The sequence below is a fragment of the Streptomyces sp. NBC_00207 genome (assembly GCF_045160965.1).
Taxonomy (GTDB): domain Bacteria; phylum Actinomycetota; class Actinomycetes; order Streptomycetales; family Streptomycetaceae; genus Streptomyces.
Map to the genome: position 1 here is coordinate 6,210,328 of NZ_CP130715.1, position 55,853 is coordinate 6,266,180.

The following is a 55,853-nucleotide window of genomic DNA, read 5'->3' on the forward strand; positions in this document are numbered from 1 at the left end:
GGATCCCGGAGTGGCCCTACGGGTTGATGGGCCCGTCGGCATCCCGCAGCGCCCCCGCCTTGCGGGCCCCCAGCACGCCCAGGATCTCGGCGCAGATCGCCAGCGCGGTCTCGGCCGGGGTACGGGCGCCGAGGTCCAGGCCGATCGGCCCGTGCACGCGGGCCAGCTGGGCCTCGCTCACCCCCGCGGAGACCAGCCCCTCCCGCCGCCGCGCCGTCGTGCGCCGGGACCCGAGCGCCCCGATGTACGGAACCTCCGCGGCCAGCGCGGCCCGCAGCGTCGGCACGTCGAACTCCTCGTCGTGGCTCAGCATGACCACGCACGCCGCATCCCGGCGCGCCTCGATCAGCTCGGCGGCCTCCTCCCGGCCGGTGACCAGCGCGGCCTCCCAGCCCAGCAGCAGCGCCTGCCGCTCGATGATCTCGGCCAGCTCGCCGTTGCCGCCGATGACCACGTACGGGGCCGACGGGTGCGCCTCGACCAGCACCAGCCCGGACTGCCCGTACAGCGCGTCCCGCCCGGGCCGCCGGACGGCCAGCAGCTCGCCGGCCCGCCGCCCGGCGTCGTCGTGCGGTACGTCGGTGGCCCGTACGACCTCACTGGAGGCATGGTCGGCGGCCTCGTTCAGCCGGGTCACCAACGCCACCCCGACCCCCTCACCGAGCAGCTCCCACCACTCGGCCGGGATCGCCGAGAGCGGCTGGAGCAGCACCTCGGCCTGCCCGCCGCAGGTCAGCTTCGCCTCCACGGCCTCGGCCAGCCGCACGGACACCTCGCACACCCGCGCGGTGTCCCCGGGCCGCATGGCCCCGGCCTCGGCGATCAGCTCGGCGTCGAAGACCCCCCGGTACAGGGCGCCGACGCACTCCCCCCGCGCATCCACGAGCACGGCCCCGGCCGGATCCCGCGGCCCGAAACCCTGCTCGGTCACGGGCCGGGCCAGATACCCCGCCCGCCCCTCGGCCATCCACTGCCGCGCCGTCTCCACCAGCTCACGCATCTGCGCCGCCCCATCCACTCCGAGCTCACTCCCCGCAAAGCGCCAGGTCAACGGCACAATGCGGCCTGAGAACCACCCTAAGCACGCCCCTCACCCCTACCCACCCCCCAAACCCACAGACCCCGCCCCACCTCCCTCGTACAGACCACCGGAACCCTCCAGGTCCGCACCGGCCCGGTGGCGGGTGCCGCGACGTCCGCCCTTCCGTTGACGCTCGTGTCACCCGTTCGGGGCCGATCGGGGCTTTGGCGTCCCATCCGGGCTAAACGGCTACATACCGCATGGCATGCTCGGGCGTCCCGAAACCCCTGCTCCGAAAGGTGTGTTCATGCTCCGCACCACCCCTCGAACGGCTGCCCTGACCGCCGGCGGGGTCCTCCTCGTCACGGTCACGGCGGGTACCGCGTCAGCCGTGGGCTGGGGGGCATCACCGTGTCCTACGACGGCAAGCCCCGCGCGACGGCGTACGGAGACTTCCGCAACGACCGGCACATCAATGCGAAGAACAAGGTCATGTCGAAGGACCTCGCTGCGGACGGGAACACGGTCTACACGACGGGGAATTGGTACTTCGAGAACGGTGCCGAGGTCCACCAGCTGAACACGCCCGAGCACAACCACACGTATTACGTCACCCACTACTTGAAGCATCCACTCGAAGCCACGGCGAAATCCGTCCGAGGCGGCACCCGGGCCTGCGTGCAGCTCGGCTGGCCGGTTCCCGATACCTGTTCGGCACAGGCACTCCCCTCGTTCGACTACTGAGACACCGAGGACATCTCGATGATCAACCCTCCTCGGCGTGGAGACGGGACGCCGGATGAAGCCGATCCTGTCCCCGACTCCCGCGACGGTGCGCCGCAGCTCGATGTCCGCGCTCTCGTGGTCCGCTACGGGACCAGGACCGCCCTCGACATCCCGGACCTCTCCTTGTACTCCGGCATCACCGCCCTCACCGGCTCCAACGGGTCGGGCAAGACAACCTTCCTCAAGGCCTGCGCACTCCTCCTGCGACCGACGTCCGGGTCGGTGTCCCTCGGCGACCGGGGACCGGACCGCCGCACGAGCCTCCGCCGTCACCGCGAGGCCGTCGGATATCTCCCCCAAGCCCCCGACTTCCCGGGCCATTTCACCGTCCGTGAAGCGGTGACCTATGCGGCGTGGCTGCGCGGTGTGCCCCGAAGCCGGCGCGCGCAGGCCATCCAGCACGTGGTCGAGGACCTGAACCTCACCGACGTCGCAGACGCTTGTCTGCGCAGCCTCTCCGGAGGCAACCGCCAGCGCGCCCACATCGCCCAGGCAGTGGTCCACGAACCCGCAGTCCTCCTCCTCGACGAGCCCACGACCGGCATCGACGTGGAACACCGCATCGAGCTGCGCACGTACCTGGCCCGCATGGGCCGCACCCGCTGTGTCGTCCTGAGCACGCACCACACGGAGGACATCGAGCTGTTGGCCGACCGGATCGTCTCACTGCGTGAGGGCCGGATCGTCTTCGACGGCACCCCCACGGAACTCATGGCCCGGGCCGACACGGGCGCCAGCACTGCGACGGCCCGCTCGGTGGAACGGGCCCTGCGCAACCTGAGCGGCGGCGGCTCGGCCGAGGGCGCTGAGGATGGTGGCCGTTGAACTGCGTCGCTGTCACGGGGAGTCGCCCTGCGGAACAGACCGTGCTCGACCGCGTCGGCGGAGGTGCCCGATGACCACCAGTGCTCTCCTCCTTCACATGCGCCGGTCGCTCGGCCGCACCGCCTTCCCCTTCTTCCTCCTCCTCGTGGTCCTCAACACCCTCCTGCGCCCGATGGCCTGGCGGTACGAGCCCATGTGGGCGGTGTATCAGTACAACTTCACCGTGATGCTGCTCGGCCCGCTGCTTGCGGGCGTGGCCGCCTGGGAAGGCCATCGACTCTCCCGAGCCGACGCCTTCCTCTCCGCTCACCACCGCCCCCTTGCGATGTTGGCGGCAGCTTGGGCGGCGCTACTCGCCTGGTCCTGCGGGGCCTTCCTCCTCGGGCTGGCCCTGGTCCTCGGACGGGTCGCATGGGGCGGCACCCCACCCACCCTCGGCCTCCCCGAACTCCTCACCCCTCTGCCCGCGCTCGCCCTCCTCGGACTCGCCTGCGCCGTCGGCCTCACGGCAGGCTGGCTTGGTGGTGACGGCGGCAAGGTGGCGGCTCCGATGGTGGCGATCGTCGTGTTCCTCGCCTTCCTCCTGCTGTACGCCGGCGACCTGTCCGAGTTCGTGATGGTCGGCGGAGCCACCAGCTCGCTCGTCGGGCTGCGGCCCAAGGCCGACACCCAGACATCCCAGATCGTGTTCTACGCGGCCGCCACTCTCCTCGCGCTCCTCGTCGGGGCTTGGAGCGCCGCCCGCCACCGGCTACGCCCGCGTCACTTCCTGGCCGCAGCCGCCACCGCCGTGCTGTGCGCAGGCTCGGCCGGCCACCTCGCTTCGGCCGACCCTCTGTACCTCGAAGCCCGCCCCGGGGATGTCCGCTGCCACGGCACCCACCCCGAGATCTGTCTCGGCCGCGGCTACAGCTCGTACGAGCCCCACCTCCGCGCCGGCCTCACCCCCCTGGTGCAGGCCATGGCGCAACTGAACCTCCCCGCCCCGGCCTCATTCCGCCAGGACGCCCTGCGCAGTACGACGAACACCGGTCAGCTCTCCCCGGACACCGTCACGGGCGACCGCGAACTCCTGCTCGACATGTTCCTGGGCACCTACTACGGCTCCGACTGCGCCATCGAGCCCGGCAGCGTCATGGAACGCAATCACGTCAACGCCCGGTACTGGCTCGCCGAAGCCGTGGGCGTTCCCCCGTATGAGGACCCGGCCCTGGACCGCCGGCTCACCTCCGGTACCACCCCCGAGCGGATCTCCGTAGCGCGCGCCGCCTTCCAGGGCCTGGTCGCCTGTGACGGCTAGCCTCCTCTACGTCCGCCGCTGGTGCCTGGGCCGTCAGATGCTCGTGGCCGTCCTGTGCGCGCTGCTCTGGGTCGCGACCCCGCTGCGCCTGTACGACGTACCGGCCCGAGACGGCGTACAAGGCGCCCTCTGGCCGATGGTCCCAGCCCTCTACGCGGCCTTCCTGCCCTCCGTCCTCGCCACTGCGGCCGAGGTACAGGAACGCATCACCCCGACGGCCGCCCGCCTCCGGGCGACGACCACAGCAGTGGTCCTCGCCCTCGCAGCGGTCCTCGCCCTCACCGGCGCAACCAACGACCCGGCCGTCGCCTTCCGGAACACACTCCTCCTGACCGGGCTGGCCTTCTGCGGCTCCTGTCTCCTCCCGCCGGCAGCAGCCTGGACGCCCCCGGTGGCCATTCCGATGATCATGTGGCTGATCGGCACCAAACCCCAGGCCCACGTGGAACCCTGGTCCCTCCTCCTGCTCCCGGGCACGGTTTCGTATGCGTGGATCATCACCGTGCTCATCACGACAACGGCCCTGACGACGTACCTCCTCCGAGGCCCCTGCCATCGCGGGTGAACTCACGCCCCGCCCTCGCGAAACGGCTCGACCCGGCTGCCCGAGGAGCGATAGGCGGCCCTGAGGGCCCGCAACCATCATGGGTTGCAGGCCCTCCGTGGGTTTGTCAGTCAACGAGGTAGCGGGTGCCCGTTTCAGTGCGTACCGGCGGAAGACGGCAGCGGTGGCGCGGCGGGCGCCTCGGTGGTGGGCGCCGGCTCTGTCCCACCGGCCAAGACGTAGCGCTCCTAGTCCTCCGCCCCGAGAGTCTCCATGGCGCTGACCCCCTGACGGCGCGACCAGCGGAACACTCCGGGCTTCCGCAGGGACGCCTCCATTCCGGGTTCCGCGCCCCGTACGTTCAGGTGATGGCCCGTGCTGAACACCAGGCGCAGAGAGCCGGACTTGAAGACGATCGCCGACAGGACGACGGCACCGCCGAGTCGGCCCCACTCTTCACCGGCAACCGCTACGGCCCCCGGAGCGGTTGCCGGCCCGTCCGTCAGGAGTGCGGGGCCGGCGACCGTGAGCACCACCTGGCCGGCGAACGTCACGGAGAGGGCCGCCTCCGTACGGGAGACGGCCAGCACCGGGCTGCCCCGCAGCCCGATGCGCCAGCGGTCGCCGAGGTCCTCGATCACGACCGGCCCGGGAGGTCGATGAGCATGTCCGGGTTCCTGTTGCCGCCGATTCCGCGCCGCGCTGCCTGGTCCTTCACCTTGTGGATCGCACCCTTCACCTGCTTCACGGAAAGGCCGGCCGCCTTCGCGATGGCGGCCGGCCTGCTGCACAGTCCATTGGAATTGTGGACCAGAACCGGCGTGACACCCGCGAGCACGTAGTACATGTGCAGGTCGTTGACCGTCAGGTTGTACGCGCCCTGGAGTTCGGTCTATCCGCCGCCCTCCACCATCAGCCGCTCCATGCCGCGGGCTCCGAGGTCATCCAACAAGGCACCGAAGTCGATGGTCGGGCCCGTGGAGACCAGGTCCGCCAGACCGGCGAGCCGCTCGCGGAGCTTCTCACCGGCCACGAGGAGCTGAACAACGCGAAGATTGCGAAGGCGATGGGCTGGGGCGAACTGCAGCGAGGGAGAGGAACAGCCAGCACTACTGAGTCTCGCTGCGTGATGCCGCCGCCGCAGCACGCGCAGATTCCGACTTCACGTCCATCTCGATTCAAAGATCGTCAGTAGGTCCCTCGACGAGTACGCCGTCGGTGGCATGGGTAGCTCGGAACGAGCGCTGGCCGGCCTGTCACCGTTGGCCGTATAGCTGTCTCAGTTGTCCGTGGGCAGACCTGCTGCCGCTTGCAACCCTCGGAGACTCGATGAAACGTCTGGCTGTCTACATCGACGGCACATGGAACATTCCCCACAGCAACACGAATATCTGGCGGATGAACCTACTCACCGCACTGCACGAAACCGAGACGACACAACTAGCCTTCTACCACCAAGGGATCGGACGGGACGTCAGCGACCGCCTGCGTGGCGCCTTCGGTAAAGGGATCAACGGTAGTGTGCGCAACTGCTATTCGTGGATCATGGAAAACTACTGCCCTGGTGACCAGTTATTCATTTTCGGCTTCAGTAGAGGCGCCTACATTGCACGCTCGCTGACGGGGTTCATCGAACGCTGCGGCCTGTTGCGTCCTGGAACTCCTTTGACCGTGCGAGAGCTCTTCGAGCGCTACCGCACGGTTCCCGCATCCAAGTCCATCTCGGACCCGGAGGGGCGTGAAGAGCAGTGGCCGATCCATCGTGACACGGACTTGAAGCGTCATTCCCAGAAGGTTCAGATCGATTTCCTGGGCGTGTGGGACACGGTGCGCTACCACGACCTTCCCCTGGGGTCGGTCCGGGGACTCAGCCGCAGCCAGAACCTTTTCCATGCTGTGCATCCCGGTTTGGCAACTCGGAGGGTTTACCAGGCGCTCGCCGTGGATGAGCACCGGTTCGCCTACCGGCATGAACTCCTATTCCCCCACGCCGCCGACTGCGCCGTAGCCGTGCCCGTAGTGGAGCAGCGATGGTTCCCCGGCGACCACGCCAACGTCGGGGGCGGCCACAAGAACGATGCTCTGGCCCTACTCTCCCTCGCATGGATGCAGGAGAGTGCTGCTGCTTGCGGTCTGGAATTCAAAGAGCGGGTTGTGCTGCACGGTGATGAGCATCTAGGGCCCGTGCACGACAGCTTCAGTTCGTTCCTTGGTGGCGCCTATCGGGCCCTGCCGCGAAACAGGCGGCACTGGCGGGAGATTGGGAGTACCGAAAACGTTGGGTCGCCAGCCCCTGCTCAACTGGTGAGTGAAGTCGTAGATGCCAGTGTGTTTGATCGCTGGCGACAAGACCCGGAATACCGACCAAGGAACATCGCCGAGTGGGGTAGTCGCCGAGGTCTGGCGGTCGGCGAACTGCAGGGCACTCAGAATGCCCACTTGCTTGGGCTCAAGGCGGGCGACTGAGGGTGCTCTTCGTCATCGTCATGACTGGGTGCGATGGCAAGCAGACGACCACCACGAGCTCTGACGTCACCACGACGGTCGTGCAGGACAGCCAGTGGGTCACTGCTGCGATCTCGGCCGGCGCTGTTCTCATAAGCTCGGTGAGGCGACGGAGGCGGCGGATACCTTGGCCGCCACGCTCCTGTACGACGAGTGCTCCGCCGTGGTCCGCCGGCGCCCTGCCCGTCATCGAGGTCATGCCGGCCCCGGAGCTCCTGCAGAGGGCCAACGCGGTCTTCGAGGCTTACGGGGAGTGGGTGGCCGGCACTGCTGAAGCGCTGTCGAATCTGACGAGGCGACCGGATGCCGCGGGGCTGGATGGGACGCGCGAGCAGTTCTACGAGCGCGCCCGACGGGTGATCAGTGACGCGTCAGGCTGACGTGTGGCCCACACGCCCCCACACGGGAGCAGTGCGTAACAACGACAAAGGCCCGGACTCAAGCTGCTCTGCAGGCGCCGCCTTGCCGCGGCGCCTCGGCGTGCGGGTTGCTGTCGCCGGCGCCGGACGCGTTGTGCCGGTACGGCGCGTGCGGCGCCGCTCAGCCTCCAGCAGTGTGTCCATCGCATCGAGCGGTTCCTCTTGCTCGGCATGACGGGGCGTAGCCGTAACCCTTGCGGGGGAGCTGTGGACGACTGGGAGGCCGATTCTCAATTGAATGGCGAGAATTCGCCCTTCAGGTCGCCGAAGTTCTAATGGATCAAGCTCAGGGTTTCCTCAAATGAGTTCCCTGCGGCATGGTTGTTGCGTACATTCATCTCGTTCGAAGGTGCGGTTCCTGACCAGTCCCGCGTCGAGTTGATAGATGAATCGGGGAAATTTAATAATGAAGAACATTGCTTCGGGAATCCTGTCGGCAGTCCTTGCCGGAAGTATCATCATGGCGGGCGGGGTCGGTGTTGCACACGCCGACTCGGGTCCCCGGCCCGTGGTTCAGTCCGCTCAGGTGAACCCGCTTGATGAGGCCCCCGCTCCATGTGCATCATGTCCAAGAGCAAGCGGGACTGTGAGTACCTGATGACGCACACCAAGATGAACGACATGGTGAGGGAGTGTCTGCTCAAGGCCGCCATTGGCGGGGCGGGTGCCCTGATCATCGGGCGCTACGTGAGCAAGGATGTAGCGAAGGACCTAGCTGCGAAGACCGCTGGCGCGGGAGTCACCGCCTGTCTTGCATCCCTCGCCTAAGTTAGGACGGCCATGACCAAGATTGCATTCACTCTCCTCTGGGGCGCTGTGCTCGTCGCGGCAAACCGGGCTCTCCAGGACGCCACCTGGGCGCAATATTTGGTGACATTTATCCTGGGTGGAATCTACGCCCTGGCGCTCAGCAAGGTGAGAATTCTCCGAGGGGGAAATGTTTCTGAGGAGTCGAAGTGACTGAATTTCTTGGTCAACCGGACGGATTCTCCTTATAGGGATTCGGTAAGGGATTCTTGAATGTGTACCCCAGGTCGCCGAAGGGCTGGTCGACAGTACCCATCTCCCGAATCAAAGGCCTAAGCTTCACCCGCTCAGTAAGCGGAAGCCCCCGCCATCGAGGTCTGGCGGGGGCTTCCGCTTACCAGGATCTTGGGGGTGCACCTGATGACCCGCCGCCTCACGCAGCCGCGCCCGCTCTGCCGGAGACGGAAATTGCGGGTTGCCCTCTAGCCAGGCGCAGAACGGCAGGACGACAGCCTACGGCTGGGACGCGGCTGGCAACCTGCTCTCCACCACAGTGCCGACCACCCCGGCCATCACCGAGACCCGTACCTACGACCAAGCCGGTCGTATGGCCTCGATAACTGAAGGAGCGGGAACGCGTCAGTTCGTACGCGATGGCTCAGGCTGGCTGACGACGGAGACCTTCAAGGACGCGACGACCACCGGCCTGCCGAAGCGGTACGACTACGACGCAGCGGGCCGACTGACCGGGGCATGCAGCGACAGAGCCTCCTCCTCACCTGCCTCCCCGGTTCCACCGGCGAGCGCAACACCTTCGACAAGGTCGGCAACCGACTGTCATCGACGACGGGCGCCACGACGACGAACAACGTGTTCGACGCGGCAGACCAGATGACCAGCAGCACTACTGGCACTGCCCTCACGGATCTGACTTAGACGTCGCTTCTTTTGGGATGTCCATCTGTAAGGACTGGCGGTTTCGATGCTGGTGACACAAGATCGGGTTCTATGTCCCAGGCTGCATATGTGCAGAACACGGACCTTCTGCTCACGAGCCCGTTCGACCTCTGGAGGCGGCTCAGGAGCCTCCTCGAAGACCAGGGACTCGACCCGGCGACGACCGTGCTGGTCAACCTCTTCCCGGACGGGGGTGGCCATGAGTTCGGCCAGTGCATAGACGAGGACGGCCGTGTCTACTCGTTCGATCTTGTCTACAACCGAGAGATACCCAAGGCGGAGAACAGGGCTGTCCTTCGCAACTGGACCGACGTCACCGACACATGGCAGCGCCGTTCGTTCGCGGACGAGATCGCCAACGCCCTCATCTGGCGTCCACCATCGCGCAAAACCGCCCTGCCTGCCTGATCACAGGCAAGGTGTAACTTCGTGCTGCTCGGGCTCACTGTCTGAAGGCGGCGGTGGGAGATAAGAACCGCGGCTATGCCGACGAAGGCGAGGAAGTGTTCGGCTTTGCGTTCGTAGCGGCGGTGGAGCCGTCGGCAGCTGGCCAGCCAGGACACGGTTCTCTCGACCACCCAGCGGTGTCGGCCCAGCCGCTTCGAGGATTCGATGCCCTTGCGGGCGATGCGGTAACGGATGCCGCGTTCACGGAGCCAGCGGCGCAGGTGATCGTAGTCGTAGCCCTTGCCGCCGTGCAGTTTCGCCGGCTTCCGGCGCCGGGGGCCGCGGCGGAAGCGGATGCGCGGGATACCGCGGACGAGCGGCTCCAGGCCCTGACTGTCGTACATGTTCGCCCCAGAGATGCCCAGGGACAGGGGCAGTCCGTTCCGGTCGCAGATCAGGTGGATCTTCGATCCGAGTTTGCCGCGGTCGGTCGGATTCGGTCCCGTCAAAGGCCCCCCTTTGTCGCCCGCAGACTGAACCCCTATCCGGACAGCAGCGAAAGCACCGCCTTCCGAAGTTCTGTCTGCTGGCTATCTGTGAGGTGCAGAAGATCCTCGGCCAGGATGGCGGCTTGCCGTTTCATCTTCGCGGCGGCCCGTTCCTGGTATGGGCGGGCCAACTCCGCTACCTCGGACTGCACCCGTGCGACCAGCTTGAGTAGGCCTTCGTCCGTCAACGACAAGACGTATTCGGGGAAGGGAGGGTCGTCCCACCACTTCAGGTCGGAGTGACGGCGCTCCAGGCTTCGACGCCACTGAAGAGGCGTGCGATCACTCTTGCTGGCGTTACAGGGGCGGCAGGCGGGGACGAGATTGGTGATGTTGTTCGCCCCGCCCCACTCCAAGGGCTCCACGTGGTCGACGACCTCTGCCCGAGTTCCATCGCTGCTGCAGTACGTGCAGTAGCCCCCATTGGCGGAGAGAACGACACGACGAACCCAGGTCGGCAGACGCCTGGGCGAAGTGGGCATGCTGGGGAGGAACGAGCGCATCGGATCATGATGGCTGTTCATGCGGGCGGGTGAACAGGGTTCGGTCCTGGCGCTGCACCCACACGCTCCTCACACGCGACCAGTGCGTAACAACGACAAAGGCCCGGACTCAGTGGGACTGAGTTCGGGCCTTCATGCTTGGCACTTCAGCTGGTCAGCAGCGTGATCGCGCTGTCTCTGCTGGAGTGCCCCCGGCAGGATTCGAACCTGCGCACACGGCTCCGGAGTGATTGTCTGGTTGCAGCCTGGCACCCCCTCTGACCTGCGGCGGACCAAGGCAGGGTGCACACAGCAGCACGGAGTGTGTCGGAGGTGTGTCGCGAGGACCCGCAGGGGGCTGGGGGATGGCAAGTCCCCTTCGGTTCTAGCGCCCCGGAGAAGTCGGCCTCATACCGACGGGCTGTAACACCCCGGGGTGTTACAGCCCGCCCGACACCGGACAGCCCGGACACGTGCACTTCGACTTGTCCGGGCTGTTTATGCAGGTGAGAGTCGTAACCGGACAGCCGGACAGGTGGGACACTGGGTTGCCGACAGGGTAGGTGGAATCCTGGTGGGGGAGAGCCACGTCACTGGAAGGGGAGGCTGCGTGCCGCAGGCCAGTCCGCGGGGTACGTATTTGCAGATCTCGGAGTCTCTCCGAGCGAGGATCGCCGAGGGGCGGTACGCGGACGGGATGCCGTCCGAGGCCGAGATCGGGCGAGAGTTCGGGGTGGCCAGGACCACCGTGCGCAGGGCCCTGCGGGCCCTGGAAGAGTCTGGGGACGTCTCCACCGTCGCGGGCGTCGGTCGGAGTGTTCCCGGAGGCGCCGCGCAGGCACCGTACGAGCGGATCATGGCCGACCTGTTGAACCAGATCCGATCGGGAGCCCTGCCCGACGGGGCACGTCTGCCAAGTGAGGCCAAGCTTGCCGAGACCTACGGCGTGGCCAGGGGTACCGTGCGCCGCGCGGTCCGGGAACTGGAGACGGCCGGCCACGTACGGGCCCAGCACGGAGTAGGACGATTCGTCAGCGCTGCCACGTGAACCGAAACTATCGGGAGGCATGAAGTATGCAGTTGGCCAAGTGGGCTCATGACCTTGCTGAGTCGATGCTCGCCGAGAGCCTGCCGAACCGGTGGGCCCACTCCAAGCGTGTTTACTCGCAGGCCCTGACCCTGGCCCCGGCCCTGGGGGCGGATGCCGAACTCCTGGCGGCGGCTGCCATCGCGCATGACGTCGGCTACGCCCGAGCCGCGGTGGATACCGGACAGCACATGATCGACGGAGCCCGGTATCTGCGCGATGTCGCGGGGGCCGATCCGCGGCTGTGCAGTCTCGTGGCCTTCCATACGTCATCTCCGTGGGAGGCGTCTGAGCTTGGGCTGAGCGACGCCCTTGAGGAATTCGGCCCGGCGGAGCCGGACCTGGTGGACGCGATCACCTATTGCGACCTCACGAGTAGTCCGGTCGGTGCGCTCGTGGATCCCGCCGAGCGGTTGGCGGAAGTGCTGGACCGATACGGTCCTGAGCACGTTGTCTACCGGGCGGTGTCGGCGGCCCGGCCGGAGCTGCTGGCCAAGGTGGCTCGGGTACGGCAGCGCAGCACCGATGTGGAGCTGTCGAAGCTCAGCTGATCAGGGGGACGGGGGACTCCCGGAAACCCTGTTCGAGGCGCCGGCGCGTCGTGGGTGACACGTCGAGCGACTCGATCTCGGAGCGAGGGATCCAGCGAACCTCAAGGGATTCCGAACTCACCTTGATTTCGCCGCTGACTGGCCGGGCGCGGAAGCAGAGTGAGAACTCCTGTCGGACTTCACCGTCCGCGAACGCGATGACGTGCCCGGGGTCGGTGAAGATGCCGACCATGCCGACGACTTCAACCGTGATCCCGGTCTCTTCCAAGACCTCTCGGACTACCGTTCCGGCGATGTTCTCCCCGATCTCCTGGACACCCCCGGGCATGCCCCAGCGCCCGTTGTCCGATCGCCGCTCCATGAGCACGGCGCCGGAGTCGTTCACGACGAACGCCGTCACAGCGGGGACGATGCTGTTGGCCTCCGGCGCGGAAGGGTCGCTGAAGTAGTCGGTGCGGCGGCTCATGGTCACCTTTCCAAGGGAACGGCTTCGGTCCAAACCTTCTCGAAGCTCTGCTGATATGTCGATGCCAGCTCAGCGCCGGCCACTCGGCGCAGGTGAAGAACCGGCGTCATGGGCGCGCTTACCCCGTACACCTGTGTGTTCACCAACCACTCGTCATCCGACCTGTACAGCGAATTGTGCAGGGTCGACCGGTGGAGGCGGAATTCGATGCCGGGAACGGCGTACAGGGGGCGATAGAGCTTCATCACTTCCCGGACCTTGTAGGCGACGCCTTCCCCAATTTCCTCTTCTTTGCCACGGCGTTGGATCTCGGGGCTGTCAGGGTCTCCGAGGAGGATGCGTGCCCGGACTCCCTCACCCGCCTTCCGCTTGAGGAGCTGCGGCCATCGCGGATTCTCGGCGAGGAATACCCCGGCATGCACGAGTACGCCGATCTCCTGCTCGGCCCGTCCGAACATCTGGAGCCACAGCTCGGCTGGCACGTATGACCGGTGCGGGTAGACCTTCAGGACCTCGGCATCGGCGGCGTCCTGGCGCTGGCCGTCCGGCAGGCCGTCTGGCCACAGGTACGACTCGTCCTCGCGGAGTATCGCCGCGATGGTCAGACGATGCCGGCGGTACGGCGCCCGACCCTTCGTAATCCAGCGCTCAACGGTCTTTGGATCTACCCCGACCTGCTCAGCGAGGGCTTCCACGGCCATGCCTTGGGTCAGCATCGCCGACCGCAACCGCTCGTTCGCCATCCGACCCCCAGGGACGTCCAGGGACGTACTCGCCCTCCGCAACGCTATCGAGGACGTCCCAAGTCGTCCAGGGACGTGGTGACTTCGTCCCACCCGTGGGCGGCACTCTGATGGCACATCACACGGCGACCCGGTTGAAGCGAAGAGCTTGACAGCGGCAATCGAGACCGCCAATGTGGAATACACGTTCAAGCATGTATCTCATGCAGGAAGGGCGGCTGAGCCGTGCTGACCTGCACCGATACCTCTGGGCGGCGGCCCTCCCGTGCAAAGGACACTGCCGCTGCCTGGAGCTCCCCACCCTTCGACTTCAGGAGAGTTCTGCATGCGTACGTACATCGGCGGCCAGGAGGTCGTCAGCGTCAACGAGTTCATCGAACTGGCCCTGGGTACCCCGCTGGAGCTGTGGCTCGGGGTGGAGGGCGAGAGCGAGGAGGAGCGTGCGGCCCGTCTGGACGCGGCCCGCGACATCCTCGCCGAGAACCCGGGGCTGCCCGACGACGTGAGCCGGGTCGCCGCCCAGGTGATCGAAGCCAACGCCCCGGAGCTGTTCAACGTCGTCCCGCTGATGCGGCGGGCCGCCGGCCGCCGTCCGGCGCGCAAGGACGGCAAGGGGGCGGCGGCATGAGCCACACCCTCACGGCTCTGTCCGCCGCGCTGCCGCTCGCGGCCGGATGGTCCTTGCACAGCCTGCGTCTGCGGCGGCGGATCGAGGCGGCCCGCCGCGACCCGCTCACCGGGCTGCTGACCCGGGACGGTTTCGCCGAGGCGGCCCGGCGTTGGCTGTCGTCGCACAGGCCGAGGGTGGTGTGCCTGATCGACCTCAACAAGTTCAAGCAGATCAACGACACCTACGGCCACGCCGCCGGGGACGCGGTCATCCGCGCCGTCGGCGAGCGGCTGAGCGAGTGGGCCCTCAACAACTCCGCTGTCGTGGGGCGCCTGGGGGGCGACGAGTTCGCCGCCGTGGCACCCGCATACAGCGAGAACCAGCTCGCCGAGACCATCGGCAGCCTGGCCGCTGGGCTGGAGCGGCCGGTAGAGGTCGGGGGCCTCTCGCTGGCCGTCAGCGCCGCGATCGGCTCGGTCTGCTTCAACCCCCGCACGGACCAGGCGGACCCCTCCGAGCTGCTGCGCGTGGCCGATGAGCAGATGTACCGGGCCAAGCGCGGCGGCACCCCGTGGATGAACGCCCGCGGCTACGCCCCGGAACACGCGACGGTCAACGGCCGGCGTGCCGGTCGCCGTGGTACCAGCGGGGAGGCGGCGTGATGGCGACTCGCAAGGTGCTGTCCAAGGTGCAGAGGGTCGTGCTGACGGCCGCGTTCGTGCCGATGCTCGCCACCGGTGTCGCCGGGGGTGTGGGTACCTACAGCAACATCAGTCGCGCCTACGGCTCCGGCACGGCGCTCGGCGCGGTGGCGGCCGGTGAGGGTGCGACCGCGGTTCTGGCGCTGGTGCTGCTCGGGCTGACGATGCTCGGCCAGTCCTCACCCCGCATCATCCGGATTGGGTTGTGGGCCCTGCCTGCTGCCGCATCGGTCATGGCGGCCATGGCCGCCGATGACCCGGGCCGCACCGTGATCTACGCCGTGACCCCCATGGGCATGTGCGTGGCGGCCGAGGGCATGGCGTTCCTCGCCCGCCGGATCGTGGTCCACCAGGACGGCCGCGACGCTGAGGCCGAAGCCGAGGCGGCCACGGTGGTGCGGGCCCTGGCCTACCACCGGGCACGTGCGGCGAACCACCCGTCGTCGTGGGTGCGCAAGTGGTCCGACCGGACGTCGTGGCGGCTGGCCCGGAAGGTCGGGGTGGGAGACGCGTCGTTGGGTGCCCGACTCCTGGACGTTCAGCGCGACCGGCTCACCAGCGGTGCGGACGCCGCCCTGGCCGCCATGTTCACCGCCCCTGCAAACCAGGATGAAACGGTTGAGGTCACCGTAAATCGGTTGGGGTCTGACCTGCACGAGTTGACCCCCGACGGACCGACCGTGGCAGCCGACCTTCCCGCCCTTGAGTCGGCCGACCCGCTGCCGGTCATCGAGTCGGTGGCGGTGCCTGAGGCGGCTCCGGTAGTCGAGTCTGTCGAGGTTCCCCAGTCGGCTCCGGTGAAGTCGGTCGCGGCTGATGTGTCGGCTCCGCGTCGGGCGACCGGCCGGGTGCCGAAGTCGGCCCGCACACCCCGGCCGACGCGCGACTCGGATGAGCTGCTGGATGAGGCCCGGTCGGTCACGGCCGACTGGTCCGATGCCGAGCTGACGGCCGAGGCGATCCGCAAGGCGGTCCGTACCTCGTCCGCCCGGGGCCGTCTGCTGCGCGACGCCCTGAAGGCCGAGCGGGCCGCCGCGGCGATCGTGACTGAGACGGCCGCCTGATGGCCGCGCAACCGCGGTTCTGGGACCCGCGCGGGGAACGCTTCGGGATCCCGACCTACCCGTGGAACCTGGCCCCGCTCGGCCTGGCTACCCGCCGACAGCTCCGCGAACAGGGGCTGCGGCCGGGCGGTCAGGACGTGGTCGCTCAGGTGCTGTGGCACTCCAACCGCTACCGCAGGCCGGGCACCCCCGGGATCCGGGCCGCCTACCTCTACGACGTCGACCGGGCCAAGCCCGTACGCCCCATGACCCCCGGCCGTGCGTCCGCGCTCGCCAAGGCGAACGCCGCACGCCGGACCTGTCCCGAGTGCCGCACCGATGTCGGGTACCGCATCCCGACCTTGCTCGGCATGTGCGTGAGCTGCGCCGACGCGCCCCAGCTCGCTGCCTGACCCGCCTGACTTCCGCCACGCAGAGGGAGCAGACCCACCGTGTCTGATGTCCACGTCACTGACCCGAGCGAGGACCTGGAGCGCCCCGGCGCCGAGGTCTTCGACATCACGACCAAACGCCCCACCAACCCCGACCCGGCACCGGCCGCCCCGCCGGCCGAACCGGACGACGAGGAGGAGGAGTCGCCGCGGCCGCGGCCGGTCGACTCGCCGGACCTGCCGTCCCCGGGTGTCACCACCTACAAGCGCCTGCCGATCATTCCGACCTGGCTGAAGTCGAAGCCTGGGTTCGTCTCCACCACGCAGCGCGCCGTGAGCAACGCGTTCTACGCCACGGCCTTCCACGGCATCCGCACCCCCTGGTACGCCCTGCAGCTCGGCCTGCACGCTCCACGCGGCGTCGCCCGGCTGGTCCGGGACACCAACCGGTGGGTGTGGGACGCCGAGGCGGCCCCGCTCCGTGCCTATGAGGTCTACAAGGAGAACACCGCCGAGTACCTGAAGCTGTCGCGGCAGCGCGACAGCCGGGTACGCCTGCGGACCCTCGTCACCACGGTGGCGCTCATCTTCGGGACCGGCTTCGCGCTGACCATGTACGTCATGGCCCCCGGCTGGCTCGCCGTGCTGGCCTCCGCCGCAGTCCTCACGGCCGGTTTCTGGGGAGCACCTCAGGACCAGCCGGTGATCGGGCCGGCCGTGCTTAAGACGGAGCTTCAGAAGCTGACGGGCACGCTCGTGCTCCGGGCGCTGGACAACATCGGTAACGCGAAGCTGTCGGCCGCCATCAAGAAGGGCGGCGACATGAACGGGCTTCGGTTCACCTCGGAGATCACCCGGGACGGGCCCGGCTACCGCGCAGACCTGGACCTTCCCTGGGGCGTGACCCCGGAGGACATCATGGAGGCTCGCAAGCCGCTCGCCTCCGGTCTGCGCCGCAAGGTCGGCTCCGTCTGGCCGTCCTCCGACCCGACCGAGCACGAGGGCCGGCTGATCCTGTGGGTGGGCGACAAGCCCATGAACGAGACCAGGAAGCCCGCGTGGCCGCTGCTGAAGTCGGGCAGCGTGGACCTGTTCAAGCCGGTCGTCTTCGGCAACGACCAGCGCATGGCTGATGTCGCCGTGACCCTGATGTTCGCGTCCGTGGTCGTCGGCTCCATCCCGCGCATGGGCAAGACGTTCCTGATGCGCCTGTTCCTGCTCATCGCCTCACTGGACCCGCGCGCTCAGCTGTACGCGTTCGACTTCAAGGGCACCGGCGACTTCGGGGCGCTGGAGCCGGTCTGCCACCGCTACCGGGCAGGGGATGAGGACGAGGACATCCTCTACGTCCTGGAATCGCTGCGGGAGCTGCGCCAGGAGCTGCGCCGCAGGGCCAAGGTCATCAAGTCGCTGCCGCGTTCCCGCTGCCCGGAGTCGAAGGTGACTGTGGACCTGGCCAACGACAAGAGCCTCGGGCTGCACCCGATTGTCGCGGGATTCGATGAGTGTCAGGTCCCGTTCGAGCACGAGAAGTACGGCAAGGAACTCGAAGAGATCTGCACCGACCTGTGCAAGCGCGGTCCGGCCCTCGGCATGGTGACCCTGTTCGGCACCCAGCGTCCCGACGCGAAGTCGCTGCCCACCGGGATCAGTGCGAACGCGGTGCTTCGGTTCTGCCTCAAGGTCATGGGACAGCCCGCCAACGACATGGTGCTCGGCACCTCGATGTACAGGGCGGGGTACCGGGCCACGATGTTCTCCCGTACCGACCGCGGCATCTGCTGGATGGCCGGTGAGGGTGACGACCCGCGCATCGTCGCGTCCGCGTTCGTGGACGCGCTCGGAGCCGAACAGGTCGTCGTGCGGGCCCGCCGGATGCGCGAGGAGTACGGCAACGTCACCGGCCACGCCATCGGCCAGGAACCCGAAAGCGGCGAAGCCTCCTTCGATCTGCTGGCCGACATCCTGCGCGTGGTGCCGGCCGATGAGGAGAAGGTCTGGAACGAGAAGGTCGCCGCCCGCCTCGCCGCCCTCCGCCCCGAGGTCTACAGGGGCTGGAAGGCCGAGACGGTCACCACGAACCTCAAGCCGCACGGCATCACCGCCCAGGACGTCTGGGGCTCCACCACCGCCGGCAAGGGCACCACCCGACGCGGCATCGCCCGCGCCGACATCGCCAAAACCATCACCCTCCGTGACGGGAAGTGGTCCGGGGGCTGACGCGTACCGCTGCTAGACCTAGCGGCCCGCGCTGCTAGGTCTAGCACCCCCGCTAGCACCCCGAACCGACTGCCATCAGCGATCTCGCACCTAGCAGCCGACCTGCGCAAACACCGGAAACCCCGCCCGGAAGGCACCCCATGGCCCTCATCCTCCTTGCTAGCGCCTGCCTGCTCGTAGTCACCCTCGGTTACATCGGTCTGTGTGCGGGATCGCCGTTCGGCACCTGCCGCAAGTGCCGTGGCTTCGGCTACGCGATGAAGACCGACCGCAAGGGACGCCTCAAGCGCGGCAAGCACTGCCGCCGCTGCGACGGCCACGGCAAGCGCATCCGCACCGGCCGCCACCTCTACAACCTCTGGCTCCGCCTCTACCGCGACGCCAACCCCACCCCGCGCAAGACGTTCACCCCGAAGGGATAACCCATGGCCATCACCGTCTCCCTCGTCGCCCTGTTCGGGCTGGTCCTGTTCTTCCTCCTCCGCTCCAAGACCCTCGGCTACGGCTCCGCGTTCGTCGCCATGACGTTCGGCTTCTTCCTCGCCTCCACCGGCGCATCCGGCCCCATCAACGAACTCGCCACCGCGATCATCAAGGCCGTCTCGGACCTGGGGAGCCAGGGATGAACCAGCCCATCACCTACCGGCACTGGGCCATCGACCTCGCCCCCAAGGCAGCCCCCGCCCTGGCCACCACGACCGTGCTCATCCTCGGCCGGATCTGGAACGCCAACGGCGCCGAACACTCCGTCGGCAACGCCGCGTTGATGGTCGTCCTCGCCACCGGCGCCGCGACGGCCGGCGCGTTCGCCTCGGGCGGCCGGTCCGGTGACAGCGTGCTCGCCGGAACCGCGTTCGCTGCATCCGGCGGACTGGCCCTGGCCGGAGTCGCCGGATACGCCGATGGCCTCTCCCTCCCCGTGCTGCTGTGGGCGCTGGCCACCGCCGTCGCCTACGGACTCGCCGCCCGCTACTGGCGCACCGACCGCCGCGAGACCGTCGCACACGAGCGCCACACCCTCGGCCGCCGCGAGGACCACGCCCACGTCGAACGCGTCGAAGCACTGCGCGCCGGAGCCCAAATCGAGGTCGCCCGATCCGGCGCCGCCTACGCCGAACAGCTCGCCAACGCCCTCATCACCCGCGCCGCCCTCCCCGGCTTCAACCCGCAGGCCATCACCGAAGCGGGACTGCCCGAACTTCCCTCCGCCGAACGGAAGGACCGGTGACCGGGCCCGAGGCGGTATACGCCACCGCACCGAGCGTCATCAGCGAGATCGGCTGGACTGTGCGCGGAGCCCGCGACTGCCGCAGTGGCATCGCCGTCCGAGAGTTCTGGCTCCGCAAGGCCGCACTCCTGGACCGCATCGCCCTCACCGACGACGACCCCGTAGGCGGCGACGCGGCGACCTGCGCCACCGAAGCGGCCCTGCGGCTGATGGAGATCGACCACACGGACGGACCCCGCACCGCAGACCCCCGCGGTTACGTCCGCCAGGAATACGCCCTCTGGCTCCGCCACCAGTAGCTCCGCCCGAGGGCGGCGGCACTCCCGTGCAAGGACACCCCGCCGCCCCCGGTCTCCCCGCCCTGCCCGAAGACAGAACAGGAGAACCCCCAGAATGCCGCACTCGGTCGGCTCTGCCCAGTTCACCGCCGCGCTTGACGCGGCGTCGCTAGGCTGGCGAGTCTTTCCCCTGGTCCCTGGTGGCAAGCGCCCGGCCGTCTCCGGCTGGGAGCCGCGCGCCACCACCGACCCTGACCGCATCGCCCGTGCGTGGTCCGTCGGGTCCTTCAACGTCGGTGTGGCCACTGGCCCCTCCGGCCTGGTCGTCATCGACCTGGACAGGCCCAAGCACCCCGGTGACACACCGCCGGCCGCGTGGGCCGAGGACGGCGTCACCGACGGTGCCGACGTTCTCGCCGTGCTCTGTGAGCGCCACGGTCAGCCCTTCCCCGTCGACACTTACACCGTCCGCACCTGGAGCGGTGGCACTCACCTGTACTTCCTCGCGCCCGAGGGGGAGCCCCTGCGTAACACAGCCGGGGACAGCGCGCGCGGACTGGGCTGGAAGGTCGATACCCGCGCGTGGGGCGGACTTGTGGTCGGGGCGGGCAGCACCTTCGCCGGACACGCGTACGAGGTCGCCCACGACGGGCCCGTGGCCCCCCTGCCGGGCTGGCTCGCCGAGCTGCTTCGCCCGGCTCCGCTGCCCGCGCAGACTCCCGTAGTGGTCGCCCTCACGGGGCAAGGCCGACGCACGGCCTTCCTCCGGTCCGCGATCAATGGGGAGGTGGAGCGCGTCACCCGGTCCGGCCCGCACGAGCACAACAACAGCCTCTATCTGGCTGCGGTGGCCCTCGGCCAGCTCGTTGCCGGAGGTGAGCTGAGCGAAGCCGACGTGACCGGCTGGCTGCTCACGGCCGCGCTTCAGGTCGGCCAGGGCGAGCGCGAGGCCCGGCGCACCATCGCATCCGGCCTGCGCGCCGGAGCCAACCGTCCCCGGACGGTCGCGGCATGAGCGCCAGCCCCATTCCGCCCCTGCACCTGTACTCCGTGCCAAGCGACCCCGAGACGGCCCCCATGGCACCGCCCAAGCGGGAGCGGCCCCGGACCGCGTGGACGGCCGATCAGCTCATGGCCGCGCATTTCCCCGAGCCGAAGTGGGCCGTGCCCGGCATCCTCGCCGAAGGCGTGAGCGTGCTGGCCGGACCGCCCAAGGTCGGAAAATCCTGGCTGTCTCTCGGACTGGGCCTGTCCGTCGCGGCTGGCACCAATGCGTTCGACTCCGTACCCGTCCAAGGCGGGCCGGTGCTCTATCTCGCCCTGGAGGACACCCCGCGCCGTCTCCAGACCCGCATGGGGAAGCTCCTCGGCGGCCAGCCAGCCCCCGCTGGGCTGACCCTGGTCACCGAGTGCCCGCCCTTCCCTCAGGGCGGAACCGAGGCCATCGCCCAGTGGCTGGAGCGGAACCCCGACGCTCGCATGGTCGTCATCGACGTGTTCGCCAAGATGCGCGGCCAGGCTCCGGCCGGGGTGTCCGCGTACGACGCCGACTATGTCTCCGTCGGCTACGCCAAGCGGCTCGCCGACCACTACGGCGTGGCTGTCGTCCTCGTCCACCATGTCCGCAAGGCGGCATCCGAGGACTTTCTGACCGAGGTGTCCGGCACCAACGGCATTGCCGGAGCCGCGGACGCCACGCTCGTACTGAAGCGGGCCCGCGGGCAGGCTGACGGCATCCTGCACGTCACCGGCCGCGACGTGGACGAATCCGAGTACGCGCTCAGCTTCCAGCCCGCTTCCGGGGCATGGCACCTGTTGGACGGGCCGGTTGCCGACCACACCGTGGGCGACACCCGCGCCACGATCCTTCGGTATGTCCGGGCCCACCCCGGCGCCAAGCCGAAGGACATGGCGGGAGAGCTGTCGCACGTCGACATCGACACGATCCGCCGCACCTGCAACCGCATGGCCGAGGCCGGACAGCTCACCAAGGACGCGGGCGGCCGGTACTACCCGGACACCGAGACCCGGACACAGGGCGGGCAAGAGGTGTCCGCACTGTCCGACTGTCCGGTTGCCCCATCTGACCAGCACGAACACCCCGGACAGTCGGAATTGGAGCTGTCCGGCCTGTCCGGTACTGACGCAGCCGAAGGGAGGGCGGAATGAGCGCCCGTGCACGGGACGAGAAGATGACCGTTGAAGAGGTAATCACGGATCTGAGGGTCGCCCCGTCCACCTTCTACCGGTGGCGCCAGCTCGGGAAGGGGCCTCGCTCGATCAAGCTCCCGAACGGCGACGTTCGGATCCGGCGGTCGGAGTACGAACGTTGGCTCGCGGAGCGGGAGGACGCTGCGTGAGCACGGAGAACAACACCCTGGCCGGGCGCTCCCGTGGGTCTGCCCGGCCGGGCTACTCCTTCGATGTCAAGCTGTGGAAGGTGTCCAAGACCGGACGGAAGTCCCGGCCGTGGCGCCTTCGGTGGGTGGTCGCTGGGCGGGTGCACGGTGACACGTTCACCACGTTGGCTCTCGCGGAGAGTCGGCGCAATGAGCTGTGGCAGTCCATGAACCGGCGTGGTGAGGCGTTCGAGATCGAATCCGGACTGCCCGAGTCCGAGGTGCGGGCGGCGGCCGAAGCGGCCGAACGTGCCGAGACAGCAGAGGCCCCGCCGCCGTTGCGGTGGTTCGAGTTCTGCCGGACGTACGTGGCCGGACGGTGGCGCACGGCCGCGGCCAAGTCCCGTGAGAGCATGGCCGACGGTCTCGCCGCCGTGACCCTCGCCATGGTCAAGCGTGGGGACGACGCCCCTGACGACGAGACCCTTCGGCTGGCCTTCCGGTGGGGGATCGTCCCCGCGAACGAGGGGGAGGACCCGCCGGCCAAACTCAAGGCCGCGTACGAGTGCGTCACGACGGACGACCGACCGTTGGCCGAACTGGCCGATGCCCAGGTGTTTGAGGACGTATTGTACCGCGTCAGCTACAAGCTGGACGGCACCCCGGCGGCAGGCGACACGTACAAGCGCCGCCGCCGGGCCCTGAACGCCGTTCTCGAACACGCCGTGGCGGTGGGGGAACTTCAGGAAAACCCGCTTCAGCGGATCCGGCGGAAGCGCGTTGGCTCCAACGACGTGGTCGACCGGCGCGTCTTGGTGAACCCCGTACAGGCCCGGCAGTTGCTCACAGCCGTTTCCTACGTCGGTTCGTGGGACCGCTGCCGTGGGCGGCGTCTGGCAGCCTTCTTCGCCGTCCTGTACTACGCCGGCCTGCGGCCCGCCGAAGCGGTAGGGCTACGGCTGTCTGACTGCCACCTGCCCGAGAAGGGCTGGGGCACGCTGACGCTACAGGAGACCCGCCCCGTCTCCGGCAAGCAGTGGACCGACTCCGGCGAGCGGCATGACCGCCGGGGCCTGAAGGCGCGCGAGGCGTCCAGCGACCGGCCGGTGCCCATCCCGCCTGTCCTGGTCGCCATCCTCCGGGCGCACCTGAAGGAATTTGGGACTGCGAAGGAAGGGCGCATGTTCGGAAACGAGCGCGGGGGAGTGGTCGGGTCATCCACTTATTGGCGCGTATGGGAGGAAGCACGCCAGTACGCCCTACCGCCTGCGCGGGTCGACTCGCCGTTGGCCGGGCGCCCGTACGACCTGCGGCACGCCTGCATCACGCGGTGGCTGAACGCTAGCGTCCCGATCGCCGAGATAGCCCGGCGGGTCGGTAACTCCCCAGAGGTGATCCACAGGCGTTATCACGGATGCATCGACGGTCACGAGGAGGCTGCCAACGCGAAGATCGCTCGGGTGCTTGAGGAGGATGGGGATACGGCCTGAGTTTGGCCGACACCAGACTGAGCGATCTGCACTTATAGGCCGGTCCAGGACGGTAGGCTGCCGATCCTACTGCTCGATTCAAGGGGGGAATATCCATCGTGAGCACTGGCAGCGGTTCTAATGTGGATCCGACGAACCTGGATCCGTCGGATCCCTTCCGTCTTGTCGCTGAACGATGTAAGGAAGTGGGCTTCGAGTTCGAGGTTTTGACTGGCGAGACGCAGACTTATCTGACGGTGGCAATCCCTAATGGGCGGCAGAAGCGGTGGCGTCGCTTGTCTCGCGATCAGGCGCAGTCATTTCTGGTGAACCCGTTCACGGAAGTCACCTATCTCGGCGATTTCGATGCATGTCTCTTCAGGGATAAGCGCACGATCGAAGCGACCGTTCAGTTGCACGGGGTCGGACCGCGAGTAGAGAGCAGCATCTTCGATATTCCCGGTATTCGAAAATTGGATGATGGTCAGCTTTCGCTAGAGGGAGAATTTGAGGAGTCGAAATCGTCGGACAGTGATTCTGGCGATCGGATACGTCCGGGCGATGCTTGGGTGTTGGATGTAGAGCAGAGCCCGGGCCTGTCTTGTAAAGTTGAATTGGGGATTGCAAGCGAAGGCTTCATGGACTTCACTACGCGAAGCTTCCGCAGTGGATTGCGCAATGCCGCCTACGCAGGCAGGTCTCCATTTCGTGACAGGCCCGCTGTGCTGCGGTTGGGCGATGTCGATGTGACACGTCATGATGAGGCCCTTCAGCTTCTCGCTAGGGTGTCCGACGCCCTATTCTTTGAGCTCGACCTTTGCTTCGATGTCCCTCTCAAATTGGCCACGGCGAGAGACAGGATAAGGCGCCGACGGCGTCGGTTCGTGAGTCGCGGTGGCGTACCCGGGGGCGCCGTAAAGGCGCCCCGTGCCGCTTATTCCGAGAAGCCGCTAAGTCTCTATTGGTACGGAAGGGCTTCGACGGGCATACCCCTGCTCGAATTCCTGGCTTACTACCAGGTTCTCGAATACTATTTCCCGAGTTACGGTCGTCGTGATGTTCTTGATAGATTGCGCCACGAGTTGCGCGACCCTCGCTTCGAGATCGAAGATGATGCCCATCTTTCCCGCGTCTTGATGCTCGCATCGCAATCGGGTAAGGGATTTGGGAGTGAGCGAGATCAGCTCAAGGCTACAATTAAAGGATCCGTAACGGAGGAGCACCTGAAAGAATTCATGGGATCCGATGCGGACTTCGCGGGTCACTTCGAAGGTAAGGCCTTGAAGGATGTGGCGCGCATTGACCTTAAAGATCGACGAAGCGACCTGCTGAATCAGGTGGCTAACCGCGTCTATGACATCCGATGTCGCATCGTTCACACAAAAGAGGACGGTGGGGAATCGGCTGCGGAGATCCTGCTCCCCTTCTCTAAGGAGGCCGAGTCTCTAGGGCCGGATGTCGAATTGGTGAAATTTCTCGCTCAGAAGTGCCTTATCGCGGGGGCATCGAGGCTGCACGGGTAGGGAAGTCTCGTGCCGGCGGTGGATGCTTCCCTCGCCCCAGCGGGCGTCACTAGTTGGGGCGGTGACGCCCGCCGCTCCTGCGGTCTCGCTTCCGCTAGGAGAGAGCGGATGGAGCAGGGGCGTGAGGCCCTGCAAGTGTGTCGGAGGTGTGTCGTGAACGCTGAGAGACAACGAGAGAGGGCGGGAGTCAGTCAGACTGACTCCCGCCCTCTCTTCGTGGCATCCGTCCTAGTCAGGGCCTGATCTTGGCTGACTGACTGGCGAGTGCCCCCGGCAGGATTCGAACCTGCGCACACGGCTCCGGAGGCCGTTGCTCTATCCCCTGAGCTACGGGGGCGCGTCGCCTGTGTTGCGGCGACGGGTTGAACACTACCAGCTTCGGTGGGGTGATCAGGAACCGGTTTGCGGGGGTGGAGGGGGTGGGTCGCCCGCAGGGGGTGGAAGTGGCAAAAACCCGGACGCGGGGGCCCGGCTCGACCTACTCTCGAGTTGTGCCAGGCGTCTCAGGCCGGGTGCTTGTTGTCGACGACAACAAGGTCATCCGGCAGCTGATCAAGGTCAATCTCGAGCTGGAGGGCTTCGAGGTCGTGACCGCGAACGATGGTGCCGAGTGTCTGGACGTCGTGCATCGCGTCTGTCCCGATGTGATCACCCTTGATGTGGTCATGCCGCGCTTGGACGGGTTCGGGGCGGCTGCGCAGTTGCGGGCCGATCCGCGGACCAGGGACGTGCCCGTGGCCATCGTCAGTGCCTGCACGCAGCAGGAGGTGGAGGCCGGGATCGCGGCCGGCGTGGACGCCTTCCTCGCGAAGCCCTTCGAGCCCGCCGAGCTGGTGCGGGTCGTGCGGCGGCTGGTCGAGCGCAAGGACCGGCGCGACGGGAGGAAGGGGACCCCCGCCGGGAGGGGGAGGGGGTAGTCCCGTCCCCAAGCTCAGACCCCCCGTCCTTTGTGGCTGTTGTGGCTGTCGGGCTCCTGTTGTTCTGCTCTTCGTTGTGGGTGCTCTGTTCACATGGCGAAACCCTTCGCGGGATGACGGGGCGTCTCCCCTAGGCTGGTCCCGTGACCCCGGCAGACCTCTCCCCTTGCGTCGTACGCGCCGTGCGCTGCGCCGTCGCGGACGGGGAGCTGCCGGAGGAAGGGGTCGTGCCGCAGCGGGTCGTCGTCGAGCGGACGAGGCCCGGTGGGGTGGGGGAGTACGCCACCCCCGTGGCCTTCCAGGTCGCCAAGGCGGCCGGGCTCCCGCCCCGTGAGGTGGCGGACGTACTGGCCCGCAGGCTCGCGGCGGAGCCGGGCATCGAGCGCGTCGAGGTCACGGGTGCCGGGTTCCTCAATTTCGTGCTGCCGGCACCGTCGGCCCCCGCCGTCGTCCTGGGCGCCACCCTCGCCGACGAGACCGCCCTCGCAGATGAGACCACCCCCGCCGACGGGACCGGCCTCGGGCTGCGCGAGGGCGTCGTGCGCCGCAGCGTCCTGCGGCTCGTGTGCGCCCAGGGTGGTAGCGAGCGGGACCTGCCCGAGGTGCTGCCCGTCGCCCCCCTCGCCAAGCGGGACTCCGACGTCGTCGCCCGGTACGGGGCCGAGGCCGCGCACTGGCGGATGCTCGCCGTGCCGGCCCGGGAGACCCCCGTCTTCTCCGAGGGGCTGCTCCTCCAGGGCGAGGGGAACGAATTCTTCCGGGTGCGGTACGCCCACGCCCGCAGCCGGGCGCTGCTCAGGAACGCCGAGCAGCTGGGCTTCCACCCCGAGAGGGGGGACGTGTCCGACGCGCCCGCCCTGCTGCGCGCCCTCGCCGACTACCCCCTCGCCCTCGAAGCCGCCGCGCACCACCGCGCGCCCGAGCGGCTCACCAGGCACCTCGTCGAGCTGGCGGACGCGCTGCTCGACTTCCAGTACCGCGTACTGCCCCAGGGCGACGAGAAACCCTCGGCCGCCCACCGTGCCCGGCTGGCTCTTGCCGAAGCCGCCGGGACGGTGCTGGCCGGCGGCCTGGCCCTGCTCGGCATAGACGCACCCGAACGCCTGTGACCCGCGAAGAGAGATACCGATGAGCCGTTCCGCGCACCCCGCCGGACCCCGCCACGCCGACGTCCTGCCCGAGGGGCACTACTCCCCGCCCGCGGACGACCTCAATGCCCTCGACGAGAAGGTCTGGGCCCGGACCGTCACGCGGACGGCGGACGGGGTCGTCTCCGTCGGCGGCATCGAAGTGACCAAGCTCGCGGAGGAGTTCGGGACGCCCGCGTACTTCCTGGACGAAGAGGACTTCCGGGCGCGGTGCCGGGCCTGGGCGCACGCCTTCGGTCCCGACGCCGACGTCTTCTACGCCGGCAAGGCGTTCCTCTCCAAGGCCGTCGTGAAGTGGCTGAAGGAGGAGGGGCTGAACGTCGACGTGTGTTCCGGCGGAGAGCTGACGACCGCGCTGGCCGCCGGGATGCCCGCGGAGCGGATCGCGTTCCACGGCAACAACAAGTCCGAGGGCGAGATCCGCCGGGCCGTCGGGGCCGGGGTCGGGCGGATCGTCCTCGACTCCTTCCAGGAGATCGCCCGCGTCGCGCACATCGCCCGCGAGCTGGGCGTACGCCAGCCCGTGCAGATCCGGGTGACGGTCGGGGTGGAGGCGCACACGCACGAGTTCATCGCCACCGCCCACGAGGACCAGAAGTTCGGGATCGCCGTCGCGGACGGGTCGGCCGCCGAGGCGGTGCGGCGCACGCTCGGGCACGACTCGCTGGAGCTGCTCGGCGTCCACTCCCACATCGGGTCGCAGATCTTCGACATGGCCGGCTTCGAGGTCTCCGCCAAGCGCGTCGTCCGGCTGCTCGCCGCCGTGCGCGACGAGCACGGGGTGGAGCTGCCCGAGATCGACCTCGGCGGCGGTCTCGGCATCGCCTACACCTCGGGCGACGACCCGCGCGAGCCCCACGAGATCGCCAAGGCGCTCACCGAGATCGTCGCCCGGGAGTGCGAGAGCGCGGGGCTGCGCGCCCCGCGGATCTCCGTCGAGCCCGGCCGGGCCATCGTCGGCCCGACCGCCTTCACGCTCTACGAGGTGGGGACGATCAAGCCCCTCGAAGGACTCCGTACGTACGTGAGCGTCGACGGCGGGATGTCCGACAACATCCGGACGGCGCTGTACGACGCCGAGTACTCCGTCAACCTCGTCTCCCGCACGTCCGACGCCGAGCCCATGCTCGTACGCGTCGTCGGCAAGCACTGCGAGAGCGGTGACATCGTCGTGAAGGACGCCTTCCTGCCCGCCGACCTGGCCCCCGGCGACCTGCTCGCGGTCCCGGCCACCGGCGCGTACTGCCGCTCCATGGCCAGCAACTACAACCACGCGCTCCGCCCGCCCGTCGTCGCCGTGCGTGACGGACAGGCCCGAGTGATCGTCCGCCGGGAGACGGAGGAAGATCTCCTGCGCCTCGACCTCGGATAATGAAATTGGTGTCTCACTCAATGGACCGAGGATGGAAACTGCTGTCCATTGAGTGAGACTGGTTCCACCCCGCGCGCAAACCGCGCGAGGGGTACTGATGGAAGATCGAAAGGCGTAGGTCGAATGATGCGTACGCGTCCGCTGAAGGTGGCGCTGCTGGGCTGTGGAGTGGTCGGCTCAGAAGTGGCTCGCATCATGACGACGCACGCCGACGACCTCACGCAGAGGATCGGCGCGCCCGTGGAGCTCGCCGGCGTGGCCGTACGCCGCCCCTCGAAGGTGCGCGAGGGCATCGACCCGTCCCTGGTCACCACCGATGCGACCGCCCTCCTCAAACGCGGCGACATCGACATCGCCATCGAGGTCATCGGCGGCATCGAGCCCGCCCGCACGCTGATCACCACCGCCTTCGAGCACGGCATCTCCGTGGTCTCCGCGAACAAGGCGCTGCTCGCCCAGGACGGCGCCGCGCTGCACGCCGCAGCCGAGGCCAACGGGCTGGACCTGTACTACGAGGCCGCCGTCGCCGGCGCCATCCCGCTGGTCCGCCCGATGCGCGAGTCCCTCGCGGGCGACAAGATCAACCGGGTGATGGGCATCGTCAACGGCACGACGAACTTCATCCTCGACAAGATGGACTCGACCGGCGCCGGCTACCAGGAGGCGCTCGACGAGGCCACCGCCCTCGGGTACGCCGAGGCCGACCCGACCGCCGACGTCGAGGGCTACGACGCCGCCGCCAAGGCCGCGATCCTGGCCGGCATCGCCTTCCACACCCGCGTCCGCCTGGACGACGTGTACCGCGAGGGCATGACCGAGGTCAGTGCCGCCGACTTCGCCTCCGCCAAGCGGATGGGCTGCACCATCAAGCTCCTCGCCATCCTGGAGCGCGCCGCCGACGGCGAGTCCGTCACCGCCCGCGTCCACCCGGCGATGATCCCGCTCAGCCACCCGCTCGCCTCCGTCCGCGAGGCGTACAACGCCGTCTTCGTCGAGGCGGAGGCCGCCGGGCGGCTCATGTTCTACGGGCCCGGCGCGGGCGGCGCACCGACCGCGTCCGCGGTCCTCGGCGACCTCGTCGCCGTCGCCCGCAACAAGCTCGCCGAGGCAACGGGGCCCGGCGAGTCCGCGTACACCCAGCTGCCGGTCAGCCCCATGGGCGATGTCGTCACCCGCTACCACATCAGCCTCGATGTGGCGGACAAGCCGGGCGTTCTCGCCCAGGTGGCGACCACGTTCGCGGAGCACGGTGTCTCCATCGACACGGTCCGCCAGCAGGGCAAGGACGGCGAGGCCTCCCTCGTCGTCGTCACTCACCGCGCGCCTGACGCCGCCCTCTCCGGGACCGTCGAGGCACTGCGGAAGCTGGACACCGTCCGCGGTGTCGCCAGCATCATGCGTGTTGAAGGGGAGTAAGGACCCATGAGCAGCAATCGCACCCACCAGTGGCGCGGCATCATCGAGGAGTACCGGGACCGCCTGCCGGTGACGGACACGACTCCCGTGGTGACGCTCCGCGAGGGCGGCACTCCCCTCGTCCCCGCGCAGGTGCTCTCCGAGCGCACCGGCTGCGAGGTCCACCTGAAGGTCGAAGGGGCGAACCCCACCGGGTCCTTCAAGGACCGCGGCATGACCATGGCGATCACCAAGGCCAAGGAGGAGGGCGCCAAGGCGGTCATCTGCGCCTCCACCGGCAACACTTCGGCCTCCGCCGCCGCGTACGCGGTGCGCGCCGGGATGGTCTCCGCGGTGCTCGTGCCGCGCGGCAAGATCGCGCTCGGCAAGATGGGCCAGGCCCTCGTGCACGGCGCCAAGATCCTGCAGGTGGACGGCAACTTCGACGACTGCCTCAACCTCGCCCGCGCGCTCTCCGACAACTACCCGGTCGCGCTGGTCAATTCGGTCAACCCGGTGCGCATCGAGGGCCAGAAGACGGCCGCGTTCGAGATCGTGGACGCGCTCGGCGACGCCCCCGACATCCACGTGCTGCCCGTCGGCAACGCCGGCAACATCACGGCGTACTGGAAGGGCTTCAAGGAGTACAAGGCCGACGGCCTGTCCTCCCGTACGCCCCGCGTGTGGGGTTTCCAGGCCTCCGGCTCCGCGCCGATCGTGCGCGGAGAGATCGTCAAGGAGCCGCACACCATCGCCACCGCGATCCGGATCGGCAACCCGGCCTCCTGGGAGTACGCCCTGCAGGCGCGCGACGAGTCGGGCGGCTTCATCGACGAGGTGACGGACCGCCAGATCCTGGCCGCCTACCGGCTGTTGGCCGCACAGGAGGGCGTCTTCGTCGAGCCCGCCTCGGCCGCCTCGGTGGCCGGCCTGCTCAAGGCCGCCGAGCTGGGCCTGGTGGACCCCGGCCAGAAGATCGTGTGCACCGTCACCGGCAACGGCCTGAAGGACCCCGACTGGGCGATCGCCGGCGCTCCGCAGCCGGTCACCGTTCCGGTGGACGCCGAGGCCGCAGCCATCCGTCTCGGCCTGGTCTAGGCCCGGTCCGGCGCGTGGTCCGGGCCCGCTCCGGGTCCGGACCGCGCCTGGTCCACGCCTGGTCCACACCGGTCCCGGTAGTAACGCGCACCACGTGTGAGCCGGGTCCGGAGGGCTCCCGAGGCCCTCCGGAACCCGGCAACTCACCCCGTACGACGACAAAAGTGCGGCCGAAGCCGTCGAAGTCCGCGACACGCATCGTGCGCCTCCTGTGCGCCCTATGTCGCGAGAGAACCTTCCTTCGATACGCTGTACTTACATCCGCCACCGCGCATATGACTGCGGTGCTGCCCCGAGGGCCTTCGGGTGTCGTACGTTCTCCAGTACATTCGCAGCGAGCCAGCGAAGAGCGAAGATCTCGCACAGTCACAAGGAGTGTCATCGGACGATGGCCGGTCCAGCGTTCCGCGCCGCCGCCGTACGGGTGCGCGTCCCCGCCAGCAGTGCCAATCTCGGCCCGGGCTTCGACGCCCTGGGCCTGGCCCTGGGGCTCTACGACGACGTAGTCGTCCGGGTGGCCGACTCCGGCCTGAACATCGACATCGCGGGTGAGGGCGCCGACACCCTCCCGCGGGACGAGAGCCACCTGCTCGTACGCTCCATGCGCACCGCCTTCGACCTGCTGGGCGGACAGCCGCGCGGCCTCGAGGTCGTCTGCGCCAACCGGATCCCGCACGGCCGGGGCCTCGGCTCCTCGTCCGCAGCGATCTGCGCCGGGATCGTCGCCGCCCGCGCCGTGACCATAGGCGGCGAGGCCAGGCTCGACGACGCGGCGCTGCTGGAGCTCGCCACCGAGATCGAGGGACACCCCGACAACGTCGCCGCCTGTCTGCTCGGCGGGTTCACCCTGGCGTGGATGGACGGGGGCAGTGCCAAGGCGATCCGGATGGAGCCTGCCGAATCCATCGTTCCGGTGGTCTTCGTACCTTCCAAGCCGGTCCTGACGGAGACCGCGCGCGGCCTGCTGCCGCGCACCGTCCCGCACGTGGACGCGGCCGTCAACGCGGGCCGCGCGGGCCTGCTCGTGGAAGCCCTGACCAGGCGTCCCGAGCTGCTCCTGCCGGCCACCGAAGACCGGCTCCACCAGGAGTACCGGTCCCCGGCGATGCCCGAGAGCGTCGCACTCGTGAACCGGCTGCGGGCGGACGGGATCCCCGCGGTCATCTCCGGCGCGGGCCCCACGGTCCTCGCGCTGGTCGACAACGGCGCGGCCGACAAGGTCGCGCAGCTCGCGGGCGAGGGATGGGCGGCCAACCGGCTCGCTCTCGACGCCGCGGGCGCGAGCGTACTTCCGCTGGGCACCCAGGGCGGCTAGGGCCGTTCTTCTGGATTGCACAGCCGGTCAGGGGCGGGCGGCCAGGGCAGGCCGCCCGCGCGGAAGGGCGCGATTGCCGGTGATTGAGAGGGGGAATATCTATTGGATCCGGTAGTGTTAGTCTCAAGTGCGCATCGGAAGCCGCCATGGCTCGGTGCTCAGTGTCCCCATTCGGGACCACATTTCTTCCGGGAGCCTCCCCGACTGCTTTGATCACTTCCAGCAGTTTCGAGCACGCTCCGGAATCGGCGTGACATTCCCACGCTTTCAGCTCGGGGGCTTCTCGCCGGAACCACCCATGCACGTTTCTACCGCCGTATCTCTATCGGCGGACCACCGCCCCGGCACGGTCCACACCTAGGACTGTTGTCGGACAGCACAACCGGTCGCCGAGCCAGACAGGCCGACGTCCGCTCCAGGGAAGGACCCTTCGTGAGCGACACCACCGATCTGATGGGCGCTGCCGACACCTCTGTCGACACCAGTGCCCCCGCCGCGGGCGCCGCACCCAAGCGTCGACGCACCGGCACCGGCCTTGACGGCATGGTCCTGGCCGAGCTGCAGCAGGTCGCGTCGGGCCTCGGGATCAGGGGCACCGCGCGGATGCGCAAGAGCCAGCTGATCGAGGTCATCAAGGAGGCGCAGGCGGGCAGCGGTGCCCCCAAGGCCGCGGCCTCCGCCGCCGCAGACACCGCCGAGGCCAAGCCGAAGCGCCGCGCCACCAGCAAGGCCCGTACGGGTGAGGCCGCCGCCGAGGCGCCCGCCGAGAAGCCTGCCGCGCAGGCGCAGATCGAGATCCCGGGTCAGCCGGCAGGGGGCCCCTCCCGCTCGAGCGCAGCCGAGAGTGGGGGAGAGGACGCCCCGGTCGGCGAGCGCCGCCGCCGTCGGGCCACGGCCCCCTCCGGCAGCCCGGAGGCCTCGGCCCCCGTCGCCGTGCAGGTCGAGCAGAAGACCGAGACCGTGACCGCCGCCCCCGCGCAGTCCGAGGTCAAGGCCGACGCCACGGCGGTCTCCGCCGGCCAGGCGCAGGGTCAGGACGGCGAGGGCCGCGGCCGTCGCGACCGTCGTGACCGCGCCGAGCGCGGCGACCGCCAGCGCGACCGCCGTGACCGCGGTGCCAAGGCCGACGACCAGGGCCAGGCCGGCCAGGGTCAGGGCGTGCAGGGCGGCCAGGGCGGACAGGGTGGCGGTCGTCAGGACCGCGCCGACCGTCAGGACCGCCAGCAGCAGGGCGGCCGTGGCCAGGGTCAGGGCCAGGGCCAGGGTCAGCAGGGCCGTCAGGACCGCCAGGACAACGGCCCGCAGGACGACTTCGACGACGAGAGCGGCCGCCGTGGCCGCCGCGGCCGCTACCGCGACCGCCGTGGCCGTCGCGGCCGTGACGAGTTCGCCCCGAACGAGCCGCAGGTCGCCGACGACGACGTGCTGATCCCCGTCGCGGGCATCCTCGACATCCTCGACAACTACGCGTTCATCCGGACCTCGGGCTACCTGCCCGGCCCCAACGACGTGTACGTGTCCCTCGCCCAGGTCCGCAAGGCCGGCCTGCGCAAGGGCGACCACACCACCGGTGCGGTGCGCCAGCCCAAGGACGGCGAGCGCCGCGAGAAGTTCAACGCCCTCGTGCGGCTGGACTCGGTGAACGGCATGGCGCCCGAATCCGGCCGCGGCCGACCGGAGTTCCAGAAGCTGACGCCCCTGTACCCGCAGGACCGGCTGCGCCTGGAGACCGACCCGGGCGTGCTGACCACCCGCATCATCGACCTCGTGTCGCCGATCGGCAAGGGCCAGCGCGGTCTGATCGTGGCCCCGCCGAAGACCGGCAAGACCATGATCATGCAGGCGATCGCCAACGCGATCACCACGAACAACCCCGAGTGCCACCTGATGGTCGTCCTGGTCGACGAGCGTCCGGAAGAGGTCACCGACATGCAGCGGTCGGTCAAGGGCGAGGTCATCTCCTCGACCTTCGACCGCCCGGCCGAGGACCACACCACCGTCGCCGAGCTGGCCATCGAGCGCGCCAAGCGTCTCGTCGAGCTGGGTCACGACGTGGTCGTCCTGCTGGACTCCATCACCCGTCTGGGCCGCGCGTACAACCTCGCGGCGCCCGCCTCCGGCCGCATCCTGTCCGGTGGTGTCGACTCGACCGCGCTGTACCCGCCGAAGCGCTTCTTCGGTGCCGCGCGCAACATCGAGGACGGCGGCTCGCTGACCATCCTGGCCACCGCGCTCGTCGACACCGGCTCGCGCATGGACGAGGTGATCTTCGAGGAGTTCAAGGGCACCGGCAACATGGAGCTCAAGCTCGACCGGAAGCTCGCCGACAAGCGCATCTTCCCGGCCGTCGACGTCGACCCGTCGGGCACCCGCAAGGAGGAGATCCTCCTCAACGCGGAGGAGCTCGCCATCGTCTGGAAGCTGCGCCGGGTGCTGCACGCGCTCGACTCGCAGCAGGCGATCGAGCTGCTTCTCGACAAGATGAAGCAGACGAAGTCGAACGCCGAGTTCCTGATGCAGATCGCGAAGACGACCCCGTCGGGCAAGAACGACGACTGAGGTCCGCCGCCGGGCGTCCGGCGCCCGGCACGCGGCATCACCGCCAGCAGCCCCCGCCGCACCCGCGGCGGGGGCTGCTGCGCGTTCACGGAGCTCCAGGGGCTCCTGGGGCTTCAGGGGCTCCACGCGCGGTTCCACGGGCCCCGGTGCGGGCTTCGACACACCCCGCCCCCGGAACCCTGGAGGGCGCTCACCCGTCTGAGTGAGAGGAGCCCGCGGTGAGACGGCGGGCCGGAACGGACCAGGGGACCGGACTCAGGACTGAGGAGAGCATGACCGAGGACAGCAAGGGTCGCGGCCGGCGCGCCGCGGGCCGGCGCCGACGCAAACCGGCGAGGCGCCGCAAGGCTCTCGTCATCGCCGCGTGGAGCGCCGCGGGGGTGGTCCTGCTGGGGAGTGCGGGCCTCGGCTACTTCTACTTCAAGCTGAACGGCAATCTGAAGACCGTCGACATCGACCAGGCCCTCGGCACCGACCGCCCGCAGAACGTCGACAACGGCTCGATGGACATCCTCGTCCTCGGCTCCGACTCCCGGGGCGGCGCGAACGGCGAGTACGGCCAGGACGACGGCGGCTCCGCCCGCTCGGACACCGCGATGATCGTCCACCTGTACGAGGGCCACAAGCAGGCCAGCGTCATATCGATACCGCGCGACACCATGACGGTCCGTCCCGAATGCCCCACCGGCAAGGGCAAGAGCGACCCCGGCGGCCCGCGCAAGCAGTTCAACGAGGCCTACACCATCGGCGGGGCCGCCTGCGCGGTCAAGACCGTCGAGAAGATGTCGGGGATCCGCATGGACCACTACATCGAGGTCGACTTCACGGGCTTCAAGAAGATCATCGACAACCTCGGCGGCGTCGACGTGACCACCACCAAGCCGATCAAGGACGGCGCCAGCCACCTCGAGCTCGCGGCCGGCCCGAACCACCTCAACGGCGAACAGGCCCTCGGCCTCGTCCGTACCCGCAAGAGCGTCGGCGACGGCAGCGACCTGGGCCGAATACAACTCCAGCAGGCCTTCATCAAGGCGCTGATCAAGCAGGTCAAGAGCGTCGGGGTGCTCGACAACCCCAAGCGGCTCGTCGACCTCGCCGACTCCGCGACCAAGGCGCTCACGACCGACAAGGCGCTCGGCGACGTGAAGTCCCTCATGGGCTTCGCCCAGGGCCTGCAGGGCATCGAGGCCCAGAACATGCAGATGATCACCCTGCCGGTGACCGTGGACGCACGGGACGCCGATCGCGTCGTCCCGCTGACGAAGGAGTCGAAGCTGGTCTTCGAGGCGCTGCTCGCGGACCGGCCGATCCCGGCCGAGGCCACCGAGAAGTCCATGGGGGACAAGGGCACGGCCGGCGGCATCGTCCAGTAGGGAGCCCCTGCTCAGGCGGCTTCCGTACGGGTTGCGCGGGGGCGTGGAATAGATGGCGGCCCCCCTCCGTTGAGGGAGGCGTCCTCAGAATTTTGACAGGCAGCCCGGTCCTGGCAGACTGGTCTGTCGGCCCCGGTTCACGCAGTGCGCAATTCGGCTCCTGCGACCCGGCGCCCTCCCGAATCTAGGAGACACCTTGAAGCGCGATGTTCACCCCGAGTACGTCGAGACCCAGGTCAGCTGCACCTGTGGCGCGTCGTTCACCACCCGTAGCACCCTGACCGAGGGCTCCATCCGAGCCGAGGTCTGCTCCGAGTGCCACCCGTTCTACACGGGCAAGCAGAAGATCCTCGACACCGGTGGCCGCGTGGCCCGCTTCGAGGCGCGCTTCGGCAAGGGTGCGGCCAAGAAGTAGCGCGACCCAGGCGCCGGTCTCCGGCCGCCCCCTGTCCACTCGGGGGCGGCCGGACCGGCGCCTTTGTCGTCGTCTCGCCAAGTCACCCCGTTCGTACTTTCACCACAGGAGCCCCCGATGTTCGAGGCGGTCGAGGAATTGGTCGGCGAACACGCCGATCTTGAAAAGAAGCTCGCCGACCCTTCGGTCCACTCCGATCAGGCCAACGCGCGCAAGCTGAACAAGCGCTACGCGGAGCTGACCCCGATCATCGCGACCTTCCGTGCCTGGAAGCAGTCGGCCGAGGACATCGAGACGGCCAAGGAGTTCGCGGCCGACGACCCGGACTTCGCCGCCGAGGTCAAGGAGCTGACCCAGCAGCGCGAGGAGCTCACCGAGAAGCTCCGCCTGCTGCTGGTCCCGCGCGACCCCAGCGACGACAAGGACGTGCTCCTGGAGGTCAAGGCGGGCGCGGGCGGCGACGAGTCGGCGCTGTTCGCCGGCGACCTGCTGCGCATGTACCTGCGCTACGCCGAGCGCGTGGGCTGGAAGACCGAGATCATCGACGCCACCGAGTCCGAGCTCGGCGGCTACAAGGACGTCCAGGTCTCCGTCCGCACCAAGGGCGGCAACGGCGCCACCGAGCCCGGCCAGGGCGTGTGGGCCCGCCTGAAGTACGAAGGCGGCGTGCACCGCGTCCAGCGGGTTCCGGCCACCGAGTCCCAGGGCCGCATCCACACCTCCGCCGCGGGCGTGCTCGTCACCCCGGAGGCCGAGGAGGTCGAGGTCGAGATCAACATGAACGACCTCCGCATCGACGTGTACCGCTCGTCCGGCCCCGGCGGCCAGTCCGTCAACACCACCGACTCGGCCGTGCGCATCACGCACGTCCCGACCGGTGTGGTCGCCTCCTGCCAGAACGAGAAGAGCCAGCTCCAGAACAAGGAGCAGGCCATGCGCATCCTGCGTTCGCGCCTGCTGGCCGCCGCCCAGGAAGCCGCCGAGCAGGAGGCCTCCGACGTGCGCCGCAGCCAGGTGCGCAGCGTGGACCGCTCCGAGAAGATCCGTACGTACAACTACCCGGAAAACCGGATCTCGGACCACCGGACCGGTTTCAAGGCGTACAACTTGGACCAGGTGCTCGACGGCGACCTCGACCCGGTCATCCAGGCTTGCGTGGACACCGACTCCGCAGCCAAGCTCGCGGCCGCGCACTGACCCTGATCCCTGCTTCACCCCCCGTTCGACAGCAGCCCGGAGGACCAGCGTGAACTTGCTGCTTGCCGAGGTGGCCCAGGCCACCCAGCGGCTGGCCGCCGCCGGCGTGCCCTCACCGCGTTTCGACGCGGAGGAGCTCGCGGCCTTCGTGCACGGCGTCAAACGGGGGGAACTGCACCACGTCAAGGACGCGGACTTCGACGCCCGCTACTGGGAGGCCGTCGCCCGCCGCGAGGCGCGCGAGCCGCTCCAGCACATCACCGGACGCGCCTTCTTCCGGTACCTGGAGCTCCAGGTGGGACCGGGGGTCTTCGTGCCCCGGCCCGAGACCGAGTCGGTCGTCGACTGGGCCATACACGCCGTCCGGGCGATGGACGTGGTCGAGCCGATGATCGTGGACCTGTGCACCGGCTCCGGCGCCATCGCGCTGGCCATGGCGCAGGAGGTCCCGCGCTCGCGCGTGCACGCCGTCGAGCTGTCCGAGGCCGCGCTGCGGTGGACCCGCAAGAACGCCGAGGGCTCCCGGGTCACCGTGCACCAGGGCGACGCCCTGAGCGCGCTGCCGGAGCTCGACGGCCAGGTCGACCTGGTCATCTCCAACCCGCCGTACATCCCGCTCACCGAGTGGGAGTACGTCGCCCCCGAGGCCCGCGACCACGACCCGGAGATGGCGCTCTTCTCCGGCGAGGACGGCCTGGACACCATCCGCGGCATCGAGCGCACCGCCCACCGGCTGCTGCGGCCCGGCGGCATCGTCGTCATCGAGCACGCCGACACCCAGGGTGGCCAGGTCCCGTGGATCTTCGCCGAGGAACGGGGCTGGGCCGACGCGGCCGACCACCCGGACCTCAACAACCGCCCCCGCTTCGCGACCGCTCGCAAGGCACTGCCGTGACCGGCGCGACGATTTCCGCCACCCCCCTGCTGCACGAGGAGGCCCGCTGATGGCCCGGCGATACGACTGCAACGACGCGACGGACCGTAAGACGGGTCTGCGTGAAGCCGCATCCGCCGTGCGCCGCGGCGAGCTCGTCGTGCTGCCCACCGACACCCTGTACGGGATCGGCGCGGACGCCTTCAGCCCGGAGGCCGTCCACGACCTGCTCGCCGCCAAGGGGCGGGGCCGCGGCATGCCCACCCCGGTGCTCATCGGCTCCCCGAACACCCTGCACGGCCTCGTCACGGACTTCTCCGAGCAGGCGTGGGAGCTCGTCGACGCCTTCTGGCCGGGCGCGCTGACCCTGGTCGCCAAGCACCAGCCGTCCCTGGCGTGGGACCTGGGGGACACCGACGGCACGGTCGCCGTCCGCATGCCCCTGCACCCCGTCGCGATCGAGCTGCTGACCGAGGTCGGCCCGATGGCGGTGTCCTCGGCCAACCTGTCCGGGCACCCGGCGCCGGAGGACTGCGACGCGGCGCGCGAGATGCTCGGGGACTCCGTGTCCGTGTACCTGGACGGCGGCCCGACGCCCGGCATCCAGCCGTCGTCGATCGTCGACGTCACCGGGAAGGTTCCCGTCCTGCTGCGGGAGGGTGCGCTCACCGCCGAGCAGCTGCGGGAGGTCGTACCGGACCTCGAGGTCGCCCCGTGAGCCCTGAGGGGCGTGGCATAGCTGGGGGAACTTTCCGCATACTCCACGTCAGCACCGGCAACGTGTGCCGCTCGCCGATCACCGAGCGGCTGACGCGGCACGCCCTGTCGCACCGGCTCGGCGGGATCGTGACCGGCGACCTCATCGTGGAGAGCGCGGGTACCTGGGGCCACGAGGGCGCCCCGATGGAGGCCAACGCGGCCGCCGTACTGGCGGACTTCGGGGCCGATGCCTCCGGCTTCACCGGACGGGAACTGCTGGACGAGCACGTCATACGCGCCGACCTGGTCCTGACCGCCACGCGCGACCACCGGGCGCAGGTCATCTCGATGGGTCACTCGGCCGGCCTGCGGACCTTCACGCTGAAGGAGTTCACCCGGCTGGTGCGGGCGATAGATCCGGCCACGCTGCCGCCGCTGGACGACGGCATGGCGGAGCGGGCGCGGGCGCTGGTGCGGGCCGCCGCGGCGCTGCGGGGGTGGCTGCTGGCCCCTTCGCCGGACGCGGACGAGGTGTACGACCCGTACGGGGCGCCGATCACCTTCTTCCGCTCGATCGGCGACGAGATCAACCAGGCGCTGGACCCCGTGGTCACGGCCCTGACGGGCGTCACGGCCTCCCGCTGACCTGCGGGCCGGCTGCCGGCGCTGCGCCCCGGGCCCGGCGCCTCAGAGCCCGGCGGGGCCGAAAGACCGGGGCTCCCGGCCCGACCCCCGCGCCTCGAACGCCGGCGGAGCCGGACGTGCAAGCGGGCCGGAACACGGGCGGCGACGCCGCAGGGCGTGGTGCGGGCCGCGGGCCTACAGTGGCTGGTACCCGGTACCACCTGGAGTCGCGCCATGAGCGTCATCACCCAGCCCACGGACCTGCTGCGGCAGCAGGATCCGCAGATGGCCGACGTGCTCGACGGGGAGCGGCAGCGGCAGGCCGGCAGCCTGCAGCTCATCGCCGCCGAGAACTTCACCTCCGCCGCCGTGCTCACGGCGCTCGGGTCGCCGCTCGCCAACAAGTACGCCGAGGGGTATCCCGGAAACCGGTACCACGGCGGCTGCGAGTACGCCGACCTGGCCGAGCAGATCGCCGTGGAGCGGGCCAAGGCGCTGTTCGGAGCCGAGCACGCCAATGTGCAGCCGCACTCCGGCTCCTCCGCCGTGCTGGCCGCGTACGCCGCCCTGCTGCGGCCCGGGGACACCGTGCTGGCGATGGGGCTCCCGTACGGGGGCCACCTCACCCACGGCTCGCCCGCCAACTTCTCCGGGCGCTGGTTCGACTTCGTCGGGTACGGGGTCGACGCCGAGACCGGTCTCATCGACTACGAGCAGGTGCAGGACCTCGCCCGCGCGCACCGGCCCAAGGCCATCGTGTGCGGGTCCATCTCCTATCCGCGCCACCCCGAGTACTCGGCCTTCCGGGAGATCGCCGACGAGGTCGGGGCCTACCTGATCGCCGACGCGGCGCATCCGATCGGGCTGGTGGCCGGCGGTGCCGCGCCCAGTCCGGTGCCCTACGCCGACGTCGTCTGCGCGACCACGCACAAGGTGCTGCGCGGGCCGCGCGGCGGGATGGTCCTGTGCGGCGCCGAGTTCGCCGAGCGCATCGACCGGGCGGTGTTCCCCTTCACCCAGGGCGGCGCCCAGATGCACACCATCGCCGCCAAGGCCGTGGCCTTCGGCGAGGCGGCCCGGCCGGCCTTCACCACCTACGCCCACCGGGTCGTCGCCAATGCCCGGGTGCTCGCGGGCGCCCTCGAAGAGCACGGGTTCACCATCACCACCGGCGGCACCGACACCCATCTGATCACTGCCGATCCGGCGCCGCTGGGCATGGACGGCCCGACCGCGCGCGGCCGGCTGGCCGCCGCCGGGATCGTGCTCGACACCTGCGCCCTCCCGTACGGGGACCAGCGCGGCGTGCGGCTGGGAACGGCCGCCGTGACCACCCAGGGGATGGGGGAGGCGGAGATGCGCCGGATCGCGGCGCTGTTCGCGGCCGGGCTGCGCGGGGACGGCGCGAAGACTCGTACGGAGGTCAATGAGCTGGCACTGGAATTTCCCCCTTACGGGGTGTAAACGGGACAAGAAGGGCGTAGTGCAACCGGGATGCGGCCCCCTCGCGTCCTCGGGGGAGTGGACATCGCAGCTAATGTGTGGGGCTGAGATGGCCGGCGATACATCTGGGGCAGCCCGTGCGTGAATATCTGCTGACGCTTTGCGTCACGGTCGCGGTGACCTACCTGCTGACCGGGCCCGTGCGGAAGTTCGCGATCGCGGCCGGGGCCATGCCGGAGATCCGTGCCCGCGACGTGCACCGAGAGCCCACGCCACGGCTGGGCGGCATCGCCATGTTCGGCGGTCTGTGCGCGGGCCTGCTGGTCGCGGACCACCTGCGGAACCTCAACGGCGTCTTCGAGCTCTCGAACGAACCCCGCGCGCTGCTCTCCGGGGCGGCGCTGATCTGGCTGGTCGGCGTCCTCGACGACAAGTTCGAGCTCGACGCCCTGATCAAGCTCGGCGCGCAGATGATCTCCGCCGGCGTGATGGTCATGCAGGGCCTGACCATCCTGTGGATCCCCGTCCCGGGCATGGGCACGGTCCCGCTCACCCAGTGGCAGGGCAACCTGCTCACCGTCGCGCTCGTCGTCATCACCATCAACGCCGTGAACTTCGTCGACGGCCTGGACGGCCTGGCCGCCGGCATGGTCTGCATCGCCGCCACCGCGCTGTTCCTCTACGCGTACCGGATCTGGTTCGGCTACGGCATCGAGTCGGCCGCCCCCGCGACCCTCTTCGCCGCGATCCTGATGGGCATGTGCCTGGGCTTCCTGCCGCACAACATGCACCCCGCCCGGATCTTCATGGGCGACTCCGGCTCGATGCTCATCGGCCTGGTGCTGGCCGCCTCCGCCATCTCCCTCACCGGGCAGGTGGACCCGGACGCCCTGGCCCTGTTCGCGGGCGGTGAGCGCAATGCGACGCACGCGATGCTCCCCGCCTACATCCCGCTGATCCTGCCGCTGACGGTCATCGCGATCCCGATGGCGGACCTGGTGCTGGCCATCGTGCGGCGTACGTGGAAGGGCCAGTCGCCCTTCGCGGCCGACCGCGGGCACCTGCACCACCGGCTGCTGGAGCTCGGACATTCGCACAGCCGCGCGGTCCTGATCATGTACTTCTGGTCGGGACTGATCGCCTTCGGCACGGTGGCGTATTCGGTGCATTCCGCCACGATGTGGATCGTGCTGGCGATCGCCGCGCTGAGCGCCGTGGGCCTGATCCTGCTGCTCCTGCCGCGCTTCACCCCGCGCACCCCGCGCTGGGCGGAGGGTCTGGTTCCGCCGCGCTACCGGCACGCCGCACGGGCGGCCGAGGCCGCCGCGGAAGCGGCCGCGCTCGACGCCTCGGGCGCGGAGCCGGATCCCGTCAGGCCGATCGCGGCGGGCGTCTCCGGCGTCAACGGAGCGACCGCCGTGGGCCCCCGTTCGCGCTTCCCCGACCGGCGTAAGGCTGAATCCACCCGCTGACAGCCGCATCGCATGTCGGACATGGCGGCCCTTTACCAGACAACCCGCATGCCTGTCGTGCACACACGCGCAGGGTCACTCTCATGTGTGACAGTCAGCACACCCGGCAGGTAAAGCTCTCATCAAATAGTTTGTGATACCGTTCACTAAACCCGGCGACAGAGCCGAAGGACCGTAGTGCGACGGTCCCTTGGCCCGAGGTTCTCTCTCGGACCGGGCTTACGCTCGTCCCGTACGAGTCCCGTGCCCCCACCACCACGCGGAGCAAACCGCCATGCGGTCAGATGACGTCCGATCCCTCCTGCAAGCCGCCGTGCCCACGGCCATCGCCGGTGCTCTCGCCGCGTTGATCAGTGGGCTTGTCGTCGGCGGCAAGGGTGTGGTCGGAGCGCTCGTCGCGACGCTGGTCGTGATTTTGTTCATGGGCATCGGATTCGTCGTTCTGCAGCGCACGGCGAAGTCACTCCCGCATCTTTTCCAGGCCATGGGGCTCATGCTCTACACGGCCCAGATCCTGCTGCTTTTCGTGTTCGTCGCGGTGTTCAAGAACACCACCCTGTTCAATCCCAAGGCGTTCGCGATCACGCTCGTCGCCACCACCCTGGTGTGGATCGGCGCGCAGACCCGTGCTCACATGAAGGCCAAGATTCTTTACGTCGAGCCGGACTCGGTGAAGGGCGACAAGCCCGAAAATCCGGGGCCGAAGTCGTGAAGGGTAGGGCCGGGATAAGTGAGCGTTCGAGATCCTGCTATCGTCCGGTGCCAACTGCGGCACTGCGGGCGCGGGCATCTGAGCTGACGCCTGTCCCATCGCGAGGCTCGATGCCTGACTGCCGCCCCACCATCCGTTACACCAGTCCAGTGCCGAACCGCGGCTGTGCGCCGCGCCGACACAACGAGGTTGCCGTACCTATGCGCCACGCTGAAGGAGCCCTGCGGTGAGTGCTGCTGACATGACGCTCGCCTTCGAGATCAATTGTCATTTCGAAGACGGCACTGGCTGCGGCTTCCCGGGCCCGACCCTGTACTCGTTCCTGTTCCACCCGATCTTCGGTGACGCGGACAGCAACCTGTACTTCAACAAGACGATGCTTCTGGCCCTGCTGGGCTCGGTCATCATCGTCGGCTTCTTCTGGGCCGCGTTCCGGAAGCCGAAGGTCGTCCCGGGCAAGCTGCAGATGGTCGCCGAAGCCGGCTACGACTTCGTGCGCCGCGGCATCGTCTACGAGACGCTGGGCAAGAAGGAGGGCGAGAAGTACGTCCCCTTCATGGTCGCGACGTTCTTCTTCGTCTGGATGATGAACCTCTGGTCGATCATCCCGCTCGCCCAGTTCCCGGTGACCGCGGTCATCGCGTACCCGGCCGGTCTCGCCCTGGTCATCTACGTCATGTGGATGTCGGTGACCTTCAAGCGCCACGGCTTCGTCGGCGGCCTGAAGAACATCACCGGCTACGACAAGTCCCTCGGCGGGATCCTGCCGCTGGTCATGGTGATCGAGTTCTTCTCGAACGTCCTGGTCCGCCCGTTCACCCACGCGGTCCGACTGTTCGCGAACATGTTCGCCGGTCACACCCTGCTGCTGCTGTTCACCATCGCCAGCTGGTACCTGCTGAACGGGATCGGCATCGCCTACGCGGGCGTCTCGTTCGTCATGGTCGTCGTGATGACCGCGTTCGAGCTCTTCATCCAGGCCGTTCAGGCCTACGTCTTCGTGCTCCTGGCCTGCAGCTTCCTGCAGGGTGCGGTCGCCGAGCACCACTGAGCGCAGCCGCTCCGCAAACCCCCAGTCGTCCGGTGGCCAACCCCCACCGGTCCGTGAAAGAGAAGGAAGAACTGGCATGTCCCAGACCCTTGCTGCCGTCACCGGTTCCCTCAGCTCCGTGGGCTACGGCCTCGCGGCCATCGGCCCCGGCGTCGGCGTCGGCATCATCTTCGGTAACGGCACCCAGGCGCTCGCCCGTCAGCCCGAAGCTGCCGGTCTGATCCGCGCCAACCAGATCCTCGGCTTCGCCTTCTGTGAGGCGCTCGCCCTCATCGGTCTGGTCATGCCGTTCGTCTACAGCTGACGAACCCCACGACTAGTCCGAATCGACGAAAGGCACTGATGTGAACCTCCTGGTTCTCGCGGCCGAGGAGCCGGGTAACCCGCTCTTCCCGCCGATCCCCGAGCTCGTCATCGGTCTGCTCGCCTTCGTCATCGTCTTCGGTTTCCTCGCGAAGAAGCTCCTCCCGAACATCAACAAGGTTCTGGAAGAGCGCCGTGAGGCCATCGAGGGCGGTATCGAGAAGGCGGAATCCGCCCAGACCGAGGCCCAGAGCGTCCTGGAGCAGTACAAGGCCCAGCTCGCCGAAGCCCGGCACGAGGCCGCGCGCCTGCGCCAGGAAGCGCTGGAGCAGGGCACTGCGCTGAAGGAAGAACTGCGCGCAGAGGGCCAGCGGCAGCGTGAGGAGATCATCGCTGCCGGCCACGCCCAGATCGCGGCGGACCGCAAGGCCGCTTCCCAGGCGCTGCGTCAGGACGTGGGCAAGCTCGCCACCGACCTGGCCGGAAAGCTCGTCGGCGAGTCCCTTGAGGACCACGCCCGGCAGAGCCGCACCATCGACCGCTTCCTCAGCGAGCTTGAGGAGAAGGCCGAGGCGGCCCGATGAACGGAGCGAGCCGCGAGGCGCTGGCCTCCGCGCGTGAGCGTCTCGACGCGCTGACGGACAACACGTCCGTCGACGCGGCGAAGCTCGCCGGTGAGCTGGCTGCCGTCACCGCGCTGCTCGACCGTGAGGTCTCGCTGCGTCGGGTCCTCACCGACCCGGCGCAGTCCGGCGAGGCCAAGGCCGAGCTGGCCGGACGGCTGCTCGGCGGCCAGGTCGGCGGGGAGACCCTCGACCTGGTGTCCGGCATGGTCCGGTCCCGCTGGTCGCAGTCCCGCGACCTGGTGGACTCGCTGGAGGAGCTGGCGGCCACCGCCGACCTCACGGCGGCCCAGCAGGGCGACGCGCTCGACAACGTCGAGGACGAGGTGTTCCGGTTCGGCCGGATCGTCTCCTCGAGCACCGAGCTGCGTTCCGCGCTGACCGACCGCGCGGCGACCGCCTCCGCCAAGAGCGAGCTGCTGCGCAGCCTGCTCGGCGGCAAGGTGAACGCCGTCACCGAGCGCCTGGTGATCCGTCTTGTCACGCACCCGCGTGGACGTAGCCTGGAAGCGGGACTCGAGTCCCTTTCCAAGCTCGCCGCCGAGCGCCGTGACCGCATGGTCGCCACCGTGACCAGCGCGGTTCCGCTCAGCGACGTGCAGAAGACGCGTCTCGGCGCGGTGCTGGCCAAGCTGTACGGCCGCCAGATGCACCTGAACCTCGACGTGGACCCCGAGGTCCTCGGCGGGATCTCGGTGCGAGTCGGCGACGAGGTCATCGACGGCACCATCGCGGACCGCCTCGCAGAGGCGTCCCGCCGCATGGCCGGCTGACCAGCCACCAATAGAACAAAGCATTCCTAGCGGCCCGGTTGGGCCGTGCAGAACTTGCAGAAGATTCCTGGGGGTCGCCCCCAGACCCCTAAGAAGCTTCAGGCCCAACAAGGAGAGCAGGGAACCCAGATGGCGGAGCTCACGATCCGGCCGGAGGAGATCCGGGACGCACTGGAGAACTTTGTCCAGTCGTACCAGCCGGACGCGGCCTCGCGCGAGGAGGTCGGAACGGTCAGCGTTGCCGGCGACGGCATCGCGAAGGTGGAGGGCCTGCCCTCCGCCATGGCGAACGAGCTGCTGAAGTTCGAGGACGGCACCCTCGGTCTCGCCCTCAACCTCGAGGAGCGCGAGATCGGTGCGGTCGTCCTCGGCGAGTTCAGCGGCATCGAGGAGGGCCAGCCGGTGCAGCGCACCGGTGAGGTGCTCTCCGTCGGCGTCGGCGAGGGTTACCTCGGCCGCGTCGTCGACCCGCTCGGCAACCCGATCGACGGTCTCGGCGAGATCGCGACCGAAGGCCGCCGCGCCCTCGAGCTGCAGGCCCCCGGCGTCATGGTCCGCAAGTCGGTCCACGAGCCGATGCAGACCGGCTACAAGGCCATCGACGCGATGGTCCCCGTCGGCCGCGGCCAGCGTCAGCTGATCATCGGCGACCGTCAGACGGGTAAGACCGCTCTGGCCGTCGACACGATCATCAACCAGCGCGACAACTGGCGCTCCGGTGACGTGAACAAGCAGGTTCGCTGCATCTACGTCGCCATCGGCCAGAAGGGCTCGACCATCGCGTCCGTTCGCGGCGCGCTGGAAGACGCGGGCGCGCTCGAGTACACGACGATCGTCGCCGCCCCGGCGTCCGACCCGGCCGGCTTCAAGTACCTGGCGCCGTACACCGGTTCCGCCATCGGCCAGCACTGGATGTACGCCGGCAAGCACGTCCTGATCATCTTCGACGACCTGTCGAAGCAGGCCGACGCCTACCGCGCCGTGTCGCTGCTGCTGCGCCGCCCGCCGGGCCGTGAGGCGTACCCGGGCGACGTCTTCTACCTGCACTCCCGTCTGCTGGAGCGCTGCGCGAAGCTGTCCGACGACATGGGCGCCGGTTCGATGACCGGTCTGCCGATCGTCGAGACCAAGGCGAACGACGTGTCGGCGTTCATCCCGACCAACGTCATCTCCATCACCGACGGCCAGTGCTTCCTCGAGTCCGACCTGTTCAACGCGGGCCAGCGCCCGGCGCTGAACGTCGGTATCTCGGTCTCCCGCGTCGGTGGTTCCGCCCAGCACAAGGCCATGAAGCAGGTTTCCGGCCGTCTGCGCCTGGACCTCGCCCAGTACCGCGAGCTGGAGGCGTTCGCCGCCTTCGGTTCCGACCTGGACGCCGCGTCGAAGGCTTCGCTGGAGCGCGGCAAGCGTCTGGTCGAGCTGCTGAAGCAGGGCCAGTACCAGCCGATGCCCGTCGAGGAGCAGGTCGTCTCCGTCTGGGCCGGCACCACCGGCAAGATGGACGACGTCCCGGTCAACGACATCCGTCGCTTCGAGTCGGAGCTGCTGGAGCACCTGCGCCGCGAGCGCAAGGACCTCCTCACCTCCATCGCCGACGGCGGCAAGATGTCGGACGACACCCTGACGTCGATCGCTGACGCCATCGCCGGCTTCAAGCGCCAGTTCGAGACCTCGGACGGCAAGCTCCTGGGCGAGGACGCACCGGCCGTCAACGTCTCCAAGTGACGACGGAAGGGACCTGACTCATGGGAGCGCAGCTCCGGGTCTACAAGCGTCGCATCCGTGCCATCACGGCGACCAAGAAGATCACCAAGGCGATGGAGATGATCGCCGCCTCGCGCATCGTCAAGGCGCAGCGCAAGGTGGCGGCATCGATGCCGTACGCAACCGAGCTCACCCGTGCGGTGACCGCGGTCGCGACCGGCTCGAACACCAAGCACGCCCTGACCACCGAGGTCGAGACGCCGACCCGTGCCGCGATCCTGCTCATCACGAGCGACCGCGGTCTGGCCGGCGGCTACTCCTCGAACGCCATCAAGCAGGCGGAGCGGCTCACCGAGCGGCTGCGCGCTGAGGGCAAGGACGTCGACACCTACATCGTCGGCCGCAAGGGTCTGGCCTACTACGGCTTCCGCGAGCGCAAGGTCGCGGATTCGTGGACCGGCTTCACCGACAGCCCGGCCTACGCCGACGCCAAGCGCGTCGCGGGGCCGCTGATCGAAGCCATCCAGACGGAGACGGCCGAAGGTGGCGTCGACGAGCTGCATATCGTCTACACGGAATTCGTGTCGATGATGACGCAGAACCCGGTCGACGGCCGGATGCTGCCGCTCAGCCTCGACCAGGCTGCGGAGGAGACCGGTACGAAGGGCGAGATCCTTCCGCTGTTCGACTTCGAGCCGTCGGCGGAGGACGTCCTCGACGCCCTGCTGCCGCGCTACGTCGAGAGCCGTATCTACAACGCACTGCTGCAGTCGGCCGCTTCCGAGCACGCCGCCCGCCGCCGCGCGATGAAGTCGGCGACCGACAACGCCGGAGACCTCATCAAGAGCCTCTCCCGGCTTGCCAACGCGGCCCGCCAGGCCGAAATCACCCAGGAAATCAGCGAGATCGTCGGTGGCGCGAGCGCCATGGCTGACGCGACCGCGGGGAGTGACAAGTAATGACGACCACTGTTGAGACGGCCGCCGCCACGGGCCGCGTCGCCCGGGTCATCGGCCCGGTCGTCGACGTGGAGTTCCCCGTCGACGCCATGCCCGAGATCTACAACGCCCTCAAGGTCCAGGTCGCAGACCCGGCCGAGGACGGCAAGCTCAAGACCCTGACCCTCGAGGTCGCGCAGCACCTGGGTGACGGCCTCGTCCGTACCATCTCGATGCAGCCGACCGACGGTCTGGTCCGCCAGGCCCCGGTGACCGACACGGGCGAGGGCATCACCGTCCCCGTCGGTGACTTCACCAAGGGCAAGGTGTTCAACACCCTCGGTGAGGTGCTGAACTACCCGGAGGAGAACGCCAACGTCACCGAGCGCTGGCCGATCCACCGCAAGGCCCCTCGCTTCGACGAGCTCGAGTCGAAGACCGAGATGTTCGAGACCGGCGTCAAGGTCATCGACCTTCTCACCCCGTACGTCAAGGGTGGAAAGATCGGTCTGTTCGGTGGTGCCGGTGTCGGCAAGACCGTTCTGATCCAGGAAATGATCTACCGCGTCGCCAACAACCACGACGGTGTGTCGGTCTTCGCGGGCGTCGGTGAGCGTACCCGTGAGGGCAACGACCTCATCGAGGAAATGGCCGACTCGGGCGTCATCGACAAGACGGCGCTTGTCTTCGGCCAGATGGACGAGCCCCCGGGCACCCGTCTTCGCGTCGCGCTTGCCGGTCTGACCATGGCGGAGTACTTCCGCGATGTTCAGAAGCAGGACGTGCTCTTCTTCATTGACAACATCTTCCGTTACACCCAGGCCGGTTCCGAGGTCTCCACGCTGCTCGGCCGCATGCCGTCCGCAGTGGGTTACCAGCCGAACCTGGCTGACGAGATGGGTCTGCTGCAGGAGCGCATCACCTCGACCCGTGGTCACTCGATCACCTCGATGCAGGCGATCTACGTCCCCGCGGACGACCTGACCGACCCGGCGCCGGCGACCACCTTCGCCCACCTCGACGCGACGACGGTTCTTTCCCGTCCGATCTCCGAGAAGGGCATCTACCCGGCCGTGGACCCGCTGGACTCGACGTCCCGCATCCTCGACCCGCGGTACATCGCGGCGGACCACTACGCCACGGCGATGCGCGTCAAGGGGATCCTCCAGAAGTACAAGGACCTCCAGGACATCATCGCGATCCTCGGTATCGACGAGCTGGGCGAGGAGGACAAGCTCGTTGTCCACCGTGCCCGTCGCGTCGAGCGCTTCCTGTCGCAGAACACCCACGTGGCGAAGCAGTTCACCGGTGTGGACGGTTCGGACGTTCCGCTCGACGAGTCGATCACCGCGTTCAACGCGATCTGCGACGGTGACTACGACCACTTCCCCGAGCAGGCGTTCTTCCTGTGCGGTGGCATCGAGGACCTGAAGGCCAACGCCAAGGAGCTGGGCGTCTCCTGATCCGGCGCGCTCCGCGAGGGGCGCATCCGGTTCGACGGTTTCACGGAGAGGGGCGGGTGTGTCCCGTCCCTCTCCCCACGCCCATTAGAATTTGACCCAACACCCGGCCGACCCGCCGGGTGGTGACCCGAGGAGCCACCTTGGCTGCTGAGCTGCACGTCGAGCTGGTCGCGGCGGACCGCAATGTCTGGTCCGGCGAGGCCACCCTTGTTGTCGCCCGCACCACGTCCGGCGACATCGGCGTCATGCCCGGTCACCAGCCGCTTCTCGGTGTGCTGGAATCGGGCCCTGTGACCATCCGCACCAGCGACGGCAACACTGTCGTCGCCGCGGTGCACGGCGGTTTCATCTCGTTCGCGGACAACAAGCTGTCCCTGCTGGCCGAGATCGCCGAGCTCGCGGACGAGATTGACGTCCAGCGTGCGGAGCGGGCACTGGAGCGTGCGAAGGCGGAGGCCGATGCCGCCGCCGAGCGTCGCGCTGATGTCCGGCTGCGCGCCGTAACGGGCTGAACGCCCGTCGGAGTTTGAACCGCTGAGTACCGGGGGGCGACCGCCGGGACTCGGCAGACCTCAGCCGCGGTCCGTTCTGGAATTTTCCAGACCGGGTCGCGGCTGTGGCGATGCAGGTCTGTTTTTTTCTCATGCGTATTCGATGAGCGAGGAGGTCGGTGAAGATGCTCCTCGCTCTGCTTGTGAGCGGCCTGGTCGTAGCCCTGGTGGTGATCGGGTTGTTTGTCTTCGGACTGCGCCGCAGGCTCATCCAGCGGTCCGGCGGGACCTTCGACTGCAGCATGCGCTGGGGCGTGTCCGACAAGCCGGACGTCTCCGGCAAGGGCTGGGTGTACGGGGTCGCGCGCTACAGCGGTGACCGGATCGAGTGGTTCCGGGTGTTCTCGTACTCCCACCGGCCGCGCCGGCTGCTGGAGCGTTCCTCCATCGAGGTCATCGCCCGCCGCGCCCCGGAGGGCGAGGAGGAGCTGGCCCTGCTCTCCGACGCCGTCGTGCTCGGCTGTCTCCACCGCGGGACCCGCCTGGAGCTGGCGATGAGCGAGGACGCGCTGACCGGCTTCCTGGCCTGGCTGGAGGCGGCGCCTCCCGGCCAGCGGGTCAATGTGGCCTGACGTCCTTCAGACGTGAAGAAGCCGGGGAGACGGGGGCGGACCCGTCTCCCCGGCTTCCGTTTTGCTACTGCAGCCCGGTGTGGATCGCGTTCGCGAGCTCACCGTTGCCGGTGTCGCCGCTGAACTCCCAGAAGAAGGCTCCCTTGAGGCCCTGCTGCTTGGCCCAGGTCATCTTCCCGGCGATGGTCGCGGGGGTGTCGTAGCTCCACCAGTTGCTGCCGCACTTGGCGTAGGCCGTGCCGGCGACGGCGCCGGTGGCCGGGCAGCTGGTCTTGAGCACCTTGTAGTCCTCGATGCCCTGCTCGTACGTGCCCGGAGCCGGTCCGGTGGCGGTGCCGCCCGGGGCCGCCTGGGTGACGCCGGTCCAGCCGCGGCCGTAGAAGCCGATGCCGAGGTTGAGCTTGGCGCCGGAGACGCCCTTGGCCTTGAGCTTGGCGATGGCGTCGGCCGAGTTGAAGCCGGCCTGCGGGATGCCCGCGTACGAGGTGAGCGGGGAGTGCGGGGCCGTCGGGCCCTGCGCCGCCCAGGCGCCGAAGAAGTCGTACGTCATCACGTTGTAGAAGTCGACGTACTGTGCGGCGCCGCCGTAGTCGGCCGCGTCGATCTTGCCGCCGCTGGAGGCGTCGGCGGTGATGGCCGCGGTGACCAGGTTGTTCGCGCCGAACTTGGCGCGCATCGCCTGCATCAGGTTCTTGAAGGCTGCGGCGCCGCTGGTGTCACAGGACAGTCCGCAGGCGTTCGGGTACTCCCAGTCCAGGTCGATCCCGTCGAAGACGTCGGCCCAGCGCGGGTCCTCGACCAGGTTGTAGCAGGACTGGGCGAAGGCGGTCGGGTTGGCCGCGGCCTGCGGGAATCCGCCGGACCAGGTCCAGCCGCCGAAGGACCACAGGATCTTGATGTTCGGATAGGCCTTCTTCAGCTTGCGCAGCTGGTTGAAGTTGCCGCGCAGCGGCTGGTCCCAGGTGTCGGCGACGCCGTCGACGCTCTGGTCGGCGGTGTAGGCCTTGTCGTAGTCGGCGTAGGCGTCGCCGATGGTGCACTGGCCGTTCTGGACGTTGCCGAAGGCGTAGTTGATGTGGGTGATCTTGCCCGCCGTACCCGAGGTGACCAGGTTCTTCACGTGGTAGTTGCGCCCGTAGACGCCCCACTCGGTGAAGTAGCCGAGCTTGACCTTGCCGCCCGGGTCCGGGGGAATGACGCCGCCGGTCGTGGTCACCGAGACCGTGCCGGAGGAGGGGCCGGTCTGGTCGGCGGTGTCACGGGCGGTGATGCTGTACGTGTACGTGGTGCCCTTGGTCAGGCCGGAGTCCGCGTAGCTCGTGCCGGTGACGGTGGCGATCTTGGCGGAGCCCCGGTAGACGTCGTAGTTCTTGACGCCCTTGTCGTCGGTGGCGGGGGACCAGCTCAGGGTGAGCGAGGTGTCGGCGACGCTGCTCGCGGTGGGGGTGCCGGGAGCCGTGGGGGGAGCGTCGCCGGGCTGGGTGGTGCCGTCGCAGGAGCCGCCGTTGACCTTGCAGCCGGTGGGGGAGCCGCTGCCGGCGCCGTTGAAGCCGAAGCTGGCGGTCGCGCCGGGGGCGAGGGTGCCGTTCCAGCCGACGTTCTTGGCCGTCCAGTGGGTGCCCGAGCCGGTGACGGTGGCGTCCCAGGCCGAGGTGACCGAGGTGCCGGCCGGGTAGTCCCACTCCACGGTCCAGCTGGTGAGGGTGGTGGTGCCGGTGTTCTTCACCACCCACTTGCCCTCGAAGCCGGTGCCCCAGTCGGAGACCTTGGTGTACGTCGCGGTCGCGGCGGCGGCCGCCTGGGCCGGGGCGGCGAGTACGACGAGCCCGGTGACGGGCAGGGCGAGCGCGGCCACGATCGCCGCGACGCGGGTGAAGAACCGGGTGCGCCTGGTGCGGGGTGGGGATGCTGTGCTCAAGGGTGATCCTCCGTAGGTCCGTCTCGGTCGTGGGGGACCTCGACATGGGGGTGGGACCTGCGCCGCCCGTGAGCACGCTTTGTCATGGCACGCTCACCACAGTGTTGCGGCGAGCGTAGAAAGGTCTGGACCAACCGTCAAGAGGTCCAGACCGGTACGCGCCGTGTCGGCCGGGGCCGGGGCTATATCCCCAACTCCTGGGCCAGTACGGCGGCTTGGAGCCGACTGCGCAGATCAAGCTTGCCGAGCAGACGGCTGACGTGCGTCTTCGCCGTCGCCTCCGCCATCTCCAGCCGCTCGGCGATCTCCGCGTTCGACAGGCCCTCGCCCAGCGCGCTCAGCACCTCCCGCTCCCGCGGGGTCAGCGAGGCCACCGCGGCGGCCGTCTCCGGCGCCGGGGTGGCCCGCGCCGGCCGGGGAGCCGCGAACTCGGCGATCAGCCGCCTGGTCACCGCCGGGGCGATCAGGCCCTCCCCGCGCGCGACCGTCCGTACCGCCTCGATCAGCTCCGCCGCGTCCGCGTTCTTCAGGAGGAAGCCCGCGGCCCCCGCGCGCAGCGCCCCGAAGACGTACTCGTCGAGGTCGAAGGTGGTCAGCACCAGGACATCGGCCAGCCCCTCCGCGACCACCTCGCGGGTCGCCGACACCCCGTCCAGCCGGGGCATCTGCACGTCCATGAGGACGAGGTCCGGCCGCAGCTCCCGGGCCAGGCGCACCGCCTCCTCCCCGTCGCCGGCCTCGCCCACCACCTCGATGTCCCCCGCACTGCGCAGGATGAGCACCAGCCCGGCGCGCACCGCGCCCTGATCCTCCGCCACCACCACCCGGATGGTCATGCCTCCACCGCCTTCTCCTCCGCGGGCAGTGTCGCCCGCACCTGCCACACCGCGCCGGACCGGCCCGCCGTGAACGCTCCGCCCAGCAGCTCCGTCCGCTCCCGCATGCCGATCAGCCCGGCCCCGGAGCCGGGGGCGCGGGGGCCCGGCCGGTCCCCGTAGGGCGAGTCCACCCCCACGGTCAGCAGCCCGTCCGTGTGCGCCACGCGGATCGTGACCGTCCCGGGGGCGGCGTGCTTGAGCGCATTGGTCAGCGACTCCTGGACGATCCGGTACGCCGCCAGCTCCACCGGGGCCGCCGTCTGTTCCCCGGGCGGCCGCTCGTCGTGGAGCACGAAATCCAGCCCGCTCGCCGAGCCGTTGGTCCTCGCCTGTCCGACCAGGGCGTCCAGACCGTCCAGCGAGGGCACGGCGACCGGCTCCTGCTCCGCCCCGGCCTCGCGCAGCAGCCCGATCAGGCGGCGCATCTCGGCCAGGCCCTGCACGCTGTTCTCGCGGATCACCCCGAGCGCCTCGCGGCTGGTGGCGGCCGTGCCGATGGAGAGCGCGGCGGTGGAGTGGATCGCGATGGCGGACAGGTGGTTGGCCACCATGTCGTGCAGCTCGCGGGCCATCCGGGCGCGTTCGGCGACCACGGCCTGGCTGCGGTCCATCTCGGCCAGCAGCGCGGTCTGCTCGGCGCGCAGCCGGGCGGCCACGGCGGCTTCGCGGTGGTTGCGCAGCGTGGCGCCGGTCAGCGCCGGGGCGAAGCTCACGATGCCGGTGACCACGCCGATCAGCAGGGCCTGCGGGGTGCGCAGCCAGGCCACCGAGGCGATGGTGACGACGACGGTGATCAGGCCGGTGCTGACCGGGAGCCGGCGGGCCATGGACGGTTTCCCGTAGACGACGGCGGCGTACATCAGGTCGGTGAAGATCACGACGGTGGCGAGGCTGCCGACCGTGAACTGGTCGGCGATCACCCCGGCGGTGCCGACTGCCAGCGTCAGGTTCGGCTTGGTGCGGCGCAGCAGCTCCATCGCACCCAGGGCCACGAGGGGGACCAGGGCGGCCCAGTCGGGCAGGAAGTGCCGGTTGCCGCTGCTGTAGACCCCGAGCGACCAGAACACCAGGCCCACGAGCACGCTGAGCACGGCCAGCAGGACGTCGTCGCGGTGGGGGCGCAGGCTCTTCGTGGTCACGGTCCCATCCAACAGGGTGTGCGGGCCGCGCACGTCGGCGGAGCGGCCGACGTGCGGCTACATCGAAGGATGCAGGCACAGGTCGTCAGCGGCGACGACGCGACCGGCCCGGCAGGACGGGAGCCTGGGAGGGAACCGGAAACCTAGCGGACGGAG

Annotated in this window: 58 protein-coding genes, 1 tRNA gene and 2 pseudogenes; 49 read left to right on the plus strand and 12 right to left on the minus strand. The window is 68.9% G+C overall.

The window, feature by feature from the left end:
• Positions 1–16 precede the first annotated feature (16 nt).
• Entirely contained in the window at positions 17–1,000 is a 984-nt protein-coding gene (locus tag OG472_RS29510) for an XdhC family protein (protein ID WP_405942222.1), read from the minus strand.
• A 432-nt stretch (positions 1,001–1,432) separates the two neighbouring features.
• Here OG472_RS29510 and OG472_RS29515 point away from each other — a divergent pair, with 432 nt between their 5' ends.
• The 4 genes from OG472_RS29515 to OG472_RS29530 all read left to right on the plus strand — a co-directional run bounded on the left by OG472_RS29515 (position 1,433) and on the right by OG472_RS29530 (position 4,497).
• Positions 1,433–1,765 (plus strand): hypothetical protein, encoded by a 333-nt coding sequence (locus OG472_RS29515; protein ID WP_401611826.1) that lies wholly within the window; start codon positions 1,433–1,435, stop codon positions 1,763–1,765.
• A gap of 18 nt (positions 1,766–1,783) precedes the next feature.
• On the plus strand, positions 1,784–2,632 hold the full coding sequence (locus OG472_RS29520) for an ABC transporter ATP-binding protein (protein WP_405942223.1): 849 nt from the start codon (positions 1,784–1,786) through the stop codon (positions 2,630–2,632).
• 70 nt (positions 2,633–2,702) lie between these two features.
• On the plus strand, positions 2,703–3,932 hold the full coding sequence (locus OG472_RS29525) for a hypothetical protein (RefSeq protein WP_401611831.1): 1,230 nt from the start codon (positions 2,703–2,705) through the stop codon (positions 3,930–3,932).
• On the plus strand, positions 3,922–4,497 hold the full coding sequence (locus tag OG472_RS29530) for a hypothetical protein (protein WP_401611834.1): 576 nt from the start codon (positions 3,922–3,924) through the stop codon (positions 4,495–4,497). The genes OG472_RS29525 and OG472_RS29530 overlap by 11 nt, the downstream gene beginning before the upstream one ends.
• Positions 4,498–4,724: 227 nt before the next feature.
• Here the strand turns inward: OG472_RS29530 and OG472_RS29535 are convergent, their stop codons facing one another.
• The 3 genes and pseudogenes from OG472_RS29535 to OG472_RS29545 form a co-directional block, all read right to left on the minus strand.
• A complete protein-coding gene (locus OG472_RS29535) occupies positions 4,725–5,117 on the minus strand; it encodes a DUF6188 family protein (RefSeq protein ID WP_401611836.1) in 393 nt (130 codons plus the stop codon).
• Positions 5,118–5,262: 145 nt separating this feature from the next.
• Positions 5,263–5,353, minus strand: a pseudogene (locus OG472_RS29540) (hypothetical protein); the annotation flags it as partial.
• 15 nt (positions 5,354–5,368) lie between these two features.
• A complete protein-coding gene (locus OG472_RS29545; protein ID WP_405942224.1) occupies positions 5,369–5,509 on the minus strand; it encodes a hypothetical protein in 141 nt (46 codons plus the stop codon).
• Positions 5,510–5,805: 296 nt separating this feature from the next.
• On the opposite strand from OG472_RS29545, the gene OG472_RS29550 reads away from it, so the two are divergent.
• The 4 genes from OG472_RS29550 (at position 5,806) to OG472_RS29565 (ending at position 9,083) form a co-directional block, all read left to right on the plus strand.
• Positions 5,806–6,942: a phospholipase effector Tle1 domain-containing protein gene (locus OG472_RS29550; RefSeq protein WP_405942225.1), complete on the plus strand. Its 1,137-nt coding sequence runs from the start codon at positions 5,806–5,808 to the stop codon at positions 6,940–6,942.
• 2 nt (positions 6,943–6,944) lie between these two features.
• Positions 6,945–7,361, plus strand: coding sequence for a hypothetical protein (locus OG472_RS29555; RefSeq protein ID WP_405831996.1), 417 nt, complete (start codon positions 6,945–6,947; stop codon positions 7,359–7,361).
• A 603-nt stretch (positions 7,362–7,964) separates the two neighbouring features.
• Positions 7,965–8,168: a hypothetical protein gene (locus OG472_RS29560; RefSeq protein ID WP_405942226.1), complete on the plus strand. Its 204-nt coding sequence runs from the start codon at positions 7,965–7,967 to the stop codon at positions 8,166–8,168.
• Between the two features lie 732 nt (positions 8,169–8,900).
• Positions 8,901–9,083, plus strand: coding sequence for a hypothetical protein (locus OG472_RS29565; protein ID WP_405942227.1), 183 nt, complete (start codon positions 8,901–8,903; stop codon positions 9,081–9,083).
• Positions 9,084–9,556: 473 nt separating this feature from the next.
• Here OG472_RS29565 and OG472_RS29570 read toward each other — a convergent pair.
• Both OG472_RS29570 and OG472_RS29575 read right to left on the minus strand, forming a co-directional pair.
• Positions 9,557–10,006 (minus strand): annotated as a pseudogene (locus tag OG472_RS29570) (IS5 family transposase); the annotation flags it as partial.
• A gap of 26 nt (positions 10,007–10,032) precedes the next feature.
• Entirely contained in the window at positions 10,033–10,542 is a 510-nt protein-coding gene (locus OG472_RS29575; RefSeq protein WP_327264455.1) for an HNH endonuclease, read from the minus strand.
• 589 nt (positions 10,543–11,131) lie between these two features.
• Here OG472_RS29575 and OG472_RS29580 point away from each other — a divergent pair.
• A complete protein-coding gene (locus OG472_RS29580; protein WP_405942228.1) occupies positions 11,132–11,569 on the plus strand; it encodes a GntR family transcriptional regulator in 438 nt (145 codons plus the stop codon).
• A 26-nt stretch (positions 11,570–11,595) separates the two neighbouring features.
• Positions 11,596–12,159, plus strand: a complete 564-nt coding sequence (locus OG472_RS29585; protein WP_405942229.1) for an HD domain-containing protein — start codon at positions 11,596–11,598, stop codon at positions 12,157–12,159.
• Here the strand turns inward: OG472_RS29585 and OG472_RS29590 are convergent.
• Together OG472_RS29590 and OG472_RS29595 are read right to left on the minus strand one after the other, a co-directional pair.
• Positions 12,152–12,625 (minus strand): NUDIX domain-containing protein, encoded by a 474-nt coding sequence (locus OG472_RS29590; protein WP_405942230.1) that lies wholly within the window; start codon positions 12,623–12,625, stop codon positions 12,152–12,154. The genes OG472_RS29585 and OG472_RS29590 overlap by 8 nt on opposite strands.
• Positions 12,626–12,627: 2 nt before the next feature.
• Positions 12,628–13,368 (minus strand): helix-turn-helix domain-containing protein, encoded by a 741-nt coding sequence (locus OG472_RS29595; protein ID WP_405942231.1) that lies wholly within the window; start codon positions 13,366–13,368, stop codon positions 12,628–12,630.
• 325 nt (positions 13,369–13,693) lie between these two features.
• On the opposite strand from OG472_RS29595, the gene OG472_RS29600 reads away from it, so the two are divergent.
• The 14 genes from OG472_RS29600 to OG472_RS29665 all read left to right on the plus strand — a co-directional run bounded on the left by OG472_RS29600 (position 13,694) and on the right by OG472_RS29665 (position 25,171).
• Positions 13,694–13,996: a hypothetical protein gene (locus OG472_RS29600; RefSeq protein ID WP_405942232.1), complete on the plus strand. Its 303-nt coding sequence runs from the start codon at positions 13,694–13,696 to the stop codon at positions 13,994–13,996.
• Positions 13,993–14,640: a GGDEF domain-containing protein gene (locus OG472_RS29605; RefSeq protein WP_405942233.1), complete on the plus strand. Its 648-nt coding sequence runs from the start codon at positions 13,993–13,995 to the stop codon at positions 14,638–14,640. Before OG472_RS29600 ends, OG472_RS29605 begins: the two co-directional genes overlap by 4 nt.
• The gene (locus tag OG472_RS29610; protein WP_405942234.1) at positions 14,640–15,743 is read left to right on the plus strand and encodes a conjugal transfer protein; all 1,104 of its coding nucleotides are present in this window, start codon (positions 14,640–14,642) and stop codon (positions 15,741–15,743) included. Before OG472_RS29605 ends, OG472_RS29610 begins: the two co-directional genes overlap by 1 nt.
• Positions 15,743–16,135 (plus strand): RRQRL motif-containing zinc-binding protein, encoded by a 393-nt coding sequence (locus OG472_RS29615; protein ID WP_405942235.1) that lies wholly within the window; start codon positions 15,743–15,745, stop codon positions 16,133–16,135. Before OG472_RS29610 ends, OG472_RS29615 begins: the two co-directional genes overlap by 1 nt.
• Before the next feature lie 39 nt (positions 16,136–16,174).
• A complete protein-coding gene (locus OG472_RS29620; protein WP_405942236.1) occupies positions 16,175–18,334 on the plus strand; it encodes a cell division protein FtsK in 2,160 nt (719 codons plus the stop codon).
• A 140-nt stretch (positions 18,335–18,474) separates the two neighbouring features.
• Positions 18,475–18,756: a hypothetical protein gene (locus OG472_RS29625; RefSeq protein ID WP_405942237.1), complete on the plus strand. Its 282-nt coding sequence runs from the start codon at positions 18,475–18,477 to the stop codon at positions 18,754–18,756.
• A 3-nt stretch (positions 18,757–18,759) separates the two neighbouring features.
• The gene (locus tag OG472_RS29630) at positions 18,760–18,960 is read left to right on the plus strand and encodes a hypothetical protein (protein ID WP_405942238.1); all 201 of its coding nucleotides are present in this window, start codon (positions 18,760–18,762) and stop codon (positions 18,958–18,960) included.
• A complete protein-coding gene (locus OG472_RS29635) occupies positions 18,957–19,562 on the plus strand; it encodes a hypothetical protein (RefSeq protein ID WP_405942239.1) in 606 nt (201 codons plus the stop codon). The genes OG472_RS29630 and OG472_RS29635 overlap by 4 nt, the downstream gene beginning before the upstream one ends.
• The gene (locus tag OG472_RS29640; protein WP_405942240.1) at positions 19,559–19,861 is read left to right on the plus strand and encodes a hypothetical protein; all 303 of its coding nucleotides are present in this window, start codon (positions 19,559–19,561) and stop codon (positions 19,859–19,861) included. Before OG472_RS29635 ends, OG472_RS29640 begins: the two co-directional genes overlap by 4 nt.
• A 94-nt stretch (positions 19,862–19,955) precedes the next feature.
• Positions 19,956–20,855, plus strand: a complete 900-nt coding sequence (locus OG472_RS29645; RefSeq protein WP_405942241.1) for a bifunctional DNA primase/polymerase — start codon at positions 19,956–19,958, stop codon at positions 20,853–20,855.
• A complete protein-coding gene (locus OG472_RS29650; RefSeq protein WP_405942242.1) occupies positions 20,852–22,009 on the plus strand; it encodes an AAA family ATPase in 1,158 nt (385 codons plus the stop codon). The genes OG472_RS29645 and OG472_RS29650 overlap by 4 nt, the downstream gene beginning before the upstream one ends.
• Complete coding sequence (locus OG472_RS29655; RefSeq protein ID WP_405942243.1) at positions 22,006–22,200, plus strand: helix-turn-helix transcriptional regulator; 195 nt, start codon at positions 22,006–22,008, stop codon at positions 22,198–22,200. Before OG472_RS29650 ends, OG472_RS29655 begins: the two co-directional genes overlap by 4 nt.
• Positions 22,197–23,669: a tyrosine-type recombinase/integrase gene (locus tag OG472_RS29660; protein WP_405942244.1), complete on the plus strand. Its 1,473-nt coding sequence runs from the start codon at positions 22,197–22,199 to the stop codon at positions 23,667–23,669. The genes OG472_RS29655 and OG472_RS29660 overlap by 4 nt, the downstream gene beginning before the upstream one ends.
• A 98-nt stretch (positions 23,670–23,767) precedes the next feature.
• A complete protein-coding gene (locus OG472_RS29665) occupies positions 23,768–25,171 on the plus strand; it encodes a hypothetical protein (RefSeq protein WP_405942245.1) in 1,404 nt (467 codons plus the stop codon).
• 265 nt (positions 25,172–25,436) lie between these two features.
• Here the strand turns inward: OG472_RS29665 and OG472_RS29670 are convergent.
• Positions 25,437–25,508: transfer RNA gene (locus OG472_RS29670), tRNA-Arg, on the minus strand.
• Positions 25,509–25,581: 73 nt separating this feature from the next.
• Here OG472_RS29670 and OG472_RS29675 point away from each other — a divergent pair.
• The 25 genes from OG472_RS29675 to OG472_RS29795 all read left to right on the plus strand — a co-directional run bounded on the left by OG472_RS29675 (position 25,582) and on the right by OG472_RS29795 (position 51,762).
• Positions 25,582–26,088 (plus strand): PleD family two-component system response regulator, encoded by a 507-nt coding sequence (locus tag OG472_RS29675; protein WP_383563862.1) that lies wholly within the window; start codon positions 25,582–25,584, stop codon positions 26,086–26,088.
• Between the two features lie 143 nt (positions 26,089–26,231).
• Positions 26,232–27,197 (plus strand): ArgS-related anticodon-binding protein NrtL, encoded by a 966-nt coding sequence (gene nrtL / locus OG472_RS29680; protein WP_405942246.1) that lies wholly within the window; start codon positions 26,232–26,234, stop codon positions 27,195–27,197.
• A gap of 19 nt (positions 27,198–27,216) precedes the next feature.
• The gene (gene lysA / locus OG472_RS29685; protein ID WP_401611877.1) at positions 27,217–28,608 is read left to right on the plus strand and encodes a diaminopimelate decarboxylase; all 1,392 of its coding nucleotides are present in this window, start codon (positions 27,217–27,219) and stop codon (positions 28,606–28,608) included.
• Between the two features lie 126 nt (positions 28,609–28,734).
• Positions 28,735–30,024 (plus strand): homoserine dehydrogenase, encoded by a 1,290-nt coding sequence (locus OG472_RS29690; RefSeq protein ID WP_383563865.1) that lies wholly within the window; start codon positions 28,735–28,737, stop codon positions 30,022–30,024.
• A 6-nt stretch (positions 30,025–30,030) separates the two neighbouring features.
• Positions 30,031–31,101 (plus strand): threonine synthase, encoded by a 1,071-nt coding sequence (gene thrC / locus OG472_RS29695; RefSeq protein WP_401611879.1) that lies wholly within the window; start codon positions 30,031–30,033, stop codon positions 31,099–31,101.
• A gap of 388 nt (positions 31,102–31,489) precedes the next feature.
• The gene (thrB, locus tag OG472_RS29700) at positions 31,490–32,416 is read left to right on the plus strand and encodes a homoserine kinase (protein ID WP_327416459.1); all 927 of its coding nucleotides are present in this window, start codon (positions 31,490–31,492) and stop codon (positions 32,414–32,416) included.
• Positions 32,417–32,848: 432 nt separating this feature from the next.
• The gene (rho, locus tag OG472_RS29705) at positions 32,849–34,975 is read left to right on the plus strand and encodes a transcription termination factor Rho (protein WP_405942247.1); all 2,127 of its coding nucleotides are present in this window, start codon (positions 32,849–32,851) and stop codon (positions 34,973–34,975) included.
• A 272-nt stretch (positions 34,976–35,247) separates the two neighbouring features.
• Positions 35,248–36,348 carry an LCP family protein gene (locus tag OG472_RS29710; RefSeq protein WP_405832002.1) on the plus strand — a complete coding sequence of 367 codons (1,101 nt, stop codon included), beginning with the start codon at positions 35,248–35,250 and terminating at the stop codon, positions 36,346–36,348.
• Between the two features lie 196 nt (positions 36,349–36,544).
• Positions 36,545–36,763, plus strand: coding sequence for a 50S ribosomal protein L31 (gene rpmE, locus OG472_RS29715; protein WP_030708126.1), 219 nt, complete (start codon positions 36,545–36,547; stop codon positions 36,761–36,763).
• A 117-nt stretch (positions 36,764–36,880) separates the two neighbouring features.
• A complete protein-coding gene (gene prfA, locus OG472_RS29720) occupies positions 36,881–37,960 on the plus strand; it encodes a peptide chain release factor 1 (RefSeq protein WP_362854598.1) in 1,080 nt (359 codons plus the stop codon).
• 49 nt (positions 37,961–38,009) lie between these two features.
• On the plus strand, positions 38,010–38,855 hold the full coding sequence (gene prmC, locus OG472_RS29725) for a peptide chain release factor N(5)-glutamine methyltransferase (RefSeq protein WP_351293185.1): 846 nt from the start codon (positions 38,010–38,012) through the stop codon (positions 38,853–38,855).
• A gap of 49 nt (positions 38,856–38,904) precedes the next feature.
• Positions 38,905–39,552, plus strand: coding sequence for an L-threonylcarbamoyladenylate synthase (locus OG472_RS29730; RefSeq protein WP_327416463.1), 648 nt, complete (start codon positions 38,905–38,907; stop codon positions 39,550–39,552).
• Positions 39,549–40,178 carry a protein-tyrosine-phosphatase gene (locus OG472_RS29735; protein ID WP_327416464.1) on the plus strand — a complete coding sequence of 210 codons (630 nt, stop codon included), beginning with the start codon at positions 39,549–39,551 and terminating at the stop codon, positions 40,176–40,178. Before OG472_RS29730 ends, OG472_RS29735 begins: the two co-directional genes overlap by 4 nt.
• A 213-nt stretch (positions 40,179–40,391) precedes the next feature.
• Positions 40,392–41,621, plus strand: a complete 1,230-nt coding sequence (glyA, locus tag OG472_RS29740; protein WP_405832006.1) for a serine hydroxymethyltransferase — start codon at positions 40,392–40,394, stop codon at positions 41,619–41,621.
• A 116-nt stretch (positions 41,622–41,737) separates the two neighbouring features.
• Positions 41,738–43,072: an MraY family glycosyltransferase gene (locus OG472_RS29745; RefSeq protein ID WP_401611892.1), complete on the plus strand. Its 1,335-nt coding sequence runs from the start codon at positions 41,738–41,740 to the stop codon at positions 43,070–43,072.
• Positions 43,073–43,346: 274 nt separating this feature from the next.
• On the plus strand, positions 43,347–43,784 hold the full coding sequence (locus OG472_RS29750) for a hypothetical protein (protein ID WP_383563122.1): 438 nt from the start codon (positions 43,347–43,349) through the stop codon (positions 43,782–43,784).
• Positions 43,785–44,025: 241 nt separating this feature from the next.
• Positions 44,026–44,835: a F0F1 ATP synthase subunit A gene (gene atpB / locus OG472_RS29755; protein WP_401612183.1), complete on the plus strand. Its 810-nt coding sequence runs from the start codon at positions 44,026–44,028 to the stop codon at positions 44,833–44,835.
• Positions 44,836–44,911: 76 nt separating this feature from the next.
• On the plus strand, positions 44,912–45,139 hold the full coding sequence (gene atpE, locus OG472_RS29760; protein ID WP_030386954.1) for an ATP synthase F0 subunit C: 228 nt from the start codon (positions 44,912–44,914) through the stop codon (positions 45,137–45,139).
• A gap of 40 nt (positions 45,140–45,179) precedes the next feature.
• Positions 45,180–45,722: a F0F1 ATP synthase subunit B gene (locus tag OG472_RS29765; RefSeq protein ID WP_376612823.1), complete on the plus strand. Its 543-nt coding sequence runs from the start codon at positions 45,180–45,182 to the stop codon at positions 45,720–45,722.
• The gene (locus tag OG472_RS29770) at positions 45,719–46,534 is read left to right on the plus strand and encodes a F0F1 ATP synthase subunit delta (protein WP_327416468.1); all 816 of its coding nucleotides are present in this window, start codon (positions 45,719–45,721) and stop codon (positions 46,532–46,534) included. The genes OG472_RS29765 and OG472_RS29770 overlap by 4 nt, the downstream gene beginning before the upstream one ends.
• 129 nt (positions 46,535–46,663) lie before the next feature.
• Positions 46,664–48,259 (plus strand): F0F1 ATP synthase subunit alpha, encoded by a 1,596-nt coding sequence (atpA, locus tag OG472_RS29775; RefSeq protein WP_215148869.1) that lies wholly within the window; start codon positions 46,664–46,666, stop codon positions 48,257–48,259.
• A gap of 20 nt (positions 48,260–48,279) precedes the next feature.
• A complete protein-coding gene (locus OG472_RS29780) occupies positions 48,280–49,197 on the plus strand; it encodes a F0F1 ATP synthase subunit gamma (protein WP_401611898.1) in 918 nt (305 codons plus the stop codon).
• The gene (gene atpD / locus OG472_RS29785; protein WP_266784486.1) at positions 49,197–50,639 is read left to right on the plus strand and encodes a F0F1 ATP synthase subunit beta; all 1,443 of its coding nucleotides are present in this window, start codon (positions 49,197–49,199) and stop codon (positions 50,637–50,639) included. Before OG472_RS29780 ends, atpD begins: the two co-directional genes overlap by 1 nt.
• Positions 50,640–50,779: 140 nt before the next feature.
• Positions 50,780–51,151 carry a F0F1 ATP synthase subunit epsilon gene (locus tag OG472_RS29790; protein WP_030008701.1) on the plus strand — a complete coding sequence of 124 codons (372 nt, stop codon included), beginning with the start codon at positions 50,780–50,782 and terminating at the stop codon, positions 51,149–51,151.
• Positions 51,152–51,315: 164 nt separating this feature from the next.
• Positions 51,316–51,762: a DUF2550 domain-containing protein gene (locus OG472_RS29795; protein WP_401611900.1), complete on the plus strand. Its 447-nt coding sequence runs from the start codon at positions 51,316–51,318 to the stop codon at positions 51,760–51,762.
• Positions 51,763–51,826: 64 nt separating this feature from the next.
• On the opposite strand, the gene OG472_RS29800 is transcribed toward OG472_RS29795, so the two are convergent.
• From OG472_RS29800 to OG472_RS29810, 3 genes are all read right to left on the minus strand, one after another.
• Positions 51,827–53,680 (minus strand): glycosyl hydrolase family 18 protein, encoded by a 1,854-nt coding sequence (locus OG472_RS29800; protein WP_405832010.1) that lies wholly within the window; start codon positions 53,678–53,680, stop codon positions 51,827–51,829.
• A gap of 182 nt (positions 53,681–53,862) precedes the next feature.
• Positions 53,863–54,516, minus strand: coding sequence for a response regulator (locus OG472_RS29805; protein WP_383563136.1), 654 nt, complete (start codon positions 54,514–54,516; stop codon positions 53,863–53,865).
• Positions 54,513–55,697 (minus strand): sensor histidine kinase, encoded by a 1,185-nt coding sequence (locus OG472_RS29810; RefSeq protein ID WP_401611905.1) that lies wholly within the window; start codon positions 55,695–55,697, stop codon positions 54,513–54,515. The genes OG472_RS29805 and OG472_RS29810 overlap by 4 nt, the downstream gene beginning before the upstream one ends.
• Positions 55,698–55,853 lie beyond the last annotated feature (156 nt).

Bases quoted from the DNA above. Each gene is read 5' to 3' on its own strand.
- lysA (WP_401611877.1), top strand. From the start codon at position 27,217: ATGAGCCGTTCCGCGCACCCCGCCGGACCCCGCCACGCCGACGTCCTG.
- OG472_RS29510 (WP_405942222.1), bottom strand. From the start codon at position 1,000: ATGCGTGAGCTGGTGGAGACGGCGCGGCAGTGGATGGCCGAGGGGCGG.
- OG472_RS29730 (WP_327416463.1), top strand. From the start codon at position 38,905: ATGGCCCGGCGATACGACTGCAACGACGCGACGGACCGTAAGACGGGT.
- atpE (WP_030386954.1), top strand. From the start codon at position 44,912: ATGTCCCAGACCCTTGCTGCCGTCACCGGTTCCCTCAGCTCCGTGGGC.
- OG472_RS29795 (WP_401611900.1), top strand. From the start codon at position 51,316: ATGCTCCTCGCTCTGCTTGTGAGCGGCCTGGTCGTAGCCCTGGTGGTG.
- OG472_RS29560 (WP_405942226.1), top strand. From the start codon at position 7,965: ATGTCCAAGAGCAAGCGGGACTGTGAGTACCTGATGACGCACACCAAG.
- OG472_RS29615 (WP_405942235.1), top strand. From the start codon at position 15,743: ATGGCCGCGCAACCGCGGTTCTGGGACCCGCGCGGGGAACGCTTCGGG.
- OG472_RS29780 (WP_401611898.1), top strand. From the start codon at position 48,280: ATGGGAGCGCAGCTCCGGGTCTACAAGCGTCGCATCCGTGCCATCACG.
- thrC (WP_401611879.1), top strand. From the start codon at position 30,031: ATGAGCAGCAATCGCACCCACCAGTGGCGCGGCATCATCGAGGAGTAC.
- glyA (WP_405832006.1), top strand. From the start codon at position 40,392: ATGAGCGTCATCACCCAGCCCACGGACCTGCTGCGGCAGCAGGATCCG.
- prfA (WP_362854598.1), top strand. From the start codon at position 36,881: ATGTTCGAGGCGGTCGAGGAATTGGTCGGCGAACACGCCGATCTTGAA.
- OG472_RS29590 (WP_405942230.1), bottom strand. From the start codon at position 12,625: ATGAGCCGCCGCACCGACTACTTCAGCGACCCTTCCGCGCCGGAGGCC.
- OG472_RS29645 (WP_405942241.1), top strand. From the start codon at position 19,956: ATGCCGCACTCGGTCGGCTCTGCCCAGTTCACCGCCGCGCTTGACGCG.
- OG472_RS29690 (WP_383563865.1), top strand. From the start codon at position 28,735: ATGCGTACGCGTCCGCTGAAGGTGGCGCTGCTGGGCTGTGGAGTGGTC.
- OG472_RS29625 (WP_405942237.1), top strand. From the start codon at position 18,475: ATGGCCCTCATCCTCCTTGCTAGCGCCTGCCTGCTCGTAGTCACCCTC.
- OG472_RS29655 (WP_405942243.1), top strand. From the start codon at position 22,006: ATGAGCGCCCGTGCACGGGACGAGAAGATGACCGTTGAAGAGGTAATC.
- OG472_RS29750 (WP_383563122.1), top strand. From the start codon at position 43,347: ATGCGGTCAGATGACGTCCGATCCCTCCTGCAAGCCGCCGTGCCCACG.
- OG472_RS29595 (WP_405942231.1), bottom strand. From the start codon at position 13,368: ATGGCGAACGAGCGGTTGCGGTCGGCGATGCTGACCCAAGGCATGGCC.
- thrB (WP_327416459.1), top strand. From the start codon at position 31,490: ATGGCCGGTCCAGCGTTCCGCGCCGCCGCCGTACGGGTGCGCGTCCCC.
- OG472_RS29585 (WP_405942229.1), top strand. From the start codon at position 11,596: ATGCAGTTGGCCAAGTGGGCTCATGACCTTGCTGAGTCGATGCTCGCC.
- OG472_RS29525 (WP_401611831.1), top strand. From the start codon at position 2,703: ATGACCACCAGTGCTCTCCTCCTTCACATGCGCCGGTCGCTCGGCCGC.
- atpB (WP_401612183.1), top strand. From the start codon at position 44,026: ATGACGCTCGCCTTCGAGATCAATTGTCATTTCGAAGACGGCACTGGC.
- OG472_RS29635 (WP_405942239.1), top strand. From the start codon at position 18,957: ATGAACCAGCCCATCACCTACCGGCACTGGGCCATCGACCTCGCCCCC.
- OG472_RS29600 (WP_405942232.1), top strand. From the start codon at position 13,694: ATGCGTACGTACATCGGCGGCCAGGAGGTCGTCAGCGTCAACGAGTTC.
- OG472_RS29520 (WP_405942223.1), top strand. From the start codon at position 1,784: ATGATCAACCCTCCTCGGCGTGGAGACGGGACGCCGGATGAAGCCGAT.
- OG472_RS29550 (WP_405942225.1), top strand. From the start codon at position 5,806: ATGAAACGTCTGGCTGTCTACATCGACGGCACATGGAACATTCCCCAC.
- OG472_RS29710 (WP_405832002.1), top strand. From the start codon at position 35,248: ATGACCGAGGACAGCAAGGGTCGCGGCCGGCGCGCCGCGGGCCGGCGC.
- OG472_RS29575 (WP_327264455.1), bottom strand. From the start codon at position 10,542: ATGCGCTCGTTCCTCCCCAGCATGCCCACTTCGCCCAGGCGTCTGCCG.
- OG472_RS29650 (WP_405942242.1), top strand. From the start codon at position 20,852: ATGAGCGCCAGCCCCATTCCGCCCCTGCACCTGTACTCCGTGCCAAGC.
- atpD (WP_266784486.1), top strand. From the start codon at position 49,197: ATGACGACCACTGTTGAGACGGCCGCCGCCACGGGCCGCGTCGCCCGG.
- OG472_RS29610 (WP_405942234.1), top strand. From the start codon at position 14,640: ATGGCGACTCGCAAGGTGCTGTCCAAGGTGCAGAGGGTCGTGCTGACG.
- OG472_RS29770 (WP_327416468.1), top strand. From the start codon at position 45,719: ATGAACGGAGCGAGCCGCGAGGCGCTGGCCTCCGCGCGTGAGCGTCTC.
- OG472_RS29565 (WP_405942227.1), top strand. From the start codon at position 8,901: ATGCAGCGACAGAGCCTCCTCCTCACCTGCCTCCCCGGTTCCACCGGC.
- OG472_RS29630 (WP_405942238.1), top strand. From the start codon at position 18,760: ATGGCCATCACCGTCTCCCTCGTCGCCCTGTTCGGGCTGGTCCTGTTC.
- atpA (WP_215148869.1), top strand. From the start codon at position 46,664: ATGGCGGAGCTCACGATCCGGCCGGAGGAGATCCGGGACGCACTGGAG.
- OG472_RS29605 (WP_405942233.1), top strand. From the start codon at position 13,993: ATGAGCCACACCCTCACGGCTCTGTCCGCCGCGCTGCCGCTCGCGGCC.
- OG472_RS29805 (WP_383563136.1), bottom strand. From the start codon at position 54,516: ATGACCATCCGGGTGGTGGTGGCGGAGGATCAGGGCGCGGTGCGCGCC.